The sequence below is a fragment of the Variovorax sp. CCNWLW186 genome, from assembly GCF_037203865.1.
Classification (GTDB): domain Bacteria; phylum Pseudomonadota; class Gammaproteobacteria; order Burkholderiales; family Burkholderiaceae_C; genus Variovorax.
Window position 1 is genome coordinate 111,909 of the sequence record NZ_JBBCBO010000012.1, and the last position, 54,737, is coordinate 166,645.

The following is a 54,737-nucleotide window of genomic DNA, read 5'->3' on the forward strand; positions in this document are numbered from 1 at the left end:
GGCGTGCCCAAGTGGCGGAAACGCTTTCAGATTTGCCATCGGCAACGGGTGAAACGGGCATCGGCTGTGTTGTGGAGAAAAAGCTGGCGCTACATGGCACCGTGAGTGTTCCGTTGAAGCGCTTCGTGAACTACCCCAGTGGCGGCGTTGACGGTGTTGATGCGGACCAGCAGGGCGTCGTTGAGCAGGCGCAGCAAGGCGCTCAGTTCGGTGCGGCTTGGGGTGAGTACTTCGCAGTCACTCAGGGCGCTGGTGTCGATGAGCTTTTCGAGCGCCGTGTAGGCGCGTACTACGTCGTTGAGGGCGCCGGCATTGTCGCAGGCTTGCAGAGCGAGTGCGTCGAACTTGGCGTCGAGAGAAGAAGCAGAAGCACTGCGAGATTGCGGACGCGCACGGGAAGATTCAGCCATGAAATGGTCTCCAAGGTTCGCAGAGGTTTCATCAGGCTTCCAAACCCGGCCGCACCAACGGACACGACGGGGCGCAGTATATCGACGAGCTTCCGTCTTTCCAGGCTCATTCGCCCCACCGAACGAGAACGAAGCCCGCGTTGATACTTGATTCAAGCGCAACTATCTTCTGCTCAGAACCCCATTTATCCGCAAAGGTAATCCCAAGACACTCCTGCTAACCCAAGAAGGAGTGCCTCATGCCAATCGCCCTACTCGCGCTGACCCTTAGCGCCTTCGCCATCGGGACGACCGAGTTCGTCATCGTTGGCCTCATCCCCACTGTCGCTGCTGATCTCGGCATCGGCCTTCCCTCGGCGGGCCTGCTGGTCAGCCTCTATGCGCTGGGTGTCGCCATAGGCGCGCCGGTGCTCACCGCGCTCACGGGCAAGCTGCCGCGCAAGGGGCTGCTGCTCGGGCTGATGGCGCTGTTCACGCTCGGCAACTTGCTGGCGTGGCAGGCGCCGAGTTATGAATCGCTGATTGCCGCTCGCGTGCTCACTGGGCTGGCGCACGGGGTGTTCTTCTCGATTGGCTCGACGATTGCCACGGGCCTGGTGCCGAAGGAAAAGGCCGCGAGCGCCATTGCCATCATGTTCACCGGGCTCACGGTGGCGCTGGTTACGGGCGTGCCACTGGGCACGTTCATCGGGCAGCACTTTGGCTGGCGCGAGACTTTTCTGGCAGTGTCTGCGCTGGGCGTCATTGCGTTCATCGGCAGCTGGGTTTTCGTGCCCAGCAACATCCGCCACACGGCGCCTGCCTCGTTGGCGCAGCAGGCCAAGGTTCTGGCGGAGCCGCGGCTGTTGCTGGTGTATGCCAAGACGGCCATCGGCTACGGCGGCTCGTTCATTCCGTTCACGTTTCTGGCGCCCATCCTCACCCAGGTGTCGGGCTTCAGCGCAGGCGCTGTGGGCTGGGTGATGCTGGTGTACGGTGTGTCGGTGGCGGTGGGCAACATCTGGGGCGGCAAGCTGGCCGACCGCATGGGGCCGATTCCGGCGCTGAAGATCATCTTTGCGCTGCTGGCCGCGGTGCTGCTGGTGTTCAACTTTGCAGCGCCGCACAAGTGGCTGGCGCTGGTGGCGGTGCTGATGTGGGGCGCGGTGGCTTTCGGCAACGTGCCGGGGCTGCAGGTGTATGTGGTGAAGCAGGCCGAGCGCTTTACGCCGCAGGCGGTCGACGTGGCCTCGGGCCTGAACATCGCGGCGTTCAACCTGGGCATTGCGCTCGCAGCATGGGTGGGCGGGCTGATCGTGACGCACCTTGGCCTGATGCACACGCCGTGGATCGGTGCGCTGGTGGTGCTGGTGTCGCTGGCGCTCACGCAGTGGAGCGGAACACTCGACCGCCGTGCCGGCATTCCGGTGCGGGCTTCGGGCCCGGTGCCGGCGGGGCACTGAGCGGCCCTCTTCTTTCTCTTTTTTAAAACCCACAAGGACGAACAACATCATGACAACCGACAACACCATTCCCGCCTTCGGCCTCGGCACCTTTCGCCTGAAGGGCCAGGTGGTGATCGACTCCGTGAAGAACGGGCTCGACCTGGGCTACCGACTCATCGACACGGCGCAGATCTACGGCAACGAGGCCGAGGTGGGCCAGGCCATTGCCGAAAGCGGCGTGCCGCGCAGCAAGCTCTTCATCACGACCAAGATCTGGACGGACAACTACGCGAAAGACAAGCTGGTGCTCAGCCTGAAAGAAAGCCTTGTCAAGCTGCGCACAGACCATGTCGACCTGACGCTGATCCATTGGCCTTCGCCCGGCAACGCGGTGTCGGTGGCGGAGTTCATGGGCGCGCTGGCCGATGCCAGGGCGCAGGGGCTCACGCGGCAGATCGGCATTTCCAACTTCAACGTCGCGCTGATGAAGAAGGCCATTGCGGCCGTGGGTGCGCAGAACATTGCCACCAACCAGATCGAGCTGCACCCCTACCTGCAGAACCGCAAGGTGGCAGAGTTTGCGAAGAGCCAGGGCATTCACATCACCTCTTACATGACGCTGGCCTACGGCAAGGTGCTGGCCGACCCGGTGATCGAGGCGATTGCCAAGGCGCACAACGCGACCAGCGCGCAGGTGGTGCTGGCGTGGGCCATGCAGCTGGGCCATGCGGTCATTCCGTCATCGACCCAACGCGCCAACCTCGAAAGCAACCTGAAAGCGCAGCAGTTGCGGCTAACGGATGCCGAGCTTGCGCAGATTGCGGCACTCGACCGCGGCGAGCGGCTGACGGACCCGGCGGGCCTTTCGCCCGCATGGGATTGATACGAGTGTTTCAGGGCTGAGCTACCCCTTGATCGACCCGCAAAGGCGGGCTCGTGTGGCATTCTGAAGAGAGGCTGTATTGGCTTGCGCGCGCACTTTGTCGACGTGGCAACTGACGGCATTTCTCTGAAACCACAATCGATCGAGGAGTTGCGATGCTGCAACTTGGACGAGCGCTGCGCGCGTTCGTATTCGTCGGAGGCTGGGCGCTGGTGCTCGGTATGTCGAGCTGCGGCGGCGGGGGCGGCGGAGGTGGTGGCGCCGCGTTTCCCATTGCCGCGGTAGGTACCGCGCCACCGCCGAGCGATACGTCTACTGCGCCTCCTCCACAGCCGCCGGCGCCACCCCCAACGGACACTCCCGCTGCACCGCCCGCGCCTCCACCTGCTGAGCCGGTCGATCCGCCCCCGGCAACCAGCCGCGTGGTTTCCGACAGCATTGCCTCGACCAAGACCGGCGCAAGCTATCCGCTCGAGATCTACCTGCCCGCTTCTTACGACGGCAGCTCAACGCGCTATCCCATCATCTACGCGATGGACGGCGACGCGATCTTCAACCCGCCGGGCACGCGCTTTTCCAACTTCAAAGACATTCTCGAAAGCCGTGGAACGCAGGCAATCCTGGTCGGCATTGGCGGCACGTCGCGCCGCGAGCAGGACTACACCTTGCCCGGCGCCAGGGCGTATCACGACTTTCTGACGCAAGAGCTGGTGCCGTTCATCGAAGCGAAGTACCGCGCCGACACAGGCAAGCGCATGCTCACCGGCCTGTCGCTGAGCGGGAGCATGGCGGGCATTGCGCTCTTTCTCGAAGGGGCGGCGGGCAGCTTGACGTTCTCGCACTTCCTGTCGTTTGAAGGCGCGTATTCGTACCAGGGGCCGGAGTACGAAAACCTCGAGCAGCAAATGCACGACGCGCTCAACGGCCGGCCCCTGCCCGCCACGCTCATTCTTACGCGCTGCAGCGACCCGGTCGAGTGCAACTCGGGCCCTGTCGACTCGATATTCAGGCGGCTGCAGGGGCGCGTGTACCAGGGCCTGACGGTGGAAGAAACCACCTACTCGACCACGCACACCGCAACCGATATTCCGTCGTTCACGGATTCGGTTGCGAAGCTGCTGCCGTAGTAGGCCCCGGCTGTCGCGGTCAGAAGCGGTCTGGCAGCCCCATGGCCGGGTCGCTCACCGAATGCCGGCCCGTCTCGATGCGGCCGGCAAAGCGCCGGTAGAAAGACGGGTCGGCATCGCAGGTCACCACAAAGTCGTACCACTGGCCGCTGGCGTCCAGGCTCCAGCGCATGGCGGTGTCGCCGCCGCCCTTGACGCGCACGCGCCATGAGCCGTCGGGGTGGGGGCGGTAGATGCCGTTGTTGCCGTGGTTGCCGTGGTTGTTGCTTCCGTTGTTGTCGTGGCGGCGGTCGTTGTCTTCGCGGTCTTCATGGCGGTCCTTGCCTCCGGCCTGGTAGGCGTCGGGTCGCGGGTAGGCCTTGTTCGACTGCACGGTAAAGCGGCAATCGCGCCGGCCGTCGTTGCGCATCTGCAGGTAGATGTCGCCACGGCGCGTGTCGTAGCCCACGCGAATTTCGGGCGCGGCCGCACCGCCGGCGCGCAGCCGGTTCAGGTCGCCCTTGAACTGGCGGTGAAAGCCGTTGGGGCCGAGCACCCACAGGTCGTACAGGCCGGCGTTGTCGGTCATGGCGTTCCAGTAGCCGTCGAGCTGCTTGCCGGGCTCTACCGCATAGCGGCGCGGCAGGCTGTCCGACAGGTGCAGCTTGTCGTACACGTGGAACACGGCAGCCGCCTTGCCGCTGTTGGCAAACAGCAGCTGAACGCGGCCGTTGAGCGAATCGCTGCGGGCGCTGGTGTGCAGCTCGTAGGGCAGCGCGCGCGAGGGCCGCACGCCGGTTGCCTGCACGGGCAATGCGGCATCGGCCGTAGGCACGATGCTCGGCATGGTCTGCTGCGCGGCGGTGAGCGCATCGGCCTCTGCCTTGGTCTTGCGGCCTGCCAGAGTGGGCAAAGGCTCGTCGTTGGGCCGCTCGAAGTTGAAGGCGCTGGTGAGATCGCTGCACACGGCGCGGCGGTACTTGCTGATTTGCGGTTCGGCCACGCCAAAGCACTTTTCGAGAAACATGAGCGTCGAGGTGTGGTCGCACACCTGCGAGTTGACCCAGCCGCCCCGGCTCCACGGCGAAACCACCCACATCGGCACGCGCGGGCCGGGTCCGTAGGGCCGGCCGTCCATGGCGGGCTGCCGCGGCGTGGCCGGCGTGTAGTTGTGATATTCGACGGCCACGTCGGCCTCGGCCATGGTGGTGGCACCGGCCAGCGAGCCGTCGGGGTTGCGCGACGGCACCGCGGGCGAAGGCAGGTGGTCGAAGAAGCCGTCGTTCTCGTCGAAGTTGATGAGCAGCACGGTCTTGCTCCACACCTCGGGGTTGGAGGTGAGTGCGTCCAGCACTTCCTGCACATACCAGCCGCCCTTGGCCGGGCTCGAGGGGCCGGGGTGCTCGCTGTAGGCAGACGGCGAAATGATCCACGACACTGCGGGCAAGGTGCCGTTGCGAATGTCTTCACGGAAGGTTTCGAGAAAGCCATACGGCATGGTGTTGCCGAAGCCCTTGGCCAGCGGGCTGAGCGGGTCGTCGATGGCCGGGTCATAAAACGGCCCCGCGGCGGTCACCGGCTGCGTGATGTCGGTGGCGGGCACATACACCGGGCGGCGGGCTTCGGGCATCTGCTCGATGGCGGTGCGCCAGTGCCTGAAGCTCATCATCTCGTTGCAGCCGAAGTTGTCGATCAGGCTCTGGTAGACCTTCCATTTGACGCCGGCCTTTTCGAGCCGGTCGGCATAGGTGGTCCAGGTCCAGCCTTCGGTGGAGGCACCAATGTCGTTGCCCGCATTGAACTGGTTGTTGAGCACCGCCAGCTGCACCTTGCTTCCATCGACCGGGCTGGTGCCGTTGGGGCCATTGGTGCCGCTCCAGTAGAACAGGCGGTTGGCAATGGTGCCGGTGTGCATGCCGCAGTGGTAGTGGTCGCACAGCGTAAAGGCCTCGGCCAGCGCACGCTGGAACGGCACTTCCGCAGTGTCGTAGTAGCCCATCGACAGCAGGTTCTTGGAGTCCGGCCACTTGAACATGCGGCCATGGTCCCAGGCGGCCTGCGAATCAGACCAGCTGTGCGGCGTGCTGCCCGCGCGCTGCGCATTGCCCTTGCTCTCGTCCAGCCGGTAGGGCACATAGGTGCTGGGCGGCGATGTCTTGGTATAGGTCTGGTGGAAGATGGTCTTGCCATTGGGCGCCGGAATGGCAAAGCGGTCGCCATAGCCGCGCACGCCCTTGAAGGTGCCGAAGTAGCTGTCGAACGACCGGTTCTCCTGCATCAGCAGCACGACGTGCTTCACGTCCTTGATGGTGCCGGTGTCGTGGTGCGCCGGAATGGCCAGCGCGCGGCGAATGCTGGGCGGAAAGGTGGCCAGCGTGGCGGCTGCAATGCCGGTGCCCGTGGCGCTCTGGAGAAACTTGCGACGTGTGGTCATGGTGGGGTCGGTTTCAGGTGTTGATGATGCGCGCGCCTTCAGGGGGCGTAACTGACGGTGGGTTCGCTGTTGTTGCCGGCGTTGGGCGGGGTCGGTGCGGGGTCGGTCTTGGCCGTGTTGTCGCCGCTGTCCTTCGCGGTGACGCTGGCGCTGAGGCCGCCACTTCCGCCACCGCCATCACCACCGCCGCATGCGCTTAACGCGCAAGCGAGGACCAACAGCGCGAGCGGCGCGCGCAAATACAAAAGCCGTGAATGCATGGATGAGTCACTCCTGATTTCGCCAAGGCAATTTGAATGGCCTTTGACGACCGGCGGTGTCTCCGCCGCCAATGCATCAAGGCCGCATCAAGCGTACGAAGCAGCCATGACACCGCGATGTAGCAGCGATGCGAACCTTGGTAGGCATTGGAGGCAAATCAGTAATGCATTGGTAATGCATTGCCGATGGTTCTCAGTCGAACGGCGCCCATCGGCCGGATTCAGGGCACACGATGGCTCGCGCGCCGTTCACCCTCACCTGCTCTTCATGCAGTTGCGATGCGGTTGAAGAATCGACGTCAAACGCAACGCCGAGTGCGCGCGCCACGCGGGCGTCTTCAATGGGCAGCTCCCAGGTAAGGAACACCTGGGTGCAATCTTTCTCGGGGCCGAAGGTGGCCGCATCGAAGCTGCTGCCGCCGCGCGGAACCACCGCATGTGGCTGGCCGGTATCGAAGACCAGGACCGTGCCGCGCGCTAGCGGAATGCGATAGCCCGTGCCAGCAAAGTGCACGTCCAGCCCCTTGTCCTCGCTCACGAAGAGATTGCAGAAGCCCGCACCGCCGTATTGCGCCGCATCGTGGTGGTACCTCGCACCGCGGCAAGCCATGAGGGCAACGTCGCTCGACGCAAGCACGTCGCCCAGGCCGAGCGCGCGCGTCCACTCCGCCGCGGCCTGCACGCAGCGCGCGTAGTCGGGCCAGCGCGCACGCGCCCGTGCCAGGGGCAGCGGCTCCACGTCTCCGGGCTCCAAGGCCAGTCGTGAAGAGATCTCGCGCTCCCAATCGGCTGTGAGCCTTGCAGGAGGCATCGGCACATCGACCGTGCCGGACAGCACGACATCGCCTACGCTGCGACTGCGCATGGCGTCGCCGCTCAGGAAGTAGGAAACGAGGTGGTCTTCTCGCACGCGATGCGGTGGAGGGGAAAGGCTCATCCACAGCAGTGTAGTGAGGCAGGTTCCGCGTGCCCGCCATCGCCGCGAGCGGCGTCAAGGCCTGAGCGTGGGCTCCCGCCTTGCATAGGCCAGCGCGGCAAGAAGGCCCAGGCCCGCCATGGCCGCGGCGCCCCAAGCCACCGCGGGGCTGCATAGCATGCGGCCGAGCGACGAGCGTTGTCCGCTGCCCGTTCCAATGCCTGTGGCGGCCTGTTCGAGCGGCGTGAGCGGCCGTGCCGTGTTGGGGTTTTCTTCGCCCTGGAGAACGGCCTGGGAAATTTCGAGCGGCGTCAGTTCATCGGCAACGGGTCCGAACATCGATTTGTCGTTGGCGCGCATGGAAAGCCTTTCGTTCGAAGATTGAATCTGCAGCGAAGACTCTCCTGGCGCCGGCCCGGCGTTCTACAGCCGACAACGGACTTTTGCGTAGGCCGAGGGCGCGCACGTTTCGGTGCAGGCCGAAGTGTTCCTCCTCATAGCGATGGCCCGTGTCAGCGAGGTGCACGTCCAGCCCCTTGTTATCGCTCACGAACGGATTGCAGAACGCCGTCAGGAGATCTCGCATGAGGCGATGCGGAGTACGCGGCTTGATGAATATCATCGGGCCATGTCGATATCCGCATTCATTGTTCCGGTGCCCTCGGCCGAAGCGCTCGTCGGCGACCTGCGCCGGCGTTTCGATGCGACAACCGAATTGGGAGTGCCCGCGCATATCACCGTGCTCGTGCCGTTCATGGACCCTCGGCACATCACACCTGCCGTATTGGAGCGGGCGCAAAGCGTGTTGAACACAGTTGCTGCGTTCTCCTTTTCGCTGAATACCGTGGCGTGCTTTCCGACAACTGCGTATGTCGCACCGCAACCTGCCGAGCCCTTCATCAGAATGACCAAAGCGCTCGTAGAGGCTTTTCCGGATTTTCAGCCTTACGGCGGAGAGCACCAAGGCATCGTTCCGCACCTCACGGTGGCCCATGGTGATGCTGCCGAAGCCAGCGCAGTCGCCGCTGAGGTGCAGAGCCGGCTCGATGCATTCGGTGCTGTCGGCGCAAATTGCACTTCGGTCGTGCTGATCGAAAACTCGACCGGCCGATGGGAAGAGTTGCACGTCTTTGATCTTCCCAAGGGTGAGCGCTGATGAAAAGCCGCATCATGTACATCGAAGCGAAGACGGGCGGGCTGACGGGGCCGGCCCGCATCGGCCACGTCACCAGTTCCAAATCTGGCGCAACGCTCTACTACGGAGGCAAGGCGTTCTGCAGCCTCAAGGGCGACGGCTTCAAATCGAACTACTACGACGTTGAAACCGGCGAGCACTACTGGATCTCTGGTCCCAGGAGGGACGGCAAAGACGCCCTGTATGCAACGCACATCAAGCCAGCCATAGACGACGACGCTCGAGATGAGTACTGGTCGAAGATCCGTGGGCACGCCCCACCGGAGAGCAAGGGCCGCCGCTGAGCTATCGAAAGCAGCAGTAGCCGACCCACAGCCATTTGGCCAGAATGCGCCCATGAGCCAACATAACGACACGCAGGAGACCGCCGAACACATTCCTTTCGAGGAATTCCGCGAGGGGCTGCCGCAAGGGCGCTTTCGGGTCATCGTCAACCCCGCGCTGGCGGCGCCCTTCGTGTCGCACCGCATGCATGCGACGGCATTGGCCCTTGCCCTCATCGGCCCCGGCATTGCCGCGGCGTTGGCCGGGCATCCGTGGATCGGCGGGCCGTTGGTGGTGGCCGGCATCCTGGTGCGGTGGTCCGTCAAGAAGCAGGCGCCACGCATTCTTTTGCACCTGGCCGCGCGCGTGCCATCGGTCTATGAGCAGGCCGGCGAGCATGGCGTGATGGAAGTGCGCCGCGCCTGAGGAGCGATGCGATGCACACAGCGAACATCTACGCGGAACAAGGCGGCGAAGGCGCTGACCTGCTGCTCATGCTGCATGGCATGGGCGCAACGGGAGCCGTGTGGTCGCCCATGTGCGACATGGCGAGCACCCGCTGGGCCGGGCGCTGGCTCGCGCTGGATTTGCCCGGCCACGGCCGCTCCGGCCGGCAAGACTCTTATGCGATCGGCCAATGCGCCGCAACCGTTGCGCGCGCCGCGCTGCCGCACGTCGATCCCGCAGGGCGGCTGCTGGTGCTCGGGCATTCGCTCGGCGGGGTGATCGCCCTTGCACTGGCCACGGGCTGGTTCGGTGTGGCGCCGCACCGGGTCTTTGGGGCCGGCATCAAGGCGGCGTGGAGCGACGATGAACTGCGCCGCATGGAAACGCTGGCATTGCAGCCCGCAAAGCAGTTTTCCACCGAAGAAGAGGCGCGGGAGCGGTACCTGAAGGTTTCAGGCCTTGCGGGAATCGCCGATGCATCGGCGGCTGCCGCTGCAAGAGGCGTGGAGCGCGACGCCGATGGATGGCGCCTGGCGATGGACCCACGGGCCAATGCGGTCGGCAAACCGCCGCTGTCCGAACTGATGGCGCTGGCCCGCTGCCCCGTTCACCTTGGCCGCGGGCGCGACGATGCGTTGGTGACAATGGAGCAGACCCGAGCGCTCGACCCTGATGCACGCGACCTCGGGCCGCACGGCCACAACGTGATGATCGAGGCACCCCAAGCAGTTTGGGACTGGGTCGCTTCGTTCACCTGACCCAGGCGTCATTGCCCGTCAGTGGGTAGCGTGCCCACCACTGCCAGGGCGCCCTGGCGCGATCGCATGACGACGCCTTCGCCCGACGCCAGCGCGACGCCCGTCAGTGCACTGATGTTGGCCTGGTGAGTGGTCACCACGAGTACGCCCGGGCCGCGCCAGGCCAGGAGCAACGCCCGTGCGCGCTCTGTTTGCTCGGGTTCACGCGATCGATCGGAGAACAGCGAATTGAACGCACTGTCGACACGAGCCTTGATGGCGGGAAAGGCCAAGGTAGCGGTATCGCGCGCACGGCACCATTCGGACGTAAGCACGGTGGACACCGCAATGCTGCGCTCGCGAAACCGCTCGCCGATGCGGCGCGCCTGCTTGCGGCCGGTGTCGTCGAGGTTGCGTTGGGTGCTGCAGTCGTCCAGGCGCATGCCGGGCGGGTCTCCAATTCCAGGTGCCTCGGCATGCCTGAACACAACGACATCGCCATTGCGCAGCGCGCCCCACCCGGTGTCGGTCTGGCCCGGGCCTGGCGCGCAGCCCAGCACAAGGGCACTGGCCAGCAGCATGCATACGGCAGCGCGGTTCATGTGAACTCCTGGTACAGGTCGACGCCGACTCGAGCCCTATAGTAAAGACCCCCCCTCACCTTGAAAAGGAGTACCGCTCGTGTCCACGACACTTTCATTCAGGCCATTGGAAGAAAGCGACTTTCCGATGCTCCACGAATGGGTTCGGCGGCCCCACGTCGCCGAATGGTGGAGCGAGCCCAGCACGCTGGAAGATATAAAGGACGAGTACCTGCCAACGCTCGACGGCAGGTCGTCGACCAGGGCATTCATCGCCAGCCTTGACGATGACCCGATCGGGTTCATCCAGGTCTATGTGGTGCAAGGCTCCGGAGACGGGTGGTGGGAAGACGAAACCGATGCCGGCGCGAGAGGCATCGACCAGTTCCTGGCAGACGCCGCGCGATTGAACCAGGGCCTGGGCACCGCAATGATCAAGGCCTTCGTCGACCGGCTCTTTCAAGACCCAAGGGTTTCGAAAGTGCAGACAGACCCCTCGCCCGAGAACGCACGTGCCATACGGTGCTACAGAAAAGTCGGCTTCAAGGACGTTGGCGAAGTCATGACGCCTGACGGGCCTGCGCTGCTTATGCGGTGTGAGCGAGAAGAGCCGAGCTCACGGAGGCGTCTGTGACCGACACCCGCAACATCCGCATGCTCACGCGCTACACGGCCTGGGCAAACTCGCGCCTCTTCGGAGCACTGGCCGAGCTGCCGCAAAGCGAGGCCGTTGCATCCGCATTGGGCGACATGGTCAAGACGCTGAATCACGCCTATGTGGTCGACCTGATCTGGAAGGCTCATCTCGAAGGAGAACGCCATGGTTTCACTTCGCGCAATACGGAAGTGATGCCAAGCCTTGGGGAGCTTCGCGATGCACAGGCGCTCATCGACGGTTGGTACATCGACTACGCCGGCCGGATCTCCGGCACGGCGCACGATGAAGTCGTGCACTTCGAATTCGTCGACGGCGGCTCAGGCGCGATGACCCGGGGCGACATGCTGCTCCACGTGGTGAATCACAAGACCTACCACCGCGGATACGTGGCGCAGATGCTTTACCAGGCATCGGTTCGTCCCCCGACGATGGACTTGCCGGTGTTCTTGAGAGATGTTCCGCTTGTTCTTTGAGGAGCAGAAGACATGCAGATTCGCAGCGCTGCTGCTTCCGACCTCGAGGCGGTTTATCGGCTCCTTTCGGCTAACGGATGGGCCCACCGGATCGCTGATGCCGAGTACCTCGGCCACTTGATCTCGGCATCGCATACGTCGGTAATCGCGCTGGCAGATGGCGAGGTTGTCGGCTTTGCGCGCGCCATCAGCGACGGCCTGTCCAACGGATACCTGTCCATGGTCGTGGTCGCCGAGCCCTTCCGCCGGAGAGGAATCGGACAGGCGCTCGTCCAACACATCGTAGGTTCGGAGACAAGCATCACGTGGGTGCTGCGGGCGGGCAGACCCGGGGCCGCCGAATTCTTTGCCAAGCTGGGTTTCAGAACCTCGTCGGTTGCGATGGAGCGCTCGCGAGGCCAGCAGCGCCAACAGACACACCTCGAGCGCAGGCTCACCGCGATGGTGGCCGCGTCAGACCCGCTGATGGCCGCGCTGCACGCCGTCCATTCGCTTCAACTCCAGTCGTGGTGCATCGGGGCCGGTGTCATCCGCTCGTTGGTGTGGGACACCCTTCATGGCTTCGACCACCGTTCCGCCGTCGAAGACATGGACGTCGTCTACTTCGATGCGAATGCCGGACCGGAGCAGGATGCGTACCTCGAAGAGCAGCTTCGCTCAGCCATGCCAAACCTCTGCTGGGAAGTCACGAACCAGGCCGGCGTCCATCGCTGGTTCGCCGACGCCCTCGGCCAGGTTGTTGCGCCGCTCGCCTCGCTTGAAGAAGGCGTTGCGACGTGGCCGGAGTTCGCTACGTGCGTTGGCGTGTACCTCAACGACGACGGAACACTGGGCGTCGTTGCTCCGCATGGGCTCGACGACCTTTTCGAGCTGCGCGTTCGGCACAACCCGCAGAGGGCAAGCGCTGCGACCTACCGCGAGCGCGTTCAGGCCAAGCGGTTTGCCGAGCGGTGGCCCCGGCTTTCGATCGAAGCGGCTTGATTGCCCAATGAACTGAACGCCTCGGAGAGCGACAGCACACGGCCGCAGTTCACCGCCTGGTAGCCCGGCAGCCGGTTCACCGCCTGCTGATAGGCATCGCTGCGCAGAATGTCCAGCATGCGCTGCACGATGGGCGCGGCGAGCGAGCGTTCGTCGCACAGCAGAAAGTAGCGCTCCACCTGGTTGGAGATGAAGTCCAGCTTGAACTGCCGCGCGGGTGTTTCCACGCCGTAGCCCGCGTCGGCCATGCCGCTGGCCACGAAGGCGGCCACGGCCGCGTGCGTGAACTCGCATTGCTCGTAGCCCTTGATCGATTCGGGCGCAATGCCCTGCTCGCGCAACTGAAGATCGAACAGGTAGCGCGTGCCTGATCCCGCCTGCCGGTTGATGAAGCGCACATCGGGGCGCGCCAGGTCGGCCAGCGAGTAGATCTTTTTCGGGTTGCCGGGCGCGACCATCAGGCCCTGGTGGCGGGTTGCCATGCCGATGACCTTCTGCGTATCGGCGTTGAGCCAGGCGCCGTAGTGGGTGACGGCTTCGGCCTCGAACGCGCCGAGCGGCACATGAAAACCCGCCACGTCGCAACTGCCGTGATGCAGCGAGGCCACAGCCTCTTCGCTGCCGCAGTAGCGCAAATCGCCCGGCACCTGCGCCGCGGCCAGGAAGCCGTGCAACGCCTCGATGGCAAAACCGTGGCTGGCATGAATGCGCAGCAAGTTGGGCGCGGTGGGAATCAGCTTTTCTATTTCAGCGCCCAGCTCGGAGGCCAGCGAATCGAGCAAGGGCGACAGGCGCGCCGTGATGCGGCGGTCTGCCCACACCAGCTTTTCGCCAAGCGGCGTGAGGCTGGAGCCCTTGCCCCGCTGCATGGCCACGAGCGGCTGGCCGAACATGGCTTCGCCCTGGCGAATGAGCTCCCAGGCATGGCGGTAGGACACGCCGGCCTCCGTGCAGGCGCTGGACAGGCTGCCGTGCTCCAGCACCTTCACCAGCAGCTCGATCACCCGCGGCGCCAGGGCTGCGCCATCGGGCTGGCGAATGGTCCATTGCGGCTTGATGTGCACTTCATGCATAGGTTTAGGCTTTTCAAAGCATATTTATTGGGCCGGTCGCATCATATTGTGGCACTTGATGCTGCTCCATACACTCGCGCAACCACGGGTATGGCAACTCCGAAATTAGGAGATGAAAAGCATATGACAGAGACGACAGATACGGCAGGCCTGGGCATCGCGGCATCCATTGCCGCCGCGCACAAGGACGTGCCCGGCGGGCTGCTGCCCGCGCTGCACGGCATACAAGACGCGCTGGGCTACGTGCCGCCCGATGCGGTGCCGCTCGTGGCCGAGCAGTTCAACCTGTCGCGCGCCGAGGTGCACGGCGTGGTCAGCTACTACCACCACTTTCGCTCTGCGCCGGCGGGCCGGCTGCTGGTGCAGGTCTGCCGGGCCGAGGCCTGCAAGGCGATGGGTGCGGACGCGCTGCTGGCGCATGCCGAGCAACGGCTGGGCTGCGGCGTGCATGGCACCTCGGCCGACGGCCAGTACTCGCTGGAGCCGGTGTTCTGCCTTGGCCTTTGCGCCTCGTCGCCGTCCATTGCAATCAACGACGAAGTGCATGCGCGCATCACGCCGGCGCTGTTCGACGAAATCGTCGGGGAAGCGCGGCAAGCCTCATGACCACCACCATTTATGTTCCCCGCGACTCCGCCGCACTGGCGGTGGGCGCCGACCGTGTGGCCCGGCAGATTGCAGCCGAAGCCCTTGCGCGCAACCTGCCGGTGCGCATTGTGCGCAACGGCTCGCGCGGCCTTTTCTGGCTGGAAACGCTGGTCGAAGTGCAAACACCGCAAGGCCGCGTTGCGTACGGTCCGGTCACGCGCGCCGACGTGGCCGGCCTGTTCGACGCAGGCTTTCTTGACGGCGGCGCGCATGCGCTGAACCTGGGCCTGACGGAAGAAATCGCCTACCTGAAGAAGCAGGAGCGCCTGACCTTTGCCCGCATGGGCGTGACCGACCCGGTGTCGGTGGCCGACTACGAGGCGCACGAAGGCTTTGCGGGGCTCCGCCGCGCGCTGGCAATGGCACCGGCGGATATCGTGCAGCAAGTGCTCGACTCCGGATTGCGCGGCCGCGGCGGCGCCGCCTTTCCGGCCGGCATTAAGTGGAAGACGGTGCTGGCCGCGCAGGCGCGCCAGAAATACATCGTCTGCAATGCGGATGAAGGCGACTCGGGCACCTTCTCGGACCGCATGACGATGGAAGGCGATCCGCTCATGCTGGTCGAAGGCATGGCCATTGCGGGCATCGCGACGGGCGCGACCGAGGGCTACATCTACGTGCGGTCGGAATACCCGCATGCCATTGCCACGCTGAACGAGGCCATCGGCAATGCGGAGCAGGCGGGCTTTCTGGGCGACGACATCCTGGGCTCGGGCCGCAGCTTTCGCTTGATCGTGCGCAAGGCCGCGGGTGCCTATGTGTGCGGCGAAGAAACCGCGCTGCTCGAAAGCCTGGAGGGCCGCCGCGGCATCGTGCGCGCCAAGCCGCCGCTGCCGGCGCTGCAGGGGCTTTTCGACCAGCCCACGGTCATCAACAACGTGATCACGCTGGCGTCGGTTCCCCTCATCCTGGCGCGCGGGGCCGACTTCTACAAGCACTACGGCGTGGGCCGCTCGCGCGGCACGCTGCCGTTTCAGCTGGCCGGAAACATCCGGCACGGGGGCCTCGTCGAAAAGGCGTTCGGCCTCACGCTGCGCGAGCTCCTGTACGACTTTGGCGGCGGCAGCGCGAGCGGCCGGCCGATCAAGGCGGTGCAGGTGGGCGGCCCGCTGGGCGCCTATGTGCCCGAATCGCAATGGGACCTGCCGCTCGACTACGAGGCCTATGCCGCCGTGGGCGCAGTGGTGGGCCATGGCGGCATCGTGGTGCACGACGACACGGCCGACATGTCGCAGCTGGCCCGCTACGCCATGGAGTTCTGCGCGATCGAGTCGTGCGGCAAGTGCACGCCGTGCCGCATCGGCTCCACACGCGGCGTGGAAGTGATCGACAAGATCACCAGCAACCAGAACCGGCCGCAGCAAGTCATTTTGCTGCGCGACCTGTGCGACACCATGCTGCACGGCTCGCTCTGCGCCATGGGCGGCATGACGCCCTACCCCGTGTTGTCCGCCATCAATCACTACCCGGAGGACTTCGGCATCGAAGCCCCCGACCGCGCTGCAGCCTAAGTTGACCAGGAGCCACTCCATGCTGAACCCATCGCAAGACATCGACTACGGCACGCCCAGGCGCGAGTCCACCGAGGAAGTCACGCTCGAAATCGACGGCATGCCGGTGACGGTGGCCAAGGGCACCTCGCTGATGCGCGCCGCGGTGGACGCGGGCGTGCAGGTGCCCAAGCTGTGCGCCACCGACAGCCTGGAGCCCTTCGGCTCTTGCCGGCTGTGCCTGGTGGAGATCGACGGGCGCAAGGGCTACCCGGCGTCTTGCACCACGCCGGCAGAGGCCGGCATGAAGGTGCGCACGCAAAGCCCCAGGCTGCAGGAGCTGCGCAAGGGCGTGATGGAGCTCTACATCTCCGACCATCCGCTCGACTGCCTCACCTGCGCCGCCAACGGCGATTGCGAACTGCAGGACATGGCCGGCGTGACCGGGTTGCGCAACGTGCGCTACGGCTATGACGGGGCCAACCACCTGAAGAGCGCCAAGGACGAGTCCAACCCGTATTTCACGTACGACCCGTCCAAGTGCATCGTGTGCAACCGCTGCGTGCGTGCCTGCGAAGAAACGCAGGGCACCTTTGCGCTCACCATCAGCGGGCGCGGCTTCGAGTCGCGCGTGTCGCCGGGCCAAGACCAGCCCTTCATGGAGTCCGAATGCGTGAGCTGCGGCGCCTGCGTGCAGGCCTGCCCCACCGCCACGCTGCAGGAAAAATCGGTCATCTGGCTGGGCCAGGCCGAGCACAGCGCCATTACCACCTGCGCCTACTGCGGCGTGGGCTGCGGCTTCAAGGCCGAGATGAAGGGCAATGAAGTGGTGCGCATGGTGCCGTGGAAGGACGGCAAGGCCAACGAAGGCCACTCCTGCGTGAAGGGCCGCTTTGCCTGGGGCTACGCCACCCACAAGGACCGGGTGCTCAAGCCCATGATCCGCAGCAAGATCACCGACCCGTGGCAAGAGGTGAGCTGGGACGAAGCCGTCAACTACGCCGCCAGCGAGTTCCGCCGCATCCAGGCCAAGTACGGCACCGATTCCATCGGCGGCCTGGTGTCGTCGCGCTGCACCAACGAGGAGGGCTACCTGGTGCAGAAGCTGGTGCGTGCGGCCTTCGGCAACAACAACGTCGACACCTGCGCGCGCGTATGCCACTCGCCCACCGGTTACGGCCTGAAGCAGACCATGGGCGAATCGGCCGGCACGCAGACCTTCAAGTCGGTGGAAAAGTCGGACGTGATCATGGTGATTGGCGCCAACCCGTCGGACGGCCACCCGGTGTTCGCATCGCGCATGAAAAAGCGCCTGCGCGCCGGTGCGCGGCTGATCGTGGTCGATCCGCGCACCATCGACCTGGTGAGGTCGCCGCACGTCAAGGCCGACTATCACCTGAAGCTCAAGCCCGGCACCAACGTGGCGGTCATCAGCGCCATGGCGCACGTGATCGTGACCGAAGGGCTGGTCGACGAAGCCTTCGTGGCCGAGCGCTGCGAGCCCAAGTCGTTCAACGAGTGGCGCGAATTTGTCGCACGCCCGGCCAACTCGCCCGAGGCCATGGAAGAAGTGACCGGCGTGCCGGCCGCCGACCTGCGCGCCGCGGCGCGGCTGTTCGCCCAAGGCCACGACGGCAAGCGCAATGCCGCCATCTACTACGGGCTGGGCGTGACCGAGCACAGCCAGGGCTCGACCATGGTGATGGGCATTGCCAACCTGGCCATGGCCACCGGCAACGTGGGCCGCGAAGGCGTGGGCGTGAACCCGCTGCGCGGCCAGAACAACGTGCAGGGCTCGTGCGACATGGGCTCTTTCCCGCACGAGCTGCCTGGCTACCGCCATGTGTCCGACAGCACCGCGCGCGGCAGCTTCGAATCGGCCTGGGGCGTGGAGCTGCGGCCCGAGCCGGGCCTGCGCATTCCCAACATGTTCGATGCCGCCATTACCGGCAGCTTCAAGGGCCTGTACTGCGAAGGTGAAGACGTGGTGCAGTCGGACCCGAACACCCAGCATGTGGCCGAGGCCATGATGGCGATGGAGTGCATCGTGGTGCAAGACCTGTTCTTGAACGAGACGGCCAAGTACGCGCATGTGTTCTTGCCGGGTGCGTCGTTCCTGGAAAAAGACGGCACCTTCACCAACGCCGAGCGGCGCATCTCGCGCGTGACCAAGGTCATGCCGCCCAAGGCCGGCTACGCCGACTGGGAGGTGACGCAGCTGCTCTCCAACGCGCTGGGCTACCCCATGAACTATTCGAGCGCCGAAGAGATCATGAACGAGATCGCCGCGCTCACGCCCACCTTCACGGGGGTGAGCTACGCCAAGCTGGCAAAACTGGGCAGCGTGCAGTGGCCGTGCAACGAGGCCGCGCCCGAAGGCACGCCAACCATGCACATCGACGAATTTGTGCGCGGCAAGGGCAAGTTCATCATCACGCAGTACGTGCCCACCGACGAGAAGGTCACGCGCATGTACCCGCTGATATTGACCACGGGGCGCATCCTCTCGCAGTACAACGTGGGCGCGCAGACCCGCCGCACCGAAAACAACCAGTGGCACAGCGAAGACCGGCTCGAGATCCATCCGGCCGACGCGGAGGACCGCGGCATTGCGGAGGGCGACTGGGTCGGCATCCGCAGCCGGGCCGGCGAAACCGTGCTGCGGGCCACCATCACGGAGCGTGTGCAGCCGGGCGTGGTGTACACCACCTTCCACTTCCCCGAATCGGGGGCCAACGTGATCACCACCGACAACTCCGACTGGGCCACCAATTGCCCCGAATTCAAGGTAACCGCGGTGCAGGTGATGCCGGTGATGCAGCCTTCGGAATGGCAGCAGGAGTACAGCCGCTTCAACGCGCTGCAGGAAGAACTGCTGAACAAGCGGCTCGGCGAAACGGCAGAAACAGCGGTGGCCAAATGAACCTGGCCGACATACCGCTGCGGCCCGGAGGCGCCGAGTTGCTGCCCGTGCGCTGCGTGCGCGCACGGCAGGCTTTCGACAACCGCGACTGGGTGGCCGTGGAGATACCGGTTGCTCTGGAGTTCAACGGCATTGCGCACGCCGTGATGCTTGCAACACCCACCGACCTGGCCGACTTTGCGCTGGGCTTCGCGCTCAGCGAGGGCATCTTGCTGGCGCGCGGCGAGCTCTACGGCATCGAGGAAGAGTACGGGCCCGAGGGCATCACCCTGAAGCTCGAAGTCGCAAGCGCGGCCTTCGCGCGGCTGAAGGAGCGGCGCCGCTCGATGGCCGGCCGCACGGGCTGCGGACTGTGCGGCACCGAAAGCCTCGCGCATGTCGCGCGCGCACTGCCGGCCTTGCCGCCGGGCCCCTCGCTCTCGAAGAGCGCTGTGGCCCGCGGCATGCGGGAGCTTGCATCGCTGCAGGTGCTGCAGAAGGTGACGGGCGCCGTGCACGCGGCGGCCTGGTGCACGGCAGAAGGCGAGGCCCTGCTGGTGCGCGAAGACATCGGCCGGCACAACGCGCTCGACAAGCTGGTGGGTGCGCTTGCCAAGAGCACGCTGGCCGCTTCCACCGGCTTCATCGCCGTGACAAGCCGCGCGAGTTTCGAGATGGTGCAAAAGACCGTTGCGGCCGGGGTGCCGCTGCTGGCCGCGGTGTCGGCCTCGACCTCGATGGCCACGGCCTTCGCGCAAGAATCAGGACTGACGCTGGCGGGCTTCGTGCGCGGCGACGACCTGGTCATCTACACCCACCCGGGGCGGCTGAACGGCCAGCCCGCAACCGCCCGAGGTTTTCAGCAATGCATGTAGACCAGCTGATTCGCATGGTGAACCAGATGGGCAGCTTCTTCGAAGCCATGCCCGACCGCGGCGAAGCCCTGCAGGACTTGGCGCTGCACCTCAAGCGCTTCTGGGAGCCGCGCATGCGCAGGGAGCTGCTCGCGCACCTGGATGCGGATGGAAGCGGGGCGTTGAACCCGGTGTCGGCCGAGGCGATTCGCGTTCACCGGGCGCTGCTCGAATAGCACTGCAGGGCCCCGCCCCTGCATCAATCGATGCTGATATTCGCGGCCTTGGCCACCTCGGCCCATTTCACGCGGTTGTCGTGCACGGTCTTCTTGAACTGCGCTGGCGTTTCGATGCGCACGGTGTTGCCCTGGCTTTCGAAGCGCTCGCGGATGTCGGGCTGCTCCAGCACCGCCTTCACCGCGGCGTTGAGCTTGTTGACGATCTGCGCATCGGTGCCCTTGGGCGCGAAGATGCCGAACCAGATCGAACTGTCGAAGCCCTTGGTACCAGGGAGACCGCTCGAGGCGATGGTAGGCACCTCCTTGACGGCCGCCACCGGGTTGGCCGTGGTCACGCCCAGCAGGCGCACCTTGCCCGCCTTGTAGTGCGGCAGCACCGTCTGCACCTGGTTCATGATGCAGCAGGTTTCGCCGCGCACCACCGACGTGATGGCCTCGGGCCCGCCCTTGTAGGGCACGTGCACCATGTTCAGGCCAAGGCGCGAATTGAATTCGGCAAAGGCCATGTGCGTGCCGGCGCCGTTGCCTGTAGACGCATAGTTGTACTTGCCGGGGTTGGCCTTGACGAGATCGACGAACTCCTTCAATGTCTTTGCGTTGATCACCTCGGGGTTGATGGTGAGCACGTTCGAAACATCGAGCACCGGCGCCACGGGCACGAAGTCGGCCTCCACGTCGAACGGCAGCTTCTTGTAGAGCGCGGCGTTGCTGCCGTGCGTGGCGGCGGTGCCAAAAGAGAGCGTGTAGCCGTCCGGCTTGGCGTGGGCCACGTATTCGCTGGCAATGTTGCCGGCCGCGCCCGACTTGTAGTCGATGATCACGGGCTTGCCCAACTGCTTTGCAAGCGGCTCCTGGATGGCGCGGGCCACCACGTCCACGCCGGAGCCGGCCGGAAAGCCCATGATCAGCGTGACGGGTTGCTGGGGCCACTCGGCCTGGGCAAATGCGGCGGACGACGCGGCCACGCACAGGGCGGCGCCGGCCAGCAGCAGGCCGGGCCGAAAGAAACGTGAAAAGGGAGAATGAGTCATGACTGTCTTTCCTCGATGCGGGCGGTGCAGCCCGGGATTGTGGCGCGCGGTTCATGCCCGATCCGGTATGAGCTTATGCGGGGCGCGCCCGCATCGCAGTACCTCTCCATAATCGCCGCATGGTCCGCCCCACCCAACAACTCCACCCCGCACGCGAGCCGGTGCCCGTGCGCGCGGCAGCCACCGTGCTGCTGCTGCGCGATTCCGAAGCCGGCATCGAAGTGCTGATGACGCGCCGCTCGGACAGAGCAAGCTTCGCGCCAGGCGCCTATGTGTTTCCCGGCGGCCAGATCGATGCGGCCGACGAAGCCGCCCAGCGCATTGCCACGCACCGCCCGACGCAGAGCGGACTTCAACTCACGCAGGCTATCGCGGCCATTCGCGAAGGCTTCGAAGAACTGGGCGTGCTGCTCGCGCGCCATGCCGACGGCCGGCCGGTGAGTGCGGAAGACATCGCGTCGATGGACCGCAGCACCACGTCGCCCGTTTCCTTTGTGGCGCAGTGCGAGCAACGCGGGCTGCTGCTCGCCTCCGATCAGGTCTTCACCCTTGCGCACTGGATCACCGACCGGGACTTGCCAAAGCGCTTCGACGTGCCCTTTCTGGTGGCGCGCATGCCCGAAGGCCAGACGCCCACAGCCGACGAAAGCGAGCAGTTCGAGCCCTGCTGGGTGCGCCCGGCCGATGCGCTGGCGCGCCACGCGGCGGGCAGTTTCTTCATGATCTTTCCGACGGTGCGCACGCTGCAGCGGCTGGCGGCCTATGCCAAGGTCGATGCGGTTCTGCAAGCTTGCGCCGGCGAAAAGCCACTGTGGACCAGCTGCCCGCGCGCCGGGCTGCTCGGCGGGCAGGATGCGCGCTACATGGAAGGCGAATCGCCCTACGGCGAGCTTGCGCTGGTGTGCCCCGACGGCCAATTGCTGCACACGCTCGACTGGCAAAGCGAGCACGCGGTGCCGCTGCTCAAGAACGTGCAGCGCCTGACCGCACCCAATTCAGGCGCCATGACCGGCCCGGGCACCAACAGCTACATCGTGGGCGATGCGGCCACGGGCTACCTGGTGATCGACCCCGGGCCGAACGATGCCGCGCACATCGGCCGGCTCTGGCGTGCGACGCAGGGCGACATCCGCATGATCGTGTGCACGCATTCGCATGCCGACCATTCGCCCGGCGCGGCGCCGCTGCAGGCGCTGTGCAAAAAGGCAAAGCCGCCGATCCTCGGGCTTTCTTCTGCGCCCACGGCGCGCTCTTCCGCGCGCTTTGCCGCCGAGCGCGAACTGCTCGACGGCGAGCGCCTGGTGCTCTCGGGCACCGACGCCGAAGGCCAAAAAATCACCCACACGCTGCGCGCCATTCACACGCCCGGCCATGCCGCCAATCACGTGTGCCTGGTGCTGGAGGAAGACGGACTGCTGTTCTCCGGCGACCACATCCTGAACGGAAGCACCACGGTGGTCGATCCGCCCGACGGCGACATGAACGCGTACCTCGATTCGCTGGACAAGCTCGACGCGGCATGCGCGGCCAGTGAAATGGGCGGCATCGACTTCATCCTGCCGGCGCACGGCTACGTCATCGGCAGTGCGCGCACCGCCATCGCCCAACTGAAAGCGCATCGCCTCAAGCGCGAAGCCAAGATTGCATCCGCCATGAAGAAACTCCCCCAAGGCACGCCCGAAGACTGGCTGCCGCTTGCCTACGACGACGTGCCCGAGCGCATGTGGCCCGTGGCGGCCCGCTCGCTGGCCGCCCACGTGGCGCGCATCCGGCAACTGGCTTCCGCCCAATGACCGGCGCCAGCGAAGAAGGCATTCGCCTTGCCAAGCGCGTGGCCGCCATCGCCGGCTGCTCGCGCCGCGAGGCCGAGCTGCTCATCGAAAACGGCGCGGTGCGGGTGGACGGCGTGCCCGCGCTGCTGCCGCAGTCGCGCGTGCAAGACCACCAGAAGGTCGAGATCGAAGCCGGCGCCAAGCCCGAGCCGGTGCTGCCCGTCACGCTGCTGCTGCACAAACCGGCCGGCATGCCGACCGACAACGCGCACCGGCTGCTGGTGGCCGCCAACCATCACGAGCCGGAGCGCGCGGGCATGCGCTTTCTGCCGGCGCACGCCAAGGGGCAGAACTGCATGACGCCTCTGGAAACCGGCGCCAGCGGCCTCGTCGTGTACACGCAGGATTGGCGCATCGAGCGCAAGCTGCATGAAGACGCGGGCGTGATCGAGCACGAGGTCATGGTCGACGTGGCGGGCACGGTCAGCCCCGAGCAGCTGGTGCGCTTCGAGCGCTCGCCCGCGCGCGTGAGCATCGGCCGCCAGGCCGACGATCAGACGGGCCTGCGCTTTGCGCTGAAGGGCGCGCGGCCGGGCCAAATCGCGCACCTGTGCGATGACGCAGGGCTGCGCATTCTTGCGATGCGGCGCATTCGCATCGGCCGCGTGCCGCTGTCGGGGCTGCAGCCCGGGCAGTGGCGTTATCTTTCGCCGCACGAACGCTTCTGACACGACAACGACAACAACAAGAAAGAAGCTGTCGGGGGAAAAAACAGATACAGGGACAGGTACAGGGACAGGAGAAAAAATGAAGTTCGGAATCAAGACCGCCGCACTTGCCTGCACAGCGCCTCTTGCGCTGGCGGGCTGCAGTTATCTCGCGCCATTGCTGCCCAACCAGGCGCCGCCTGCGCCACCGGCGCCACCACCGGTCGTTTCTCCCAGCGGGCTCGCACCCATCACCGAAGAGCAGGTGGAGCGCATCCGCGAGGCGATCGTCGCCAAGCCGCCCACGCCGGCCGTGGCCAAGATCGTGCGAAGCGCGGCGCCGACCATCGAATCTTTCGTGCGGACCGAAGGCTGCATCACGGCCCGCAACGGCGCCGTGCTCAACCCCTTTGCGGCGCCGGGGCGGCTGTTCGACGGCACGGGTTTCCAGGGCGGCCCCATGGCCGAGATGCAGTACCACGACAGGACGGCCTGCGTCACCGTCAAGCGCATCCAGAACTGGAAGATGGTGTCGCCCAAGCTGCTGCGCTTCGACGTGGTGTACGTGGGAGACGACGGCGAAGAGCGCTCCGTCAGGCGGCATGAGCTGATGCGCCAGCCCAAGGGGGGCTGGCTGTTCACGCGCTGAGCGTGCGCTCCGCGGCAGCTGCGCAATGGCTCGCTGCCCCGGGGCAAGAAAAAGTGTGAAGCCCGCCGATAAGCCGGATTCTGTGCGTTGGAGTTGCCCCCAACGTGACCGCCATTACTCTGGGCCGTTTGTCGCCAAACGGCTCGATGCCACCTACCCGCCAGCTCAGCGGAACCACCTCGATACTGGCCTACTTGGTGTTGCTGCGCGCAGAGATTGCCCGTTTCACCCGAACTAAATCGGCTCGTCTCTGTTGCTCTGATCCTCACCTCACGGTGGAGAGTCGTTAACTCCTGCGCTGTCCTGTGCAGTCCGGACGTTCCTCCAGTGCGGTCTTTCGACGCGGCGCCTTGCGGCGTCGCCCCTTTCGGGCTTGCACCAGCGGCGGTCTGGCGTGCTTCACGGAGGGAATTATCGCCTGATCCCCTCGCATCCGCTGGCGGCCCGTTTCACAATGGCGCTTCGATTGACCTGCCCTGCCCCATAAAGCCCAAGGAGATCCAATGAAGGCCCAGAACATCCTCCAGACCATCGGCAACACGCCGCACATCCGCATCAACCGCCTGTTCGGCAATGCGAAGCAGCAGGTGTGGATCAAGTCCGAGCGCGCCAACCCGGGCGGCTCCATCAAGGACCGCATTGCACTTGCAATGGTGGAAGACGCCGAGAAATCCGGCGCGCTGAAGCCCGGCGGGACCATCGTGGAGCCCACCTCGGGCAATACCGGCATCGGCTTGGCGATGGTTGCGGCCGTCAAGGGCTACAAGCTCATCCTGGTAATGCCCGACAGCATGTCGATGGAGCGCCGCCGCCTGATGCTGGCCTACGGCGCCACCTTCGACCTGACGCCGCGCGCCGGCGGCATGAAGGCCTCCATTGCCCGCGCGGAGGAAATCGTGGCCGGCACCCCGGGCGCGTGGATGCCGCAGCAGTTCACCAACCCCGCCAATGTCGACGTGCACGTGCGCACCACGGCCGAAGAAATTGCGGCCGACTTTCCGGACGGCATCGACGTGCTGATCACCGGCGTGGGCACCGGCGGCCACATCACGGGCGTGGCGAGGACCCTCAAGAAGAAGTGGCCCAAGCTGCAGGTGTTTGCCGTGGAGCCGGTGGCCTCGCCGGTCATTTCGGGCGGCCAGCCCTCGCCGCACCCGATCCAGGGCATTGGCGCGGGCTTCATTCCAAAGAACCTCGACACCTCGCTGCTCGACGGCGTGCTGCAGGTAGACGCCGAGCCGGCCCGCGAAATGGCGCGCCGCTGCGCGGTCGAAGAAGGCATGCTGGTGGGCATTTCGTCCGGCGCCACGCTCGCAGCCATTGCACAGAAGCTGCCCACGCTGGCACCCGATGCGGTGGTGCTGGGTTTCAACTACGACACCGGCGAGCGCTACCTCTCGGTCGAAGGCTTCCTGCCGGCCTGATCAGCTATCTCTTTCATAGCGCCCCGGGCGCGTAAAATCTGCGGCCTGCTTGATAACCACAAGCCACACCGACATGCTGAGACTCTCTGAAATCAAACTGCCGCTCGACCACGACGACGCGGCGCTCCCACAGGCCATTGCCACCGCCCTCGACACGCCGGTTTCCAGCGTGCGCGAGTTCAAGGTGTTCAAGCGCAGCTTCGACGCGCGCAAGCCGCAGCTGCTCCAGGTCTACATCGTCGACGTGCAGCTGGCCGACGACAAGCTCGAGGCCGCGCTGCTCGCAAAGCGCGCCGGCCACCCGCACATCCAGCCCGCGCCCGACATGCGCTACACGCCGCCGGCGCAAGCGCCCGAGGGTGCGCCCCGGCCGGTGGTGATCGGCTTCGGCCCCTGCGGCATCTTTGCGGCGCTGATGCTCGCGAAGATGGGCTTCAAGCCCATCGTGCTCGAACGCGGCAAGACCGTGCGCCAGCGCACCCGCGACACCTGGGGCCTGTGGCGCAAGAGCGTGCTCAACCCCGAGTCGAACGTGCAGTTCGGCGAAGGCGGCGCCGGCACCTTTTCGGACGGCAAGCTCTACAGCCAGATCAAGGACCCGCGCTTCCTCGGCCGCAAGGTGATGGAAGAGTTCGTCAAGGCCGGCGCACCGCCCGAGATTCTCTACGTCGCGCATCCGCACATCGGCACCTTCAAGCTGGTGAAGGTGGTGGAGAACATCCGCGAGCAGATCGTGGCGCTGGGCGGCGAAATCCGCTTCGAGCAGCGCGTGACCGATGTGCAGATCGAAAACGGCCAGCTTCGCGGCCTTACGGTGGTCGACCAGGCCACCGGCCAAGGCAGCGAGCTGCGCGCCGACCACGTGGTGATGGCGCTCGGACACAGCTCGCGCGACACCTTTGCCATGCTGCACCAGCGCGGCGTACACATCGAGGCCAAGCCCTTTTCCATCGGCTTTCGGGTCGAGCACCCGCAGGGCCTGATCGACCGTGCGCGCTGGGGCCGGCATGCGGGCCACCCGCTGCTTGGCGCGGCCGACTACAAGCTGGTGCATCACGCAAGCAACGGCCGCTCGGTCTACAGCTTTTGCATGTGCCCGGGCGGCACCGTGGTGGCAGCCACCAGCGAGCCGGGCCGCGTGGTCACCAACGGCATGAGCCAGTATTCGCGCAACGAGCGCAACGCCAACGCGGGCATCGTGGTGGGCATCGACCCGCGCGACTTTCCGGGCTGGACGGCGGAGACCGCGGGCGATGCGCTCGCCGGCATCGCGCTGCAGCGCGAGCTCGAATCGAACGCCTTCGTGCTTGGCGGCGGCGACTACCGCGCGCCCGGCCAGCTGGTGGGAGACTTCATCGCGGGCAAGCCTTCGACCGCGCTCGGCAGCGTGCTGCCGTCGTACAAGCCCGGCGTCACGCCCACCGACCTGCACCAGGCATTGCCGGCCTACGCCATCGAGGCGATGCGCGAGGCCTTTCCCGCCTTTGGCCGCAAGATCAAGGGCTTCGACCTGCACGATGCCGTGCTGACCGGCGTGGAAACGCGCACCTCGTCGCCGATCCGCATCACGCGGGGCGACGACTTTCAAAGCCTCAACGTGCGCGGCCTGTACCCGGCCGGCGAAGGCGCGAGCTACGCGGGCGGCATTCTCTCGGCCGGCGTGGACGGCATCAAGGTGGCCGAGGCGGTGGCACGCAGCGTCACCGGAACGTAAGGAGCCACGGCCATGTCCAGCAACAACAACAGCGAAGACGACTTCCACTTCTACGAGCCCGCCAAGGGCCATGGCCTGCCGCACGATCCGTTCAATGCAATGGTCGGTCCGCGGCCGATCGGCTGGATCTCGTCGCAGGACGAGAACGGCGCGCTCAACCTCGCGCCATACAGCTTCTTCAACGCCTTCAACTACACGCCGCCGATCGTCGGCTTTGCGAGCATCGGCGCCAAGGACAGCCTGCACAACATCCGCCAGACGCGCGAGTTCGGCTGGAACCTGGCCACCCGGCCGCTGGCCGAGCAAATGAACCAGTCGTGCGCGGCCGTCCCGCCGGAGGTGAACGAGTTCGAGCTCGCGGGCCTCACGCCAGCGGCTTCGCGCAACATTGCGGTGCCGCGCGTGGCCGAAAGCCCGGTTTCGTTCGAATGCCGGCTCACGCAGCTGCTGCAGCTCGAAGGCGTGAACGGCGAGCCGGTGCCCACATGGCTCATCCTCGGCGAAGTGGTGGGCGTGCACATTGCACGGCACCTGCTGAAAAACGGCATTTACGACACGGCTGCCGCGCGCCCCATCTTGCGTGGCGGCGGCCCGGCCGACTATTTCGAGATCAGCCCCGACAATCTCTTCAAGATGTTCCGACCGCGCTGAGCGCGAGGGAACATTGCTTTTTTTCTGCCTGCTGCCAACCTGACAAGAACCGACCGATGACCGACACCGCCACGCCTCAAGAAGAAATCCAGGAAGTCCAGCAAACGCAAACCGAGGGCGCTGCCCAGCAGCCCCGCGCCGAGGGCGGCCGCCCGCCCCGGCAGCCGCGCCAGCCACGGCAGCAGCAACAGCAAAAACAAAAGCCCGGCAAGCAGGCCGCGCAGCAGCAACAGCCGCAGCGCGCGCGCAAGGTGCACCCCGCGCTCGAAAAGCTGTTCGAGCTTTATCCCGGCATGTTCGGCGCGCGCTTCCTGCCGCTCAAGCTCGGCGTGTTCCAGGACCTGCTCGAAAAGCACCCCGACGATTTCAAGAAGGACGACCTGAAGGTCGCGCTCGGCCTGCATGCGCGTTCCACGCGCTACCTCGAGGCGGTGGCGGCGGGCCTTCCGCGGCACGACCTCGACGGCAACGTGGTGGAACCCGTGGCGCCCGAGCATGTGCACCACGCCATCCTCGAGCTGCATCGCCGCCGTGCGCAGCGCAATCCCGGCGAAGACCTGCGTCCGCAACTGGTGGCACGCATTGCCCGCGCGGTGGAAGCATCGGGCCTCGACCGCGAAGCCTATGCGGTGCTGGTGCGCTCGCGCGACGAAGAAACCAACGCCGTGCTCGACGAGGCGCTGGCCGAACTGGGCCGGCAAGCCGCCAAGCGCGAGGCGCTGCTGCGCGCCTTCGAGGCGAGCGGGCGCGACAGCGAGCAGGCCTTTGCCGAGATGTACGGCATGGACGCCGACGAAGTGACGCGCACGCTCGCACGCGCACGCGCCGAGCGCCAGCCGGCAGCTCCGGCGGCCTGATCGCCCCGGCCGTTGCCGCTGCAGCACCCGTGACCGACTTCGCGAGCTTCGTGGCACCGGCGGCCTCTGCGGGCGCCGCGGAGGCGGATGCGATCCGCGAGGCCTCCGCCTGCCTCGACCGTTTTACCGATCGCTTCAATGCCTGCGACACCGCGGGCATGGACGGCGAGCTTCACTTTCCGCATGTGATGCTCTCGGGCGCGCAGCGGCTCGAGTGGCAGGCGCCCGGCCACCATCCGGTCGATTTCTTCGAGAAGCTCAAGGCTTCTGGCTGGCGCCTCACGCGCTACCAGTCGAAGGAAGCCGTACTGGCCAGCGCCGACAAGGTGCATTTCGTGGTCACCTACACGCGTGAAGACGAGGCCGGCACGGTGCTCAGCACGCACCGCAATCTCTGGATTGCCACCCGCGTTACGGGGCGCTGGGGCATTTCGCTGCGTTCGTACTGACGAAGCTTCGGCCCCCATTAAAAAAGCCGCCACGGTTGCCCGTGACGGCTTTTTTGTTGGCTCGGCAAAAGATCAGCGCGCGTTCTGCAGCGCCGCAATGCGCTCTTCGATCGGCGGGTGCGTGGCAAACAGCTTGCCGATGCTGCCCGTGATGCCCATGGCTTCGACCGCCTTGGGGAGTTCGCCGGCCGGCAGGCCGCCCAGGCGTGCGAGCGCGTTCATCATTGGCTGGCGGTTGCCCATCAGCGCGGCGGCGCCTGCATCGGCGCGGAATTCGCGCTGGCGCGAGAACCAGGCCACCACGATGGCCGCCGCAAAGCCCAGCACGATGTCCAGCACGATGGTGCTCACGTAGTAGCCGATGCCCGGGCCCGACGAGCGGTCGTCACCGCGGCGCAGGAAGCTGTCGACCGCGTAGCCGATCACGCGCGAGAGGAACACGACGAAGGTGTTCATCACGCCCTGGATCAGCGTCATCGTCACCATGTCGCCGTTGGCGATGTGCGCCACCTCGTGGCCGATGACGGCCTCGACCTCTTCGCGCGTCATGTTTTGCAAGAGGCCGGTGGACACCGCCACCAGCGACGAGTTCTTGAACGCGCCGGTCGCAAAGGCATTCGGCTCGCCCTCGAAGATGCCGACCTCGGGCATGCCGATGCCGGCCTTGTCGGCAAACTTGCGCACGGTGCCGACAATCCAGGCCTCGTCGGGCGACTGGGGGTTGTCGATCATGCGGATGCCGGTGGTCCACTTGGCCATGGGCTTGCTGATCAGCAGCGAAATGATCGCGCCGCCAAAGCCCATGATCAGCGCGAAGCCGAGCAGCGCCGTCAGGTTGAGCCCGTTGGCCGTCAGGTAGCGGTTGACGCCGAGCAGGCTGGCAACGATGCCGAGCACCGCAACGACCATCACATTGGTCAAAACGAACAGAAGGATACGTTTCAAGTTGAATTCTCCGTGGGGGAACGCTGCCGCATAGATGAGGACCGGATGGCCCTCTTCAAGCCGTGCATCAAGTGGCCCTCTTCCGTTGTTGTTTGGTTCTGAAGGCGGCCTGCACGGCGGCTCGCGGGTAGAGCGATGATAGGAGCAAAAGTTCTACGGCCCGGGCCGGAAGACCTTCGCATCGTCGTAGAAATCCGGCGATTCGTTCTCCGGCCACCAGCCCGGCACGCCCAGCACCGGCAGCGGAACGAAGGGTTTGCGCACCAGATAGTCAGGTTCGAGGCTGCGCGCGAGCGCCCGGTCGTCGAGTGCCGATTGCCCATCGGCACCCGGCAAAGGCAGCAGCACATGCCCGGTGAGCGCCTTTCGCGGCATAGTGAGTTTCTCGAGCAGCGCATGGCCGAACACCAGCAGGCGCGCCTCGGCCCACAGGGCGCGCTGCGTCACGAAAAGCGAATGCCAGTCGCGCGCCGCCAGCGCCTTCCACAAGGGTGCGGGCGCATCGAGCACGGCACCGTTCTCGTCAAACAAAGTGAGCGCATCCCGCAGCGGGCCGCGCGTGGAGGCGATGCCCCTGCGGGCGATCTCCGCGGCCTGCAGTTCATTCAGGCGGCGCTTGGTTTCTGGGTAAGCGAGCCAGACCAGGCCGTTGAAGAAGTCGTGCAGGTTGTCGCGGGTGGGCACGGTGCCGGTGCGCCAGATGAAGGCCTCGTAGGCCTCGTCAGGCGGAAGCTGTTCTTGCGGCGCAAATTGCACAAGCCCCGGCTTGGCCGCATTGAGGGCTTCATGCAATGAAAGCCCCGAGCGCCATGCCGTTTCGACTTGCCGCCTGCCCGTGAACGGCCAGTACCAAGGCACATCGAAATTCTCGGGCGCCGCTGCAACCGCTTGCATTCCGCTCAGGGAGATGGGATGTACCGAATCTGGTTCGGTTGCTTCGGCGGCAACAGCTCGAAGTGAAGCGGAAACTTCTTGAATAGCTTGGTCGATGTCGCGTTTTTGCCGAGAACCTTGGCGTCGTGCAGCAACTTGACGACTTCACCGAGCGATTGAGGTTGCCCCGCCCGCAACGAAGAGACTGCGTTCAATATCTGATCAACAGTGACTTTGCCGGCTGCATCGCCCGCATTCTGCTTCGCAGCAGGCTTGGCTTTTTTGGCGGCGACCTTTTTGGCGGCCGGGGCCTTCTTCGCAGCGACTTTTTTGGCGGCCGCTTTCTTTGCTGCGGTTCGCACAGCCGGCAACTTGGCGGGAGGTGAAGCCGACTTCTGCAACTCGGCAGCAGGCGACTTCAGCACCTCGGCAGCCTGCTCCTGTCCCACAAAGATCACATGGTCGTAGGCATAAACGGCCTCCGGAGCCATCTTGCCCTGCTCGGACACGCAGACCATGCGAAACCCGCGTTCACGCAACCGCAGCACCAACGGCACGAAATCGGCGTCGCCGGAACCGATTGCAATGACGGTCGGCCGAGGGGTCTGGTACGACAGGTCCATGACATCGACGGCCAAGGCAACGTCGGTCGTGTTCTTGGACAACGCAAGATTCACGAACGGGCGTATGTGCCGAGTGCGAAGCACGTCGGCCAGTCCCTTGAGCTTCTCGGCGCTGCCATAAGCCCGCCGCACCAGGACGCGGCCCTCGCCATCCTCCAGCTTGCGAAGGGATTCCTCGACCCAGGAAGACACGCAAAGATTATCGGCATCTATGAAAAAAGCGATCATCGTGCGCGCCCTTGTTGAGGAATTGATCGGAGGTCAGCCCTGCAAGCGCCAGGCCACCGTCTCACCACCGCGCAGCGGCTTGAGCGTGGCGTCGCCGTAAGGCACCGTCTCGGGCACGGTCCAGCTTTCGCGCTTCAGCGTGATGGTGTCGCTGTTGCGGGGCAAGTCGTAGAAGTCGGGCCCGTGAAAGCTTGCAAAGCCCTCGAGCTTGTCGAGCGCACCCACGCTGTCGAAGGCCTCGGCATAGAGCTCGATGGCGGTCAGCGCGGTGTAGCAGCCGGCGCAGCCGAGTGCATGTTCCTTCAGGTGCGCCGGGTGCGGCGCGCTGTCGGTGCCCAGGAAGAAACGGTCGCTGCCGCTCGCGGCCGCCTCGACCAGCGCCACTCGGTGCGTCTCGCGCTTGAGCACGGGCAGGCAGTAGTAGTGCGGGCGAATGCCGCCGGTGAAGATGGCGTTGCGGTTGTACAGCAGGTGGTGCGCCGTGATGGTGGCGGCCGTGAAGCGGCCGGCGTCGCGCACGTAGTGAGCGCCCTCTTTCGTGGTGAGGTGCTCGAACACCACCTTGAGTTCCGGGAAGTCGCGGCGCAGCGGAATCATCACGCGGTCGATGAAGACGGCTTCGCGGTCGAACAAATCGATGGCCGGGTCGGTCACTTCGCCGTGCACCAGCAGCAGCAGGCCGTGCTTCTGCATGGCTTCGAGCGTTTTGTAGGTGTGGCGGATGTCGGTCACGCCGGCATCGCTGTTGGTGGTGGCGCCGGCGGGGTAGAGCTTGAGCGCGCGCACGCCGGCCTGGGCAGCCAGCGCAATTTCTTCGGGCGGCAGCTTGTCGGTCAGGTAGAGCGACATCACGGGTTCGAAGGCCGTATCCGACGGCACCGCCGCGCGGATGCGGTCGCGGTAGGCCATGGCCTGCGCCGCGGTGGTCACAGGGGGGCGCAGGTTGGGCATGACCAGCGCGCGGCCGAACTGGCGCGCGCTGTGCGGCACCACGGCTTCGAGGGCGGCGCCGTCGCGCACATGCAGGTGCCAGTCGTCCGGGCGGGTGATGGTGAGGGTGTCTGTCATGGGAAGACGATTGTCGCATCGGCCCCAGCGGCACGCCCGTTGCTTGACGTGGTGCGCCGAACGGCCGATGGTTCGGCCGGGTCGCGCGATCCGGAACACGAAAAGGAACACCACGATGCTCTCCACGGCGATGCTCTATTTCCGCGAGACCGCGCGTGCCGGCTCGCTGCGCCGGGCGGCCGAACAGCTGGGCGTGGCGCCGAGCGCCATCAGCCGGCAGATCGCCAACCTGGAGGGCGAGCTGCAGACCGCGCTGCTCGACCGCCGCGCCAACCGCACGGTGCTCACGCCGGCCGGGGAGCTGGTGCTGGCACATGCCGAGCGGGTGCTGCAAGACAGCACGGCACTGCGCGGCGCGCTGCAGGAGCTGGTGGGCCAGCCCTGCGGCGTGGTGCGCATCGGCAGCATCGAGGGCATGGTCGGCCACTTTCTCTCGAACAACCTCGCGCGCTTCCAGAAGCGGCATCCGCAGGTCAGGGTGGTGGCCTCCGTGGTCGGCTCGCGCGCGGTACTGGAGGCGCTGCAAGAGGGCCGCATCGACATTGCGCTGGCGTTCAACCTTCCGGAGCGCCATGCATTCCGCGAGCATGCGCGGCTCGAGCAGCCGCTGTGCGTGGTGGTGGCGCCCACGCATGCGCTCGCGCGGCGGCGCAGCGTGTCTTTCCAGGAGCTGGCGGGCCAGCGCGTGGCGCTGCCCGACCGCTCGTTCCAGATCCGCCACCTGGTGGACCGCATCGCCGGCCAGACGCAGGTTGCGCTGGAGCTCGCCATCGAGACCAGCACGCTGGACATGGCCAAGGGCGTGGTGCGCAACAGCGACCTGGCCACCTTCTTGCCGCGCTATGCCGCGCTGCACGAGGTGTCGAGCGGCGACCTTTGCGCGGTGCCGCTGCAGGAGCGCGACTTTGCAGCGACGGCAACCAGCCTGCTCACCATGCCCGCCCACCGGCTCTCCCCGGCTGCGCGCGCGCTGCTCGAAACGCTGTCGGCCAGCATGCGCCGCTACGGCGGCGGCGCGCCCGCCTGTTCTGATTCCGGCAACAGCGGCGTGCCGGAATCAGCCTTCCCGCCGGAGCCGGCGCTCCCTACATTGAGCGCTGACTTGGAGAGGCTGCATGAAGACTGCGACTGAGGTGGTGGATTTTCCCGAGGGCGGCTACCGCTACGTGAAAGGCGTGTTCCAGTACTCAGCCGGCGTGGCCGCACAGCCGGGCTTCGCGATCGAGCGGGTGCGCTTCCAGAAGGCGGTGCCGCTGGCCGACGGGTTCGACGCCATCGCCAACCACCTGGCCGCCATCGGCCGTCCGCTCACGGCGCTGTGCGGCTGCGAATTGCGCTCGCCGGCACCGTTTTCCGAACGCGGCTTCCATGACTTCAACCGGCTCTATGCCGGCACGCTCGAAAGCTGGGGCATCGTGCGCGGCGAGCGCAACCCGGTTGCCCGCACCAACGTCTGCCCGCGCCTGGGCGCACCCGCCACGCCGGCGTTCCAGGCCTTCTCGTACACGGTGCCGGCCGACGATGCCGCCGGCCCGCCGAGCTTCGTGGTGTCCGGCGGCGGAGAGGCGCCCGACGGCCACGCGAGCTACCGCGACGTGATGGTCCGCCTGGGCGACACCAGCACCGAAGGCATGCGCGACAAGCTGGCCTACGTGATGACCGAGATGGAGCGCCGGCTCGCGGCGCTGGGCTTCGGCTGGAGCGACGCATCGGCCGTGCAGGCCTACACCACGCATGACATCGGCGCCCTGGTGTTCGACGAAATCGTGCAGCGCGGCGCGCTGACGACCGGCCTGACCTGGCACCTCGCGCGCCCGCCCATCGTCGACATGGAATACGAGATGGACCTGCGCTGCGCCCGCCGCGAGATGGCGTGGGCCTGGCCCTGAAAACCGCGGCTGGCACACGTCGTGCTTCACCACCGGTTCGACACCTTTTGCCTTTTCATCCCTAGGAGTTCCATGTGAAGCGTGCTGTTCCTGCCTTGATCCTGAAACCCCTGGCCGCCTGTGCGGCGCTTGCCACCCTGGCCCTTGCAACGCCGGCGCTGGCCCAGGAGAAAACGCTGCGCATCGCAATGACGGCGGCCGACATTCCGCGCACCCTGGGCCAGCCCGATCAGGGCTTCGAGGGCAACCGCTTCACCGGCATTCCCATCTACGACTCGCTCACGCAGTGGGACCTGTCGAAGGCCGACGCGCCGAGCGTGCTGGTTCCGGCGCTGGCCAGCTCCTGGGCCGTCGACGCCAAGGACAAGACCAAGTGGGTCTTCAAGCTGCGCCCCGGCGTCAAGTTCCATGACGGCTCGGCCTTCAATGCCGACGCCGTGGTGTGGAACGTGCAGAAGGTGCTCGACAAGGACGCCCCGCAGTTCGACCCCAGCCAGGTGGGCGTGACCGCATCGCGCATGCCCACGCTGCGCACCGCGCGCAAGGTCGACGATATGACGGTCGAGCTCACCACCAGCGAGCCCGACGCGTTCCTGCCGATCAACCTAACGAACCTGTTCATGGCCTCGCCCGCGCAGTGGCAGAAGAAGTTCGACGCCGCGGCCGGCGCCACCCCCGCCGACAAGTCCAAGGCCGCATGGACGGCCTTTGCCGCCGACCCCGCCGGCTCGGGCCCGTTCAAGGTCACGCGCTTCGTGGCCCGCGAGCGGCTGGAGCTGGCCGCCAACAAGACCTACTGGGATGCCAAGCGCGTGCCCAAGATCGACAAGGTCGTGATGCTGCCGATGCCCGAAGCCAACGCGCGCACCGCCGCGCTGCTGGGCGGCCAGGTCGACTGGATCGAAGCGCCCGCGCCCGACGCCATGCCGCAGATCACGCAGCGCGGCTTCAAGATCTACTCCAACGCGCAGCCGCACGTGTGGCCGTGGCAGCTGTCTTTCGCCGAAGGCTCGCCCTGGCTCGACAAGCGCGTGCGCCAGGCCGCCAACCTGTGCATCGACCGCGGCGGCATGAAGCAGCTGCTGGGCGGCATGATGGCCGAGCCCAAGGGCACCGTGCCGCCCGGCCATCCGTGGTGGGGCAACCCCAAGTTCGATATCAAGTACGACGTGAAGGCCGCCCAGGCGCTGATGACGCAGGCCGGCTACTCGGCCGCCAAGCCGATCAAGGTGAAGGTGCAGATCTCCGCCTCGGGCTCGGGCCAGATGCAGCCGCTGCCCATGAACGAATTTGCGCAGCAGTCGCTCAAGCAGTGCTTCTTCGACGTGGAGTTCGACGTGATCGAATGGAACACTCTCTTCACCAACTGGCGCAAGGGCGTGAAGGACCCGTCGGCCAACGGCGCCAACGCGACCAATGTGAGCTTCGCGGCGATGGATCCGTTCTTTGCCATGGTGCGCTTCGTGAGCACCAAGACCTTCCCGCCGGTCTCCAACAACTGGGGCTACTACGGCAACGCCGAGGTCGACAAGCTGGTGGCCGATGCGCGCACCAGCTTCGACGACAAGGCACGCGACGGCGCACTGGCCAAGCTGCATGCGCACATCGTCGACGACGCACCGTTCGTCTGGATTGCGCATGACGTCGGCCCGCGCGCGATGTCGGCCAAGGTGAAGAACGTCGTTCAGCCGAAAAGCTGGTTCATCGACATCGCAACCATGACGATGGACTGATGCTGGCCTATCTGCTGCGCCGCGTGGTCTACGCCGTGCCGATCATGATCGGCGTGGCGCTGGTGTGCTTTCTGCTCGTGCACATCGCGCCCGGCGATCCGCTGGTGTCGATTCTTCCGCCCGACGCCTCGGCCGACCTGCAGACGCAGCTGCGCGAGCTGTACGGCTTCAACCGTTCGCTGCCCGAGCAGTTCGCAATGTGGATCTGGCGTGCGCTGCACGGCGACCTGGGCGTCTCGATCGCGAGCAACCGGGCGGTGGCGGGCGAGGTGTTCACGGCCGTGGGCAACACGCTGCGGCTGGCGGTGGTGGCCACGTTCATCGGCTTTGTGCTGGGCTGCCTGTTCGGCTTCGTGGCCGGGTACTTTCGCAACTCGTGGATCGACCGCTTCGCCTCGATGCTGTCGGTGCTGGGCGTGAGCGTGCCGCACTACTGGCTGGGCATGGTGATGGTGATCGTGTTCTCATCGCAGCTCATGTGGCTGCCGGCCACGGGCGCCGGCCCGGGCGGCTCCAGCGACTGGGCCTGGGACTGGGAGCACCTGCAGTTCCTCATCCTGCCGGCCCTCACGATGTCGGTGATCCCGATGGGCATCATCGCGCGCACCGTGCGCGCGCTGGTGGCCGACATCCTCGACCAGGAATTCATCGTCGGGCTGCGCGCCAAGGGCCTCACGCACTTCGGCGTGTTCCGCCACATGGTGAAGAACGCGGCGCCCACCGCGCTCGCGGTAATGGGCCTGCAGCTGGGCTACCTGCTCGGCGGCTCGATCCTGATCGAGACCGTGTTCTCCTGGCCCGGCACCGGCTTTCTCTTGAACTCCGCCATCTTCCAGCGCGACCTGCCGCTGCTGCAGGGAACCATCCTGGTGCTGGCGCTGTTCTTCGTTTTGCTGAACCTGCTGGTCGACGTGCTGCAAACCATGCTCGATCCGCGGATTGCGCGGGCATGACCACCATGAGCGCACTCCCCATCCCCTCCCCTGCTGCTGCAGCCGCCGATGTGAAGCCGCTGCCGATGCAGCGCTCGCGCGGCTACTGGACCTCGGCCCTGCTGCGCTTCACGCGCGATCCGGTCGCCATGGGTGCCGCCTTCGTGGTGCTGCTGCTGATCGGCCTGGCCGTGTTCGGCCCCTGGCTCGCGCCGGCCGATCCTTACGCCTCGTCGATGCTCAAGCGGCTCAAGCCCATCGGCACCGAGGGCCTGCCGCTGGGCAGCGACGAGCTGGGCCGCGACATGCTGTCGCGACTGATCGTCGGCGCCCGGCTCTCGCTGTTCATCGGGATCACGCCGGTGATCTGCGCCTTCGTGCTCGGCACGGTGATCGGCATCGTCGCGGGCTACGCTGGTGGCCTCACCAACACGCTGATCATGCGCACCATCGACGTGTTCTACGCCTTTCCCTCGGTGCTGCTGGCCATTGCGCTGTCGGGCACGCTGGGCGCGGGCGTGGTCAATTCGCTGATCTCGCTGACCATCGTGTTCATTCCGCAAATTGCGCGCGTGGCCGAAAGCGTGACGACGCAGGTGCGCACGCGCGACTACGTGGAGGCGGCGCGCGCCTCGGGCGCAAACCCGTTCACCATCGTGCGGGTGCATGTGCTGGGCAATGTGCTCGGGCCGATCTTCGTGTACGCCACGAGCCTGATCGCGGTGTCGATGATCCTGGCCTCGGGCCTGTCGTTCCTGGGCCTGGGCGTAAAGCCGCCGGAGCCGGAGTGGGGCCTGATGCTCAACACGTTGCGCACTGCGATCTATGTGCAGCCTTGGGTTGCCGCATTGCCGGGCGCGATGATCTTCATTACTTCGATCTCTTTCAATCTCTTGTCCGATGGGTTGCGGTCGGCGATGGACAACAAGGGGTGAGGATGCTTTGCGTTGTATGTTCTGCGCAGTCTTCAGGGCGCGCTCCCGCCGACGGGGTACCTTGCTCCGCGAATGTCCCCCGGCCCGCGGCCTCCTCCTTTATTTCGCTGCGCAAGGCACCCCATCGACGGGAGCGTGATCCAGAGCAGTCGTTGATCAGCGTTGCACCAGCCGCATGCCCCAGTGCACAGGGCATCGGGTGCTCCCCGCAGCGAAATAAAGGAGGAGGCGAAGCCGGGGGACATTCGCGGAGGGGAGTACCCGGTGGCCTTTGCACAAGCCCTGAACAACAGCGCCAGAAACAGCAGCGCCCAGAACAAGAGCAACAAAGGACAACATGGACGCACTGAAAGACATTGGCGGCCCCGCACAACCACTGCTCACCATCACGGGCCTGGTCAAGCACTTCCCACTCAAGAAAGACCCTCTGGGTCGTGGCGGCGGGGTGGTACGTGCAGTAGACGGCGTCGACTTCGAAGTCCTTAAAGGTGAAACGCTCGGGGTCGTCGGCGAATCGGGCTGCGGCAAGTCGACAACCGCTCGGCTGCTGATGCAGCTCATCGCACCGACGCGGGGCGAAGTCATTTTCGACGGCCGCGAGGTCGGTGGCCGCGAACTTCCGCTCAAGGAGTTTCGGCGCCAGGTGCAGATGGTGTTCCAGGACAGCTATGCCTCGCTCAACCCACGCCTCACCATCGAAGACTCGGTTGCCTTCGGACCGCAGGTGCATGGCGTCAGCCGTCGCGAGTCTGTGGCGCGTGCGCGAGACCTGCTTGCGCGCGTGGGCCTGGAGCCTCAGCGCTTTGCCGAACGGTATCCGCATGAGCTTTCGGGCGGACAGCGCCAGCGCGTCAACATTGCGCGCGCGCTTGCGCTGCAGCCGCGTATGGTGATTTTGGACGAGGCCGTGTCGGCGCTCGACAAGTCGGTGGAAGCACAGGTCATCAACCTGCTGCTCGACCTCAAGGCCGAGTTTGGCCTCACCTATCTTTTCATCAGCCATGACCTCAACGTGGTGCGCTACGTGAGCGACCGCGTCATGGTCATGTACCTCGGCCAGGTGGCCGAGATCGGGCCGGCCGACGCACTCTACGATGCGCCCGCGCATCCCTACACCCGCGCCCTGCTCTCGTCGATGCCCTCCATGGACCCCGACAACCGCACCATGGAAGCCGCGCTGGCCGGCGACCCGCCGAATCCGATCAACCCACCCTCGGGCTGCCGCTTTCATCCGCGCTGCGCGCTGGCCGCGCCGGTGTGCAGCCAGGTCGTGCCCGAGCCCGTCGCCACGGGTTCGTTGCATGCGGCGAGCTGCCTTGTTCTCGAGCCTGGCAGCGGGCACCCGATGGCACAAACGCCGATGAGGCAGGCAGCATGAACGACAGCAACAACGCCATTCCCACCGGCGAGCCGATGGTCCGCCTGCGCGACCTCAGCGTCACCTTCAGCGGAGGCCGCAAGCCCGTGCATGCGGTCAGCGGCGTGAGCCTGGAAGTGCAGCGCGGCGAAGTGGTCGCGCTGATCGGCGAATCCGGCTCCGGCAAGAGCGTGACCATGCGCACGCTGCTGCGCCTGCACCCCGAGCGCCGCACGCGCATGGGCGGGCAGGTGCAGGTGGCCGGGCGCGACGTGCTTGCGATGCCGGCGCGCGAACTCGACGATTTCCGCGGCAAGGTCGCTTCGATGATCTTCCAGGAACCGCTGCTCGCGCTCGACCCGGTGTATTCGGTCGGCGCGCAAATCGTCGAGTCGATTCGCCGGCACGAGAAGAAAGTGACTGCGGCCGAGGCACACCAGCGTGCGCTCGCGCTGTTCGAGCGCGTGCGCATTCCCAGCCCCGAGCGGCGCCTGGCCGCTTACCCGCACGAGATGTCGGGCGGCATGCGGCAGCGCGCCATGATCGCGCTCGCATTGGCCTGCAAGCCCCAGCTGCTGCTGGCCGACGAGCCGACCACCGCGCTCGACGCCACGGTGCAGATCCAGATTCTTCTGCTGCTGCGCGAACTGCAGCGCGACCTGGGCCTGTCGGTGATCTTCGTGACGCACGACATCGGCGCCGCGGTGGAGGTGGCCGACCGCATTGCCGTGATGTATGCGGGCCGCATCGTCGAGGAAGGCACCGCGCGCGAGCTGATCCGCTCGCCGCGCCACCCCTACACCATCGCGCTGCTAAAGAGCCGCGCACACGGCGCCCTGGCGCGCGGCGCGCGGCTCGAAACCATCGGCGGCGCGCCGCCCGATCTCTCCGCGCTGCCGCCGGGCTGCGCCTTTGCCGAACGCTGCGCGCTTGCCACCGATGCCTGCCGCGCCGCGCAGCCGCCGGTGGTCGAGCTCGCGCCCAACCACCGCGCGCGCTGCATCCACTCCGAGGCCGCAGCAGCCATTGCACCCACGCTGGTCGCCTGACCCGCACCGCACAAACTCCTACTGACGCACCATGCCATTGCACGACCCCGCCCACGCCTTCGTTCCCTACCCCGATGTGCCGGTGCCGCATGCGCCCACCGGCCCGCTCGCGGACCTGAGCTTTGCGGCCAAGGACCTGTTCGACGTGGCCGGCTACCCCACCGGCGGCGGCAGCCCCATCGTGCTGGCGATGTCGGGCATCAAGAGCTGCACCGCGCCCACCGTGCAGAAGCTGCTCGATGCCGGCGCACGCTTCACGGGCAAGACGGTGACCGACGAACTCGCGTTCTCGATGAACGGCAACAACGCGCATTTCGGCGCGCCGATCAACGGCGCCGCCAAGGACCGCATCACGGGCGGCTCTTCGTCCGGATCGGCCTCGGCGGTGTCGTCGAGCCTTTGCGACTTTGCGCTCGGCACCGACACCGGCGGCTCGGTGCGCGCGCCGGCCAACCATTGCGGCCTGTACGGCCTGCGCCCGACGCATGGCCGCGTGAGCCTGGAGGGCGCACTCGACCTTGCGCCGAGCTTCGACACCTGCGGCTGGTTCGCGCGCGACATCGGCACCTTTGCGCGCGTGGCCGACGTGCTGCTGGGCGCCGACACACCGGCGCTGCCCGAACGCGTGCGCCTGCTAGGGCCCGACGATGTGTGGGGCCTGGCCGCGCCCGCCGCGACGAAGGCGCTGCAAGGCGTGATCGACCGTGTACAAGGCCTGCTCGGACCCGCACAGGGCACGACGGTGGCAATGGAATCGTTCGATGCGATGTACTGGAACTTTCGCTACCTGCAGTCGCGCGAGGCCTGGCTCACCGATGGCCCGCTGATCGAGCGCTATGCGCCGCCGCTGGGCCCGGGCGTGGCCGAGCGCTTTGCGTGGTCGCGCGACGTGACCGACGCGCAGGTGGTGGCCGCGCGCGTCTTTCGCACCGCGTTTCGCGCGCACCTGGCTGCGCTGCTGGGCACCGACGGCGTGCTGCTGATGCCGACCATGCCCGACATTGCGCCGCTGCGCAGCGAGAGCGAGGCCGGGCTGGAGGACTACCGCAACCGCGCGATCCGGATGCTGTGCATTGCAGGTCTCAGCGGCTTTCCGCAGCTGTCGATGCCGCTGGCATCGCGAGACGGCGCGCCGCTGGGCATTTCGCTGCTCGGGCCGGCAGGCTCGGACCGCTCGTTGATCCAGCTCGCCGAGCGCATCGCCGCGGGCTGACCCTGCGCGGCGTGGCGCGGCTTCGCCGGCGTCGGCGACACTGCGCTCTTTTCATCCGGCGCCCGGCGCCAGCACACCATGTCGGAAGCCTCGCCGCAGTTCGTCGATTTCATCGTGGACCGGCTCTCTGCAATCCCTCGCATCGCCAGGACCCGCTTTTTCGGCGGAACGGGGCTCGTGGCCGATGCCACGCAGTTCGCGATGATCATGGGCAGCACCGTGTATTTCGTGGTGGACGACACCACCCGGCCCAAGTACGAGAAGCTGGGCAGCCAGTGCTTTGCCTACGACACGAAGGCCCGGCGGGTCCAGGTGCGGAAGTATTTCGAGGTGCCCATCGAGATCATCGAAGACCACGAGGCGTTGGCCGAATTGGCAAGGGAGGCCGTGCGGGTGGCAAAAAGCCTCGCCACCAAAAAGCCGGCCGGCAAGCGCGCCTAGCTAACCCTTCCAGTCGACGACCGCCGGCGCCGGGAGCGTGCACAGGTCGCAATCGACAGCGCCAGCGGCACGCTCGATCACCACGAAGTCGCCCGCATCCACTGCCAGCAGCGCGTGGTGCCAGGTGCCGGGCGCAAGCACCACGCCTTGCCGCCCGTCGGTGACAAAGGCCGCGAGCTCGCCGGCCGCGGCCGGTGCTTCGCCCGCACGCGCGACCACGATCACGAAGCGCCGCTCGCCCAGCGGCACGAAGGTCTGGCTGCCGAGCGCATGGCGCTCCATCTCGGCCACTGCGTGCGGAAAGCCGCGCGCCGCGGCGCGGAACAGCGCAAGCATCGGCCGGCCCCCGGCGGCATCGAGCTGCAGGTTGTCGAGCAGGTCGAAGCGCCTTGCGTTGCCGCCGTTGATGTCGCGGCCACCCGCGGCGGGCGCCTCGATCACGGTGCCGAAAGGCGCAAAGGCTTGTGGCGTGAGCGGCGCGACCCGCAAGGCGGTTCCGCCGGAAGCTTGTTCGTTCATGCGGCCATTGCAGCAGAAAGCGTGCCGCGCGCCAACGCAAGATCGGCCAGCCAATGGCCGAAGGCTTCGCCGCGCTCCGTATCCGGCAGGCGCAGCAACGCGGAAGGATGCAGGGTGACGAACACGGGCCGGCCATCGCCGCGCTCGTGCAGCCACGCACCGCGCTCGGCCTGCACCGCCACCGGCCGCCCCAGCAGCGTGCGCGCAGCCGTCGCACCCAGCGCCACCAGCCCCTGCGGGCGCACCAGCGAAATCTCGCTGTCGAGCCAGTGCGCGCAGGCTTCGGCCTCGCGCTGGCCCGCGGTCTTGTGGATGCGGCGCTTGCCGCGCAGCTCGTACTTGAAGTGCTTGACGGCGTTGGCCAGGTACACGGTGTCGCGCGCCCAGCCCAGCTGCGCCATTGCGCGATCGAGCAGCTGGCCCGCGGGCCCGACGAAGGGGCGGCCGGCCAGGTCTTCCTGGTCGCCGGGTTGTTCGCCGACCAGCATGTGCGTGGCGCCGAGCGGGCCTTCGCCGCACACGGCCTGCGTGGCGAGCGCGCCGATGGGGCAATCGCGGCAAGCGTGCGCCGCCGCGCGCAGCTCGCCCAAGTCAGCCGGCGCCACGCCCGCCGCCGGCCGCAGGTGCAGCGCGACGGGCGCGCGGATGCGGCGCGGCGCGGTAGGGGGCGCCTCGATCATCGACTGGCTGCGCGCCGTGGCCGCTTCGGCCAGCGGCTGGATGAGCGCGGCCTCGGGCAGGTTGTGCCAGTAGCGGCGCGGCATTTCGCGCCGCATCATCGCGAGCTTGAGCCGCGCCGGGTTGAAGATGTGTTCGTAGTAGGTGAGCCAGAGTTGCTCGCCGGCATCGGGCGGCGGCTTCTCGCGGCGGTCGGCGCCGCCCTGGAAGGCAAGCGCCTGGCCGTTCCATTCGACACAGCGCTCGGGCGTGAGGATGGCCCAGCGCATCTGCGCGAAGCGCCGCGCAAAGAACGGCGCGTTGGCCTCGACGATGCGGTGCTCGGGCTCGAACCACGCCACGTGGCGCTCCAGGCCGTCGTCGCCCAGCACGCGGGTGAAGCGCACGAAGGCGCGCATCTTGTGGATGTCGCGGTGCACGGCCTTGGCCATCTGCCGGGCCTGCATCAGGTCGGCGTCGAGCGGATCGTGCCGCAACGCGGGCTCGTGCGAAAGGCGCCACAGCAGCCGGTACAGCAAAGCAAGGCGCTGCGGGTCGCGGTGCAGGATGACGTCGCCGCACAATTCGACGAACCATGCGGGCACGGGCTGCCGTTCTGCGGCGGTAGCAAGCGCCGCCGGCGGCGCGGCTTCGCTCCCAGCGCCGAACAGATCTGCGGCATCGCCAGCGGCCTGCGACGCGTTCCATTCGACGCGGCCCGGCGGCACGCCCGCGGCGAGCAACTGCCGCGCGTGGCGGCGAAAGGCGTCGAGATCGACCGGGTCGTCGAGCCGCACGTGCATGCAAATGACTCAGCTCAGAACAGCGAGGCTTGCGCCGCGCGCTGCGGCTCCGGCGAAGGCATGGGCGCCCCGCGCGACGGCCGGTGTCCGTCCGCGACGACAAACGGCAGCACCTTGCGCGCCGGCACGTGCAACCGCCGCAGGTCGTCCGCACGCACCCGGCGCACGCGCCGCGCCTGCAGCAGCCGCTCGACGGCTTTCACGCCGAGCCCCGGCACGCGCAGCAGCATTTCGCGCGGCGCATGGTTCAGGTCGACCGGAAAGCGGTCGGCATGCGCGAGCGCCCAGGCCAGCTTGGGATCGACGTCGAGCCGCAGCAGGCCATTGGACTCGGCCACGATTTCCTGGTGCCCGAAGCCGTAGAAGCGCATGAGCCAGTCGGCCTGGTAGAGCCGGTGCTCGCGCATCAGCGGCGGCGCCACCAGCGGCAGCGCGCGGGCGGCGTCGGGTATGGGGCTGAACGCTGAGTAGTACACGCGCTTGAGCTTGTAGGCGCCGTAGAGGGTGGCGCTCGAGGCGAGGATCTGCCGGTCGTCGGTGGCATCGGCGCCCACGATCATCTGCGTGCTCTGGCCGGCGGGTGCAAAGGGCGGCGGCTTTGCGGCGGCGGGCGCCGCGCCGGGCAGCGCGCGAATCGGCACCACGCGGCGCGCCTCTTCGCGCGTGTCGTCGATGCGCAGGCGCAGCCGCGCCATCGATCGGCGGATGGCGCTTTCGTCCTTCTCGGGGGCGAGCGCCTGCAGGCCCTCGGTGGTCGGCATCTCGACGTTGATGCTCAGGCGGTCCGCATAGCGGCCGGCGCGCGCAATGAGCTCGTCGCTCGCATCGGGAATGGTCTTCAGGTGGATGTAGCCGCGAAAGTCGTGGTCTTCGCGCAGCGTGCGCGCCACCTCGACCACCTGCTCCATCGTGTGGTCGGGCGACTTGACGATGCCGCTGGACAGGAACAGGCCCTCGATGCAGTTGCGGCGGTAGAAGTCGAGCGTGAGCTGCACCACCTCGTCGACGCGAAAGCGCGCGCGCGGCACGTTGCTCGATGCGCGGTTGACGCAGTAGAGGCAGTCGTACTGGCAATGGTTGGTAAGCAGCACCTTCAGCAGCGAGATGCAGCGCCCGTCCGGCGCAAAGCTGTGGCAGATGCCGGCCCCCTCGGTCGAGCCGATGCCGCGCCCGCCGATGGAGTCGCGCGGCTGCGAGCCGCTGGACGCGCACGAGGCGTCGTACTTGGCGGCGTCCGCGAGGATGGCGAGTTTGCGCTGGAGGTCCACGGGAAACTGGGCACTTAAAATACTGTATGAATATACAGTTTTGAAGGCCGTGTGTCTTGAAGAACGGGGAAAGCCCCAAGCTTTTCACCCGCTAAAGTCGCGGGCTCTCTTCTTCACCCGTGCGCAGCGATGCGCTTTCCGATGCGCCGCTCACCTGCTCTCTCCGCTTTCTTTGTCCTGCCCCTCGCTGCCCTCGTCCTCGCCGGATGCGCCGCGCGGCCCGCGCCCCGTGTCACCTGGCTGGGCGACGGCGTGTTCAAGTCGCCCAGTCCGCAGGACGCCGAGGCCTACTGCCGCAATTTCGGCGCTCCGATGCGCTATCTCGGCCCCAAGGGCTCGCGCGCGCCGGTCGTCGGCGAAGTCACCTACCGCTGCGACTGATCGGCCGGGTCCGTGGCGGGCGGCCGCACCCGCTCCAGAATGAAGTCGATAAAGGTGCGGATCGCCCGCGTGTGCTGCCGGTTCGGCATGTAGAGCATGAACATCTGCGTGCCGAAAATGCTCAGGCGCCAGTCGTCCAGCGTGGTCACCACCTCGCCCCTGCGCACATCGTCCTGCACCACGTAGTCGGGCACCAGGCCGATGCCGAGCCCCGCGAGGATGGCCTGGCGCAGGAACAAAAAGTTTTCTGAAATCAGCGTTGGCTCCAGGATCACCTCGCGCCGGGTCTCACCCTGGTAGGCCGACACGCGCAGTTCCCGGCCGATGACCGCGGCGGTGACCACCGGCGCGCCCTGCAGCTCGTCCAGCTGCACCGGCAGCGGGTGCTTCTGCGCGTAGTCGCGCGAGGCGCAGGCCACGTAGCGCACCGGCCCCAGCTCCCGCGCCACCAGGTTCTGCGGCGGCTCCGGCACCACGCGGATCGCAATGTCGACCTCGTCGCGCAGCAGGTCTTCGATGCGGTTTTCGAACACCACGTCGAGCACGATGCCGGGGTACTGGCGCTTGAAGTCGATCAGCCAGTCGGCCATGACCAGCTGGCCGTAGCCGCTGGGCACGCTCAGCCGCACGCGGCCCTGCAGGCCCTGGCCCAGCGTGGTGACGGATTCTTTTGCGGCCAGCAGTTCGGTTTGGATGGCGACGCCATGCTGGTAGAGGCGCAGGCCGATCTCGGTGGGCTCGGCGCGCCGCGTGGTGCGCCGCACCAGCTGCGCGCCGACCGAGCGCTCCAGCTGGTTCAGGTGGTAGCTGACGTTGGCACGGCTCATCTTGAGGCGGCGTGCCGCCGCGCTCAAGTTGCCCGCATCGAGGATTTCCACCAGCAAGGTCAGCGATTGGAGGTCCATGCACCGGATTGTGTCAAAAATCTTTTGACAGTCTGTCAACCGTCTATGCAATTGTCAAAGCCGCGCATCGGGCAAAGAATGCCGGGTTCACCCTGGAACCCGCAAGAGACAAGAGAGACAAGCCATGGCCACCACCGACTCCAGCCTTCCCGCGTCTTCTTCCAACCCCGTCAGCTTCGAGCGCGCCCCACATCCGGGCGGCGTGTTCGTGGTGACCATCGACAACCCGCCCGTCAACGCCCTGGGCGTGGATGTGCGCCGCGGCCTGGTGGCCGCCATCGAGGCGGCGGAAGCCGACAGCGCGGCCGCCGCGGTGCTGATCGTCGGCGCGGGCCGCAACTTCATCGCGGGCGCGGACATCCGCGAGTTCGGCAAGACGCCGCAGCCGCCCTCGCTGCCCGAGGTGTGCCTGAAGATCGAGAACTGCAGCAAGCCGGTGATTGCCGCCATCCACGGCGCGGCACTGGGCGGCGGCCTTGAAGTGGCACTGTCGGCGCACTACCGCATTGCCGCGCCTTCGGGCAAGCTGGGCTTGCCAGAAGTGCAGCTCGGCCTCTTGCCCGGTTCGGGCGGCACGCAGCGCGCGCCGCGCCTCATCGGCGTGAAGGCCGCGCTCGAACTGATGCTCAGCGGCCGCCATGCGGGCGCGAAGGAAGCACTGTCGCTCGGGCTGGTCGACCGCCTGGGCACCGACGCCGACGCGCGCGCCGAAGGCCTGGCCTATGCGCAGGAACTCGCCGCTGCCAAGGCACCGGTGCGCCGCACACGCGAGGCCGCCGGCCTGGCCGCTGCAGAAGCAAGCCGCGCCGCGCTCGAAGCGGCGCGCGCCGACACCGCCAAGAAGAGCCGCGGGCTTTTCTCGCCGATGAAGATCATCGAAGCGGTCGAAGCCGCGCTCACGCTGACCTTCGACGAAGGCATGGCGCTGGAGCGCAAGCTGTTCCTGCAGTGCATCGACAGCCCGCAGCGCGCCGGCCTCATCCACGCCTTCTTCGCCGAGCGCGAAGTGCTGAAGGCGCCCGAAACCAAGGCCGCCAAGCCGCGCGCGATCGAATCGGCCGGCATCATCGGCGGCGGCACCATGGGCGCGGGCATTGCGGTGGCGATGCTCGATGCGGGCCTGCCCGTGACCATGATCGAACGCGACGAGCCCAGCCTCGCGCGCGGCCGCCAGCATGTCGAGAAGGTGTACGACGGCCTGATCGCCAAAGGCCGCATGACGCCCGAAGCCAAGGCCTCCGTGATGGCGCGCTTCTCGGGCTCCACCTCTTACGACGCGCTCGCACAGGCCGACATCGTCGTTGAAGCCGTGTTCGAAGACATGGGCGTAAAGAAGGCGGTGTTCGCCGAACTCGACCGCGTGTGCAAGCCCGGTGCGGTGCTGGCCACCAACACTTCGTACCTCGACATCGACGAGATCGCGGCCAGCATCAAGCGCCCGCAGGACGTGGTGGGCCTGCACTTTTTCTCGCCGGCCAACATCATGAAGCTGCTCGAGATCGTGGTGCCTGCCAAGGTGAGCGCCGACGTGGTGGCCACGGGCTTCGAGCTTGCGAAGAAGCTCAAGAAAGTGCCCGTGCGCGCCGGCGTGTGCGATGGCTTCATCGGCAACCGCATCCTCGCGGTGTACCGGCAGGCCGCCGACCACATGATGGAAGACGGCGCCTCGCCCTACCAGATCGATGAGGCGGTGCGCAACTTCGGCTACCCGATGGGGCCGTTCCAGGTGTCCGACCTGGCGGGCGGCGACATCGGCTGGGCCACGCGCAAGCGCAAGGCCGCCACGCGCGACCCCAAGGCGCGCTACGTGCAGATTGCCGACCGCATCTGCGAGCGCGGCTGGTTCGGCCAGAAGACGCAGCGCGGCTATTACCTGTACCCCCAAGGCGCGCGCACCGGCGTGCCCGACCCCGAGGTGCTGGCCATCATCGACGCCGAGCGCGAGCGCGCGGGCATCAAGCCGCGCGCCTTCACCGAAGAAGAAATCATGCGCCGCTACATGGCCGCGATGATCAACGAGGGGGCCAACGTCGTGCACCAGCGCATTGCGCTGCGCCCGCTCGACGTGGACGTGACCTTTCTCTACGGCTACGGCTTTCCGCGCCACCGCGGCGGCCCGATGAAGTACGCCGACACCGTGGGCCTGCCGAAGGTGCTGGCCGACATTCGCGAGTTTGCGGAGCAAGACCCGTTGTTCTGGCAGCCCTCGCCGCTGCTGGTAGACCTGGTCGAACGCGGCGCGAACTTCGACAGCCTCAATCACGCCTGACCCCTTTCTGAAAGAAGCGACGCCATGGACCTGAACTTCACCCCCGAAGAAGAAGCCTTCCGCGCGGAAGTGCGCGCCTTCCTGGCCGACAAGCTGCCCGCGCGCCTTTCGGCCAAGGTGAGCAGCGGCAAGATCCTCGCCAAGGCCGACATGGAGGAATGGCACGCCATCCTCAACGAGCGCGGCTGGCTCGCCAACCACTGGCCCGAGCAGTACGGCGGGCCGGGCTGGACGGCGGTCGAAAAGTTCATCTTCGAGCACGAATGCGCGCTGGCCTTTGCGCCGCGCATCGTGCCCTTTGGCGTGAACATGCTGGGGCCGGTGCTCATCAAGTACGGCAACGAGGCGCAAAAGCGCCACTGGCTGCCGCGCATCCTCGACGGCTCCGACTGGTGGTGCCAGGGCTATTCGGAACCCGGTGCGGGCTCCGACCTTGCGGCCGTGAAGACATCGGCCGTGCGCGGCATCGACGCCCAGGGCGACCACTACATCGTGAACGGCCAGAAGACCTGGACCACGCTGGGCCAGCACGCCAACATGATCTTCTGCCTGGTGCGCACCAACCGCGAGGCAAAGAAGCAGGAAGGCATCAGCTTCCTGCTGATCGACATGACCTCACCCGGCGTGGAAGTGCGCCCGATCATCACGCTCGACGGCGAGCATGAAGTGAACGAGGTGTTCTTCTCCGACGTGCGCGTGCCGGCCGAAAACCTGGTCGGCGAAGAGAACAAGGGCTGGACCTGCGCCAAGTACCTGCTCACCTACGAGCGCACCAACATCGCGGGCGTCGGCTTTTCGGTGGCCGCGCTCGAACAGCTCAAGGGCATTGCGGCCACGCAAACGAAGAACGGCAAGCCGCTGGCGGAAGACCCGGCCTTTGCCGCGCGCATGGCGCGTGTCGAGATCGACCTGGAGAACATGAAGACGACCAACCTGCGCGTGATTGCAGCGGTAGCCGGTGGCGGCGTACCGGGTGCGGAGAGTTCGATGCTCAAGATCCGCGGCACCGAGATCCGGCAAGAGATTTCCTCGCTCGCGCGCCGCGCAATGGGCGTGTACGGCCGGCCCTTCATCGAGGAAGCACTGCACGACGGCTTCGACGGCGAAACCTTCGGCCCCGCCTACGCATCGGCCGCGGCCGCGCGCTACTTCAACAACCGCAAGCTGTCGATCTTCGGCGGCTCGAATGAAATCCAGAAGAACATCATCAGCAAGATGATCCTCGGGCTGTAAAGGAGACACGCACATGAACTTCGAACACACCGAAGACCGGCGCATGCTCGCCGACAGCCTGAACCGCTTCATCGCCGAGCAGTACGCCTTCGATGCGCGCGACCGCATCGCGAAGTCCGAACACGGGTTCAGCAAGGAGATCTTTCAACAGTTCGCAGAACTGGGCGTGATCGGCGCGCTGTTCAGCGAGGCCGATGGCGGCTTCGGCGGCGGCGGCTTCGACATTGCCGTCGTCTTCGAGGCGCTGGGCCGTGGCCTCGTGGTCGAGCCGCTGCTGGGCGCGGTGATGGTCGGCGAGGCGCTCAGCGCCGCCGGCAGCGATGCGCAGAAGGAAAAGCTCGGCGACATCATCAACGGCGTCACTGTCGCAGCCTTTGCGCACGACGAAGCCGACACGCACTACGAACGCACGCGCGTGGCAACCCGCGCCGAACGCAGCGGCGGCGGCTGGGTGCTGAGCGGCGCCAAAGCCGTCATTCCGCAGGGCGAGCAGGCCGACCTGTTCCTCGTCTCCGCCCGCACTTCCGGCAGCGTGGACGACGAAGCGGGCATCTCGCTGTTCCTCGTGCCCGCGAAGACTGCGGGCCTCACGGTGCGCGGCTGCCCCGCCATCGACGGCGGCCGTGTCGCCGAACTCACGCTCGACGGCGTGAAGCTCGGCGCCGATGCATTGCTCGGCGCTGAAGGCCAGGGCGCTGCGACGCTGGAGCGCGCCATCGGCCGCGGCGTGCTCGCGCTCTGCGCTGAGGCCGTGGGCGCCATGGAAGCCGCCAAGACCGCCACGCTCGATTACCTGCGCACGCGCAAGCAGTTCGGCACGTTGATCGGCAGCTTTCAGGCACTGCAGCACCGCATGGCCGACCTGCTGCTCGAGATCGAACAGGCGCGCTCGGCGGTGATCAATGCGGCAGCCGCCATCGATGGTGCGGATCGCATCACGCGCGAACGCGCGCTCTCGGCCGCCAAGTTCAGCATCGGCCGCATCGGCGCGCTGGTGGCGGAAGAAAGCATCCAGATGCACGGCGGCATCGGCATGACGTGGGAGCTGCCGCTGCCGCACTATGCCAAGCGGCTCGTGATGATCGACCACCAGCTCGGCGACGAAGACCATCATCTGCAGCGCTACATCGCGCTTGGCAAGGAGACCGTGCAATGAGCGACAAGACCGTGCTCATCAGCCAGCAGGGCGCCGTCCGCATCCTGACCAACAGCAACCCGGGCGCGCGCAACGCGATCACACCAACGCTGTATGCGGAGCTGAGCGCCGCGCTCACCGATGCGGAGAACGACCCCGAAGTCGGCGCCATCGTCTTCACCGGCGCGGGCGATTTCTTCTGCTCGGGCGGCGACCTGAACCTGCTGGCCAAGCGCCGCGAACTGCCTGCTTCGGAGCGCCGCGAAAAGCTCGAAGGCCTGAACAACCTGATCCGCGCCATTCGCGATTGCGGCAAGCCCGTCATCGCGGCCGTGGAAGGCGGTGCGGCGGGCGCGGGCCTGTCGATGGCGCTGGCCTGCGACATGCTGGTGTCGGCGCGCGACGCGTTCTACACCGTGGCCTACGTCAAGGTCGGCCTCACGCCGGACGGCGGCGCCACGGCTTTTCTGTCGGAGTTCGTCTCGCGCCAGGTGCTGACCGAAATGTGCCTGACCGGCGACCGCATGACGGCCGAGCGCCTGCATGCGCTGGGCGCGGTCAACCGGCTCACCGACAAGGGCGCCGCGCTGGCCGAAGCCGTTGCACTGGCCGCGAAGGTGGCCAACGGCCCGCAGCGCGCGAGCGCGCGCATCAAGACGCTGTGCCGCCAGGCGCACCGCGCCACGCTCGAGGAACAGCTCGAGGCCGAGGCCGTGTACATGGTCGAGTCGCAGGCCGACGCCGAAGCGGCCGAGGGCATTGGCGCCTTCCTTAACAAGCGCACGGCGGATTTCTCTACGCTGCGCCGGCAGAAACCGAACGCCTCCTGACGCTCCCGGCCGCATTCACCCCATATCACGCCTCGCACACGCTGCGGGGCTTTCTCGTTTCAAGGGAGTTGCTCTCATGCCCATGCTGAATTCCTCGCTGCCGCTTGCCGGCGTGCGCGTTCTCGATCTGTCCCGCATCCTTGCGGGCCCCTGGTGCGGCATGGTGCTGGCCGACATGGGCGCCGAAGTCATCAAGGTCGAGCACCCGGGCCGCGGCGACGACACGCGCGACTGGGGCCTGCGTGTCGGCAACACCGAGACGGCCTACTTCAACAGCGTGAACCGCAACAAGCGCTCGGTCACGCTCGACCTGCAGACGCCCGAAGGCCAGCAGATTGCGCGCGACCTTGCCAGGCAGTGCGACGTGGTCATCCAGAACTTCAAGTTCGGCGGCATCGACAAGCTCGGCCTCGGCTATGAACAGCTGAGCAAGGAAAACCCGAAGCTCATCTACTGCTCTATCTCGGGCTATGACCGCACCGGCCCCGAGGCCGCGCGCCCCGGCTACGACCTGGTGGTGCAGGGCGAGGCGGGCCTGATGGCGCTGAACGGCGAAGCCAACCAGCCGCCGCTGAAGTTCGGCGTGGCGGTGGTCGACCTGTTCACCGGCATGTATTCAGCCCAGGCCGTGCTGGCCGCGCTGTACCAGCGCGAAAAAACCGGCAAGGGACGCCACGTAGAGATGGCGCTGTTCGACTGCGGCCTGATGATCACCGCCTACTACGGGCTGGAAGCACTGCTGATGGGCGAAGACCCGCCGCGCTACGGCAACTCGCACCCGTCGATCGTGCCCTACGGCGTGTTCGATGCGGCGGATGGTCCGCTGGTCATTACCGTGGGCAACAACGCGCAGTTCGCGCGCTTTTGCACCGACGTGCTCGAGCGGCCCGACCTGGCGGCGGACGAACGCTTCAAGACCAACATCCTGCGTTCGGCAAACCGCGCGGTGCTGCTGCCCGAACTGCACGCCGAACTGGCCAAGCGCCAGCGCGCCGACCTGCTGGCCAAGCTCACGCAATCGGGCATTCCGTGCGGCGAGGTGCTGGGCCTGCTGGAAGCGCTCAACTCCAAGCGCGCGGCCGACGCGGGCCTAGTCACCGAGCAGCCGCATCCCGTGGCCGGCAAGGTCAACGTGCTGGCACCGCCCTACCGCTTCGACGGCGAGCGGCTGCCGGTGCGCAGCGCGCCGCCGCAACTGGGCGAAGCCACGCACGAGGTGCTGCAGTCGCTGCTCGGCCTTTCGGACGACAAGCTCGCGCAACTTAAATCGAACGGCGTTCTCTGACGGCGCTCTTTCCTTCTCCTCATTCATTCCCTGAAGAAGTCATGGCATTTCCTTTCTCCCGCTCCCTTCGCAACCCCGCGCGCCGCGCGCTCATCGCCCTTGCGCTTCCGCTGGTGGCAGGCGCCGCCTTCGCAGAGGCCTGGCCGGCCAAGCCGATCACCGTGGTCGTGCCTTTTCCGCCAGGCGGCCCGACCGACGTGGCCACGCGCATCGTGGCGCAGAAGATGTCGCACGGCCTGAAGCAGAACATCCTCATCGACAACCGCAGCGGCGCCTCGGGCACCATCGGCGCGGCGGCTGCCGCCAAGGCCGCGCCCGACGGCTACACCTTCGTGATGCTGGCCACGCCCACGCTGCTGGCCGCGCACCTGTACGGCCCCACGCCCTACGACATCTTCAAGAGCTTCACGCCCGTGGGCACGGTGTACGACCTGCCGATCGTGATGGTCGTCAATCCGAAGTCGCTGCCCGAAGTCACCGGCCTGCAAGGCCTGATTGCCAAGGCCAAGGCCGAAGGCGGCAAGCTCAACTACACGACCGCGGGCGCAGGCAGCTTCGGCCACCTGACGACCGAGCAGCTCAAGAACATCGGCAAGTTCGACATGCAGCACGTGCCCTACCGCGGCAGCGCGCCGGCCGTGACCGACCTGATCGGCGGGCAGGTGCCGGCCATGTTCTCGGACCTGGTGGCGGTGATGCCGCACATCCGCGCCGGCACGCTGCGCGCGATTGCGGTCGGCTCGGGCAAGCGCGTGAGCCTGCTGCCCGACGTGAAGACGGTGGCCGAACAGGGCTTCCCGGGCTTCGATGCGACCTCTTGGGGCGGCCTGCTGGCGCCCGCGGGCACGCCCAAGGACGTGGTCGACCGCATGAGCGCCGAGCTGAAGACCGCGCTGGCCGACAAGGACGTGCAGGACAAGCTCGAAAGCGTCGGCTC

At 66.6% G+C, this 54,737-nt stretch carries 56 protein-coding genes and 1 other RNA gene (2 of these 57 cut by a window edge); 39 read left to right on the top strand and 18 right to left on the bottom strand.

Annotation, left to right across the window (positions count from 1 at the left end; all coding sequences use genetic code 11):
• On the bottom strand, positions 1-61 hold the 5' portion of the coding sequence (locus tag V9K97_RS16265; RefSeq protein WP_337319277.1) for an AraC family transcriptional regulator. Its footprint begins 881 nt before the window's first position; the window shows 61 of its 942 coding nt (coding positions 1-61); the start codon lies at positions 59-61; its stop codon lies off the left edge, out of view.
• 28 nt (positions 62-89) lie between these two features.
• Positions 90-410 carry a hypothetical protein gene (locus tag V9K97_RS16270; RefSeq protein WP_337319279.1) on the bottom strand — a complete coding sequence of 107 codons (321 nt, stop codon included), beginning with the start codon at positions 408-410 and terminating at the stop codon, positions 90-92.
• Positions 411-649: 239 nt separating this feature from the next.
• Here V9K97_RS16270 and V9K97_RS16275 point away from each other — a divergent pair, with 239 nt between their 5' ends.
• The 3 genes from V9K97_RS16275 (at position 650) to V9K97_RS16285 (ending at position 3,844) form a co-directional block, all read left to right on the top strand.
• The gene (locus V9K97_RS16275; protein WP_337319281.1) at positions 650-1,852 is read left to right on the top strand and encodes an MFS transporter; all 1,203 of its coding nucleotides are present in this window, start codon (positions 650-652) and stop codon (positions 1,850-1,852) included.
• A 49-nt stretch (positions 1,853-1,901) separates the two neighbouring features.
• Positions 1,902-2,717: a 2,5-didehydrogluconate reductase DkgB gene (dkgB, locus tag V9K97_RS16280; RefSeq protein ID WP_337319282.1), complete on the top strand. Its 816-nt coding sequence runs from the start codon at positions 1,902-1,904 to the stop codon at positions 2,715-2,717.
• Between the two features lie 155 nt (positions 2,718-2,872).
• Positions 2,873-3,844, top strand: a complete 972-nt coding sequence (locus tag V9K97_RS16285; protein ID WP_337319284.1) for an alpha/beta hydrolase — start codon at positions 2,873-2,875, stop codon at positions 3,842-3,844.
• A gap of 19 nt (positions 3,845-3,863) precedes the next feature.
• On the opposite strand, the gene V9K97_RS16290 is transcribed toward V9K97_RS16285, so the two are convergent.
• The 4 genes from V9K97_RS16290 to V9K97_RS16305 all read right to left on the bottom strand — a co-directional run bounded on the left by V9K97_RS16290 (position 3,864) and on the right by V9K97_RS16305 (position 7,793).
• Complete coding sequence (locus tag V9K97_RS16290) at positions 3,864-6,257, bottom strand: phosphocholine-specific phospholipase C (RefSeq protein ID WP_337319286.1); 2,394 nt, start codon at positions 6,255-6,257, stop codon at positions 3,864-3,866.
• Positions 6,258-6,295: 38 nt separating this feature from the next.
• Positions 6,296-6,517 (bottom strand): hypothetical protein, encoded by a 222-nt coding sequence (locus V9K97_RS16295; RefSeq protein ID WP_337319288.1) that lies wholly within the window; start codon positions 6,515-6,517, stop codon positions 6,296-6,298.
• Between the two features lie 193 nt (positions 6,518-6,710).
• Positions 6,711-7,454 carry a hypothetical protein gene (locus tag V9K97_RS16300; protein ID WP_337319290.1) on the bottom strand — a complete coding sequence of 248 codons (744 nt, stop codon included), beginning with the start codon at positions 7,452-7,454 and terminating at the stop codon, positions 6,711-6,713.
• 54 nt (positions 7,455-7,508) lie between these two features.
• Entirely contained in the window at positions 7,509-7,793 is a 285-nt protein-coding gene (locus tag V9K97_RS16305; protein ID WP_337319292.1) for a hypothetical protein, read from the bottom strand.
• A 112-nt stretch (positions 7,794-7,905) separates the two neighbouring features.
• Between V9K97_RS16305 and V9K97_RS16310 the strand changes: the two genes are divergently transcribed.
• From V9K97_RS16310 to V9K97_RS16325, 4 genes are read left to right on the top strand one after another with little or no spacing between them, the layout of a single operon-like run.
• Positions 7,906-8,589: a 2'-5' RNA ligase family protein gene (locus V9K97_RS16310; protein WP_337319294.1), complete on the top strand. Its 684-nt coding sequence runs from the start codon at positions 7,906-7,908 to the stop codon at positions 8,587-8,589.
• Positions 8,589-8,912, top strand: coding sequence for a 1-deoxy-D-xylulose-5-phosphate synthase (locus tag V9K97_RS16315; protein WP_337319296.1), 324 nt, complete (start codon positions 8,589-8,591; stop codon positions 8,910-8,912). Before V9K97_RS16310 ends, V9K97_RS16315 begins: the two co-directional genes overlap by 1 nt.
• Positions 8,913-8,964: 52 nt before the next feature.
• Positions 8,965-9,318 (top strand): hypothetical protein, encoded by a 354-nt coding sequence (locus V9K97_RS16320; protein WP_337297435.1) that lies wholly within the window; start codon positions 8,965-8,967, stop codon positions 9,316-9,318.
• A gap of 11 nt (positions 9,319-9,329) precedes the next feature.
• The gene (locus V9K97_RS16325; RefSeq protein ID WP_337297436.1) at positions 9,330-10,097 is read left to right on the top strand and encodes an alpha/beta fold hydrolase; all 768 of its coding nucleotides are present in this window, start codon (positions 9,330-9,332) and stop codon (positions 10,095-10,097) included.
• An 8-nt stretch (positions 10,098-10,105) separates the two neighbouring features.
• Here V9K97_RS16325 and V9K97_RS16330 read toward each other — a convergent pair whose 3' ends face one another.
• Positions 10,106-10,678, bottom strand: coding sequence for a histidine phosphatase family protein (locus tag V9K97_RS16330; RefSeq protein ID WP_337297437.1), 573 nt, complete (start codon positions 10,676-10,678; stop codon positions 10,106-10,108).
• Positions 10,679-10,757: 79 nt separating this feature from the next.
• Between V9K97_RS16330 and V9K97_RS16335 the strand changes: the two genes are divergently transcribed.
• The 3 genes from V9K97_RS16335 to V9K97_RS16345 are packed head-to-tail and all read left to right on the top strand — an operon-like array spanning position 10,758 to position 12,769.
• Positions 10,758-11,291: a GNAT family N-acetyltransferase gene (locus V9K97_RS16335; protein WP_337319298.1), complete on the top strand. Its 534-nt coding sequence runs from the start codon at positions 10,758-10,760 to the stop codon at positions 11,289-11,291.
• Positions 11,288-11,788 (top strand): DinB family protein, encoded by a 501-nt coding sequence (locus V9K97_RS16340; RefSeq protein WP_337319300.1) that lies wholly within the window; start codon positions 11,288-11,290, stop codon positions 11,786-11,788. Before V9K97_RS16335 ends, V9K97_RS16340 begins: the two co-directional genes overlap by 4 nt.
• 12 nt (positions 11,789-11,800) lie before the next feature.
• The gene (locus V9K97_RS16345) at positions 11,801-12,769 is read left to right on the top strand and encodes a nucleotidyltransferase family protein (RefSeq protein ID WP_337319302.1); all 969 of its coding nucleotides are present in this window, start codon (positions 11,801-11,803) and stop codon (positions 12,767-12,769) included.
• Here V9K97_RS16345 and V9K97_RS16350 read toward each other — a convergent pair.
• Complete coding sequence (locus V9K97_RS16350) at positions 12,715-13,842, bottom strand: helix-turn-helix transcriptional regulator (protein WP_258503986.1); 1,128 nt, start codon at positions 13,840-13,842, stop codon at positions 12,715-12,717. The two genes, V9K97_RS16345 and V9K97_RS16350, sit on opposite strands and share 55 nt — an antisense overlap.
• A 123-nt stretch (positions 13,843-13,965) precedes the next feature.
• Between V9K97_RS16350 and V9K97_RS16355 the strand changes: the two genes are divergently transcribed.
• The 5 genes from V9K97_RS16355 to V9K97_RS16375 are packed head-to-tail and all read left to right on the top strand — an operon-like array spanning position 13,966 to position 19,972.
• Positions 13,966-14,448 (top strand): formate dehydrogenase subunit gamma, encoded by a 483-nt coding sequence (locus V9K97_RS16355; RefSeq protein WP_258503985.1) that lies wholly within the window; start codon positions 13,966-13,968, stop codon positions 14,446-14,448.
• The gene (locus V9K97_RS16360) at positions 14,445-16,001 is read left to right on the top strand and encodes a formate dehydrogenase beta subunit (RefSeq protein WP_337319305.1); all 1,557 of its coding nucleotides are present in this window, start codon (positions 14,445-14,447) and stop codon (positions 15,999-16,001) included. Before V9K97_RS16355 ends, V9K97_RS16360 begins: the two co-directional genes overlap by 4 nt.
• Before the next feature lie 19 nt (positions 16,002-16,020).
• Positions 16,021-18,903, top strand: coding sequence for a formate dehydrogenase subunit alpha (gene fdhF, locus V9K97_RS16365; protein WP_337319307.1), 2,883 nt, complete (start codon positions 16,021-16,023; stop codon positions 18,901-18,903).
• Positions 18,900-19,757, top strand: coding sequence for a formate dehydrogenase accessory sulfurtransferase FdhD (gene fdhD / locus V9K97_RS16370; protein ID WP_337319309.1), 858 nt, complete (start codon positions 18,900-18,902; stop codon positions 19,755-19,757). Before fdhF ends, fdhD begins: the two co-directional genes overlap by 4 nt.
• A complete protein-coding gene (locus V9K97_RS16375) occupies positions 19,748-19,972 on the top strand; it encodes a formate dehydrogenase subunit delta (RefSeq protein WP_157611998.1) in 225 nt (74 codons plus the stop codon). Before fdhD ends, V9K97_RS16375 begins: the two co-directional genes overlap by 10 nt.
• Before the next feature lie 23 nt (positions 19,973-19,995).
• Here the strand turns inward: V9K97_RS16375 and V9K97_RS16380 are convergent, their stop codons facing one another.
• Positions 19,996-21,006, bottom strand: coding sequence for a Bug family tripartite tricarboxylate transporter substrate binding protein (locus tag V9K97_RS16380; protein WP_337319311.1), 1,011 nt, complete (start codon positions 21,004-21,006; stop codon positions 19,996-19,998).
• Between the two features lie 119 nt (positions 21,007-21,125).
• On the opposite strand from V9K97_RS16380, the gene V9K97_RS16385 reads away from it, so the two are divergent.
• The 3 genes from V9K97_RS16385 (at position 21,126) to V9K97_RS16395 (ending at position 24,134) form a co-directional block, all read left to right on the top strand.
• Positions 21,126-22,799, top strand: a complete 1,674-nt coding sequence (locus V9K97_RS16385) for an MBL fold metallo-hydrolase (protein ID WP_337319313.1) — start codon at positions 21,126-21,128, stop codon at positions 22,797-22,799.
• Positions 22,796-23,506 carry an RNA pseudouridine synthase gene (locus V9K97_RS16390; protein WP_258503978.1) on the top strand — a complete coding sequence of 237 codons (711 nt, stop codon included), beginning with the start codon at positions 22,796-22,798 and terminating at the stop codon, positions 23,504-23,506. Before V9K97_RS16385 ends, V9K97_RS16390 begins: the two co-directional genes overlap by 4 nt.
• Before the next feature lie 79 nt (positions 23,507-23,585).
• The gene (locus V9K97_RS16395; RefSeq protein ID WP_337319316.1) at positions 23,586-24,134 is read left to right on the top strand and encodes a hypothetical protein; all 549 of its coding nucleotides are present in this window, start codon (positions 23,586-23,588) and stop codon (positions 24,132-24,134) included.
• Between the two features lie 53 nt (positions 24,135-24,187).
• Here V9K97_RS16395 and rnpB read toward each other — a convergent pair.
• An RNA gene (gene rnpB, locus V9K97_RS16400) (RNase P RNA component class A) lies at positions 24,188-24,535 on the bottom strand.
• Between the two features lie 102 nt (positions 24,536-24,637).
• Here rnpB and cysK point away from each other — a divergent pair.
• The 5 genes from cysK (at position 24,638) to V9K97_RS16425 (ending at position 29,229) form a co-directional block, all read left to right on the top strand.
• Complete coding sequence (cysK, locus tag V9K97_RS16405; protein ID WP_337319318.1) at positions 24,638-25,558, top strand: cysteine synthase A; 921 nt, start codon at positions 24,638-24,640, stop codon at positions 25,556-25,558.
• A gap of 73 nt (positions 25,559-25,631) precedes the next feature.
• Positions 25,632-27,272, top strand: a complete 1,641-nt coding sequence (locus V9K97_RS16410; protein WP_337319320.1) for an NAD(P)/FAD-dependent oxidoreductase — start codon at positions 25,632-25,634, stop codon at positions 27,270-27,272.
• 12 nt (positions 27,273-27,284) lie between these two features.
• The gene (locus tag V9K97_RS16415) at positions 27,285-27,923 is read left to right on the top strand and encodes a flavin reductase family protein (RefSeq protein WP_337319322.1); all 639 of its coding nucleotides are present in this window, start codon (positions 27,285-27,287) and stop codon (positions 27,921-27,923) included.
• Positions 27,924-27,979: 56 nt separating this feature from the next.
• The gene (locus V9K97_RS16420; RefSeq protein ID WP_337319324.1) at positions 27,980-28,780 is read left to right on the top strand and encodes a ProQ/FINO family protein; all 801 of its coding nucleotides are present in this window, start codon (positions 27,980-27,982) and stop codon (positions 28,778-28,780) included.
• Positions 28,781-28,809: 29 nt separating this feature from the next.
• Complete coding sequence (locus tag V9K97_RS16425; protein ID WP_337297452.1) at positions 28,810-29,229, top strand: hypothetical protein; 420 nt, start codon at positions 28,810-28,812, stop codon at positions 29,227-29,229.
• A gap of 72 nt (positions 29,230-29,301) precedes the next feature.
• Here the strand turns inward: V9K97_RS16425 and htpX are convergent, their stop codons facing one another.
• The 4 genes from htpX to pyrC form a co-directional block, all read right to left on the bottom strand.
• On the bottom strand, positions 29,302-30,174 hold the full coding sequence (gene htpX / locus V9K97_RS16430; protein ID WP_337319327.1) for a protease HtpX: 873 nt from the start codon (positions 30,172-30,174) through the stop codon (positions 29,302-29,304).
• A gap of 153 nt (positions 30,175-30,327) precedes the next feature.
• Entirely contained in the window at positions 30,328-31,068 is a 741-nt protein-coding gene (locus tag V9K97_RS16435; RefSeq protein WP_337319329.1) for a DUF3025 domain-containing protein, read from the bottom strand.
• A gap of 5 nt (positions 31,069-31,073) precedes the next feature.
• Positions 31,074-31,898 carry an NYN domain-containing protein gene (locus V9K97_RS16440; protein ID WP_337319331.1) on the bottom strand — a complete coding sequence of 275 codons (825 nt, stop codon included), beginning with the start codon at positions 31,896-31,898 and terminating at the stop codon, positions 31,074-31,076.
• Positions 31,899-31,931: 33 nt separating this feature from the next.
• Positions 31,932-32,966, bottom strand: a complete 1,035-nt coding sequence (gene pyrC, locus V9K97_RS16445) for a dihydroorotase (RefSeq protein ID WP_337319333.1) — start codon at positions 32,964-32,966, stop codon at positions 31,932-31,934.
• A gap of 115 nt (positions 32,967-33,081) precedes the next feature.
• Here pyrC and V9K97_RS16450 point away from each other — a divergent pair, with 115 nt between their 5' ends.
• From V9K97_RS16450 to V9K97_RS16490, 9 genes are all read left to right on the top strand, one after another.
• Positions 33,082-34,098: a LysR family transcriptional regulator gene (locus tag V9K97_RS16450; RefSeq protein ID WP_258503967.1), complete on the top strand. Its 1,017-nt coding sequence runs from the start codon at positions 33,082-33,084 to the stop codon at positions 34,096-34,098.
• Positions 34,082-34,855, top strand: a complete 774-nt coding sequence (cnbZ, locus tag V9K97_RS16455) for a 2-amino-5-chloromuconate deaminase CnbZ (RefSeq protein ID WP_337319335.1) — start codon at positions 34,082-34,084, stop codon at positions 34,853-34,855. Before V9K97_RS16450 ends, cnbZ begins: the two co-directional genes overlap by 17 nt.
• A 74-nt stretch (positions 34,856-34,929) precedes the next feature.
• Positions 34,930-36,588 (top strand): ABC transporter substrate-binding protein, encoded by a 1,659-nt coding sequence (locus V9K97_RS16460; protein WP_337319337.1) that lies wholly within the window; start codon positions 34,930-34,932, stop codon positions 36,586-36,588.
• Positions 36,588-37,541 (top strand): ABC transporter permease, encoded by a 954-nt coding sequence (locus V9K97_RS16465; RefSeq protein WP_337319339.1) that lies wholly within the window; start codon positions 36,588-36,590, stop codon positions 37,539-37,541. The genes V9K97_RS16460 and V9K97_RS16465 overlap by 1 nt, the downstream gene beginning before the upstream one ends.
• 5 nt (positions 37,542-37,546) lie before the next feature.
• Complete coding sequence (locus tag V9K97_RS16470) at positions 37,547-38,455, top strand: ABC transporter permease (protein ID WP_337319340.1); 909 nt, start codon at positions 37,547-37,549, stop codon at positions 38,453-38,455.
• 337 nt (positions 38,456-38,792) lie between these two features.
• A complete protein-coding gene (locus tag V9K97_RS16475) occupies positions 38,793-39,833 on the top strand; it encodes an ABC transporter ATP-binding protein (RefSeq protein WP_258503962.1) in 1,041 nt (346 codons plus the stop codon).
• 35 nt (positions 39,834-39,868) lie between these two features.
• A complete protein-coding gene (locus tag V9K97_RS16480) occupies positions 39,869-40,861 on the top strand; it encodes an ABC transporter ATP-binding protein (RefSeq protein WP_443303514.1) in 993 nt (330 codons plus the stop codon).
• A 31-nt stretch (positions 40,862-40,892) separates the two neighbouring features.
• Positions 40,893-42,074, top strand: a complete 1,182-nt coding sequence (locus V9K97_RS16485) for an amidase (RefSeq protein WP_337319345.1) — start codon at positions 40,893-40,895, stop codon at positions 42,072-42,074.
• Between the two features lie 78 nt (positions 42,075-42,152).
• Positions 42,153-42,515, top strand: coding sequence for a TfoX/Sxy family protein (locus V9K97_RS16490; RefSeq protein ID WP_337319347.1), 363 nt, complete (start codon positions 42,153-42,155; stop codon positions 42,513-42,515).
• On the opposite strand, the gene V9K97_RS16495 is transcribed toward V9K97_RS16490, so the two are convergent.
• From V9K97_RS16495 to V9K97_RS16505, 3 genes are read right to left on the bottom strand one after another with little or no spacing between them, the layout of a single operon-like run.
• A complete protein-coding gene (locus tag V9K97_RS16495; protein ID WP_337297465.1) occupies positions 42,516-43,034 on the bottom strand; it encodes an ureidoglycolate lyase in 519 nt (172 codons plus the stop codon).
• Positions 43,031-44,494 (bottom strand): UdgX family uracil-DNA binding protein, encoded by a 1,464-nt coding sequence (locus tag V9K97_RS16500; RefSeq protein ID WP_337319349.1) that lies wholly within the window; start codon positions 44,492-44,494, stop codon positions 43,031-43,033. The genes V9K97_RS16495 and V9K97_RS16500 overlap by 4 nt, the downstream gene beginning before the upstream one ends.
• A 14-nt stretch (positions 44,495-44,508) precedes the next feature.
• Positions 44,509-45,762: a putative DNA modification/repair radical SAM protein gene (locus V9K97_RS16505; protein WP_337319351.1), complete on the bottom strand. Its 1,254-nt coding sequence runs from the start codon at positions 45,760-45,762 to the stop codon at positions 44,509-44,511.
• A 252-nt stretch (positions 45,763-46,014) separates the two neighbouring features.
• On the opposite strand from V9K97_RS16505, the gene V9K97_RS16510 reads away from it, so the two are divergent.
• Positions 46,015-46,143, top strand: a complete 129-nt coding sequence (locus V9K97_RS16510) for a hypothetical protein (RefSeq protein ID WP_337319353.1) — start codon at positions 46,015-46,017, stop codon at positions 46,141-46,143.
• On the opposite strand, the gene V9K97_RS16515 is transcribed toward V9K97_RS16510, so the two are convergent.
• A complete protein-coding gene (locus V9K97_RS16515; RefSeq protein WP_337297469.1) occupies positions 46,128-47,048 on the bottom strand; it encodes a LysR family transcriptional regulator in 921 nt (306 codons plus the stop codon). The genes V9K97_RS16510 and V9K97_RS16515 overlap by 16 nt on opposite strands.
• A 124-nt stretch (positions 47,049-47,172) precedes the next feature.
• Here V9K97_RS16515 and V9K97_RS16520 point away from each other — a divergent pair, with 124 nt between their 5' ends.
• From V9K97_RS16520 to V9K97_RS16545, 6 genes are all read left to right on the top strand, one after another.
• Positions 47,173-49,317, top strand: coding sequence for a 3-hydroxyacyl-CoA dehydrogenase NAD-binding domain-containing protein (locus V9K97_RS16520; RefSeq protein WP_337319354.1), 2,145 nt, complete (start codon positions 47,173-47,175; stop codon positions 49,315-49,317).
• A 24-nt stretch (positions 49,318-49,341) separates the two neighbouring features.
• A complete protein-coding gene (locus tag V9K97_RS16525; protein ID WP_337319356.1) occupies positions 49,342-50,550 on the top strand; it encodes an acyl-CoA dehydrogenase family protein in 1,209 nt (402 codons plus the stop codon).
• 13 nt (positions 50,551-50,563) lie between these two features.
• Positions 50,564-51,706, top strand: a complete 1,143-nt coding sequence (locus V9K97_RS16530) for an acyl-CoA dehydrogenase family protein (protein ID WP_337319358.1) — start codon at positions 50,564-50,566, stop codon at positions 51,704-51,706.
• Positions 51,703-52,515, top strand: coding sequence for an oxepin-CoA hydrolase, alternative type (locus tag V9K97_RS16535; protein WP_337319360.1), 813 nt, complete (start codon positions 51,703-51,705; stop codon positions 52,513-52,515). Before V9K97_RS16530 ends, V9K97_RS16535 begins: the two co-directional genes overlap by 4 nt.
• A gap of 76 nt (positions 52,516-52,591) precedes the next feature.
• Positions 52,592-53,800, top strand: a complete 1,209-nt coding sequence (locus tag V9K97_RS16540; RefSeq protein ID WP_337319362.1) for a CaiB/BaiF CoA transferase family protein — start codon at positions 52,592-52,594, stop codon at positions 53,798-53,800.
• A 41-nt stretch (positions 53,801-53,841) separates the two neighbouring features.
• Positions 53,842-54,737, top strand: the 5' portion of a protein-coding gene (locus V9K97_RS16545) for a Bug family tripartite tricarboxylate transporter substrate binding protein (protein ID WP_337319364.1). The gene runs 103 nt beyond the window's last position; only the first 896 of its 999 coding nucleotides appear in the window; the start codon lies at positions 53,842-53,844; its stop codon lies off the right edge, out of view.

What these genes read in the sequence shown, in the direction of transcription:
- V9K97_RS16360 (WP_337319305.1), top strand. Translation starts at nt 14,445, where the DNA reads ATGACCACCACCATTTATGTTCCCCGCGACTCCGCCGCACTGGCGGTG.
- V9K97_RS16350 (WP_258503986.1), bottom strand. Translation starts at nt 13,842, where the DNA reads ATGCATGAAGTGCACATCAAGCCGCAATGGACCATTCGCCAGCCCGAT.
- V9K97_RS16540 (WP_337319362.1), top strand. Translation starts at nt 52,592, where the DNA reads ATGCCCATGCTGAATTCCTCGCTGCCGCTTGCCGGCGTGCGCGTTCTC.
- V9K97_RS16290 (WP_337319286.1), bottom strand. Translation starts at nt 6,257, where the DNA reads ATGACCACACGTCGCAAGTTTCTCCAGAGCGCCACGGGCACCGGCATT.
- fdhD (WP_337319309.1), top strand. Translation starts at nt 18,900, where the DNA reads ATGAACCTGGCCGACATACCGCTGCGGCCCGGAGGCGCCGAGTTGCTG.
- V9K97_RS16470 (WP_337319340.1), top strand. Translation starts at nt 37,547, where the DNA reads ATGAGCGCACTCCCCATCCCCTCCCCTGCTGCTGCAGCCGCCGATGTG.
- V9K97_RS16480 (WP_443303514.1), top strand. Translation starts at nt 39,869, where the DNA reads ATGGTCCGCCTGCGCGACCTCAGCGTCACCTTCAGCGGAGGCCGCAAG.
- dkgB (WP_337319282.1), top strand. Translation starts at nt 1,902, where the DNA reads ATGACAACCGACAACACCATTCCCGCCTTCGGCCTCGGCACCTTTCGC.
- V9K97_RS16465 (WP_337319339.1), top strand. Translation starts at nt 36,588, where the DNA reads ATGCTGGCCTATCTGCTGCGCCGCGTGGTCTACGCCGTGCCGATCATG.
- V9K97_RS16530 (WP_337319358.1), top strand. Translation starts at nt 50,564, where the DNA reads ATGAACTTCGAACACACCGAAGACCGGCGCATGCTCGCCGACAGCCTG.
- V9K97_RS16270 (WP_337319279.1), bottom strand. Translation starts at nt 410, where the DNA reads ATGGCTGAATCTTCCCGTGCGCGTCCGCAATCTCGCAGTGCTTCTGCT.
- V9K97_RS16495 (WP_337297465.1), bottom strand. Translation starts at nt 43,034, where the DNA reads ATGAACGAACAAGCTTCCGGCGGAACCGCCTTGCGGGTCGCGCCGCTC.
- V9K97_RS16355 (WP_258503985.1), top strand. Translation starts at nt 13,966, where the DNA reads ATGACAGAGACGACAGATACGGCAGGCCTGGGCATCGCGGCATCCATT.
- V9K97_RS16450 (WP_258503967.1), top strand. Translation starts at nt 33,082, where the DNA reads ATGCTCTCCACGGCGATGCTCTATTTCCGCGAGACCGCGCGTGCCGGC.
- V9K97_RS16520 (WP_337319354.1), top strand. Translation starts at nt 47,173, where the DNA reads ATGGCCACCACCGACTCCAGCCTTCCCGCGTCTTCTTCCAACCCCGTC.
- V9K97_RS16415 (WP_337319322.1), top strand. Translation starts at nt 27,285, where the DNA reads ATGTCCAGCAACAACAACAGCGAAGACGACTTCCACTTCTACGAGCCC.
- V9K97_RS16320 (WP_337297435.1), top strand. Translation starts at nt 8,965, where the DNA reads ATGAGCCAACATAACGACACGCAGGAGACCGCCGAACACATTCCTTTC.
- V9K97_RS16385 (WP_337319313.1), top strand. Translation starts at nt 21,126, where the DNA reads ATGGTCCGCCCCACCCAACAACTCCACCCCGCACGCGAGCCGGTGCCC.
- V9K97_RS16390 (WP_258503978.1), top strand. Translation starts at nt 22,796, where the DNA reads ATGACCGGCGCCAGCGAAGAAGGCATTCGCCTTGCCAAGCGCGTGGCC.
- pyrC (WP_337319333.1), bottom strand. Translation starts at nt 32,966, where the DNA reads ATGACAGACACCCTCACCATCACCCGCCCGGACGACTGGCACCTGCAT.
- V9K97_RS16275 (WP_337319281.1), top strand. Translation starts at nt 650, where the DNA reads ATGCCAATCGCCCTACTCGCGCTGACCCTTAGCGCCTTCGCCATCGGG.
- V9K97_RS16315 (WP_337319296.1), top strand. Translation starts at nt 8,589, where the DNA reads ATGAAAAGCCGCATCATGTACATCGAAGCGAAGACGGGCGGGCTGACG.
- V9K97_RS16485 (WP_337319345.1), top strand. Translation starts at nt 40,893, where the DNA reads ATGCCATTGCACGACCCCGCCCACGCCTTCGTTCCCTACCCCGATGTG.
- V9K97_RS16535 (WP_337319360.1), top strand. Translation starts at nt 51,703, where the DNA reads ATGAGCGACAAGACCGTGCTCATCAGCCAGCAGGGCGCCGTCCGCATC.
- V9K97_RS16515 (WP_337297469.1), bottom strand. Translation starts at nt 47,048, where the DNA reads ATGGACCTCCAATCGCTGACCTTGCTGGTGGAAATCCTCGATGCGGGC.
- V9K97_RS16410 (WP_337319320.1), top strand. Translation starts at nt 25,632, where the DNA reads ATGCTGAGACTCTCTGAAATCAAACTGCCGCTCGACCACGACGACGCG.
- cnbZ (WP_337319335.1), top strand. Translation starts at nt 34,082, where the DNA reads ATGAAGACTGCGACTGAGGTGGTGGATTTTCCCGAGGGCGGCTACCGC.
- V9K97_RS16420 (WP_337319324.1), top strand. Translation starts at nt 27,980, where the DNA reads ATGACCGACACCGCCACGCCTCAAGAAGAAATCCAGGAAGTCCAGCAA.
- V9K97_RS16305 (WP_337319292.1), bottom strand. Translation starts at nt 7,793, where the DNA reads ATGCGCGCCAACGACAAATCGATGTTCGGACCCGTTGCCGATGAACTG.
- cysK (WP_337319318.1), top strand. Translation starts at nt 24,638, where the DNA reads ATGAAGGCCCAGAACATCCTCCAGACCATCGGCAACACGCCGCACATC.
- V9K97_RS16295 (WP_337319288.1), bottom strand. Translation starts at nt 6,517, where the DNA reads ATGCATTCACGGCTTTTGTATTTGCGCGCGCCGCTCGCGCTGTTGGTC.
- V9K97_RS16330 (WP_337297437.1), bottom strand. Translation starts at nt 10,678, where the DNA reads ATGAACCGCGCTGCCGTATGCATGCTGCTGGCCAGTGCCCTTGTGCTG.
- V9K97_RS16380 (WP_337319311.1), bottom strand. Translation starts at nt 21,006, where the DNA reads ATGACTCATTCTCCCTTTTCACGTTTCTTTCGGCCCGGCCTGCTGCTG.
- V9K97_RS16490 (WP_337319347.1), top strand. Translation starts at nt 42,153, where the DNA reads ATGTCGGAAGCCTCGCCGCAGTTCGTCGATTTCATCGTGGACCGGCTC.
- V9K97_RS16475 (WP_258503962.1), top strand. Translation starts at nt 38,793, where the DNA reads ATGGACGCACTGAAAGACATTGGCGGCCCCGCACAACCACTGCTCACC.
- V9K97_RS16345 (WP_337319302.1), top strand. Translation starts at nt 11,801, where the DNA reads ATGCAGATTCGCAGCGCTGCTGCTTCCGACCTCGAGGCGGTTTATCGG.
- V9K97_RS16525 (WP_337319356.1), top strand. Translation starts at nt 49,342, where the DNA reads ATGGACCTGAACTTCACCCCCGAAGAAGAAGCCTTCCGCGCGGAAGTG.
- V9K97_RS16395 (WP_337319316.1), top strand. Translation starts at nt 23,586, where the DNA reads ATGAAGTTCGGAATCAAGACCGCCGCACTTGCCTGCACAGCGCCTCTT.
- V9K97_RS16285 (WP_337319284.1), top strand. Translation starts at nt 2,873, where the DNA reads ATGCTGCAACTTGGACGAGCGCTGCGCGCGTTCGTATTCGTCGGAGGC.
- V9K97_RS16300 (WP_337319290.1), bottom strand. Translation starts at nt 7,454, where the DNA reads ATGAGCCTTTCCCCTCCACCGCATCGCGTGCGAGAAGACCACCTCGTT.
- V9K97_RS16325 (WP_337297436.1), top strand. Translation starts at nt 9,330, where the DNA reads ATGCACACAGCGAACATCTACGCGGAACAAGGCGGCGAAGGCGCTGAC.
- V9K97_RS16435 (WP_337319329.1), bottom strand. Translation starts at nt 31,068, where the DNA reads ATGCAAGCGGTTGCAGCGGCGCCCGAGAATTTCGATGTGCCTTGGTAC.
- V9K97_RS16440 (WP_337319331.1), bottom strand. Translation starts at nt 31,898, where the DNA reads ATGATCGCTTTTTTCATAGATGCCGATAATCTTTGCGTGTCTTCCTGG.
- V9K97_RS16375 (WP_157611998.1), top strand. Translation starts at nt 19,748, where the DNA reads ATGCATGTAGACCAGCTGATTCGCATGGTGAACCAGATGGGCAGCTTC.
- fdhF (WP_337319307.1), top strand. Translation starts at nt 16,021, where the DNA reads ATGCTGAACCCATCGCAAGACATCGACTACGGCACGCCCAGGCGCGAG.
- V9K97_RS16500 (WP_337319349.1), bottom strand. Translation starts at nt 44,494, where the DNA reads ATGCACGTGCGGCTCGACGACCCGGTCGATCTCGACGCCTTTCGCCGC.